The sequence below is a fragment of the Streptomyces sp. NPDC057654 genome (genome assembly GCF_042800135.1).
Lineage (GTDB): Bacteria > Actinomycetota > Actinomycetes > Streptomycetales > Streptomycetaceae > Streptomyces.
Window position 1 is genome coordinate 1 of record NZ_JBHVHQ010000001.1, and the last position, 57671, is coordinate 57671.

A 57671-nucleotide genomic window follows, 5' to 3' on the forward strand; every position below is an offset into this window, starting at 1 on the left:
GTGGCGTTCCTTGGCCGCCAGCGCGGCGATCGCCTCGGCGGTGTTGGACCGGGCGGTGATCCCCTGCGGGGGAATGGCGCCGCCCAGGGCCAGCTGCTCCCGCAGGTCGCGGGCCGCCAGGGTGATGGCCCAGGACCAGGAGCGGGTGCCCATCGAGCCGCCGGCGATCATCGCCGGCCCGAAGTCGCTGTCGCCGATCCTCATATGGATGCGTTCCGGCGCGACTTCCAGCGCGTCCGCGGCGATCAGGGTCAGCGCGGTCCGGGCCCCGGTCCCGATGTCGGCGGCGGTGATCCGTACGGTGAAGGTGCCGTCCGCCTCCGCCGTCACGGCGGCCGTGGACGGGGCGGCCCCGACGAAGAACGAGGCCGCTGCCGTGCCCGTTCCGATCAGCCAGCGTCCGTCGCGGCGCACGCCGGGGCGCGGGTCGCGGTCCGCCCAGCCGAACCTGCGGGCACCCTCGCGGAAGCACTCGGGCAGCCGGCGGGTGGCGAAGGGCAGTCCGGAGACGGGCCCCACGGCAGGCTCGTTGCGCACCCGCAACTCGATCGGGTCGATGCCGCACTTCTCGGCGAGCTCGTCGAAGGCCGACTCCAGCGCGAAGGAGCCCGGCGCCTCGCCCGGCGCGCGCATCCAGCTCGGCGTGGGCACGTCGAGCCGTACGAGGCGGTGTGCGGTGCGGTGCGCCTCGGCGTCGTACATCACACGCGACACGTCGGCGCTGCGCTCGACGAACTCGCGGAACGTCGAGGTGACGGAGAACGACTGGTGGTCGAGGGCGCGCAGCCGGCCGTCCGCGTCGGCGCCGAGCCGGACGCGCTGCTCGGTCGGGGTGCGGTAGCCGACGAGCGAGAACATCTGGCGGCGGGTCAGCACGACGCGGACCGGGCGGTGCAGCACGGTCGCCGCCATCGCGGCGACCACCTGGTGCGGGCGGACCGACTTGGACCCGAAGCCGCCGCCGACGTGCTCGGACCGTACGCGCACCGACTCCGCGTCGAGGGAGAAGAGGCTCGCGAGTTCCTGGGCCACGAACATGCTGCCCTGGTTGGAGTCGACGACTTCGAGCCGTCCGCTGTCCCAGCGCGCCGTCGCCGCGTGCGGCTCCATCGGGTTGTGGTGCTCCTCGGGCGTGGTGTACCGCTCGTCCACCACGGCCGCGGACGCCGCCAGTTGGGCTTCGAAGTCCCCCTTCTCCGTGTCCGACGGCGGGCCCTGGGAGGAGTCCGGCGTGTACAGGCCGGGGTGCTCCGCCGAGAAGACGACGTCGTGCGGCTCCTCCTCGTACCGGACGGTCAGCGTCTCCGCGGCCTCCCGCGCCTGCTCGGAGGTCTCGGCGACGACGAGCGCCACCGGCCAGCCGAGGTGCGGCACCCGGTCGTGCTGGAAGACCTGGAGGATCGGGTCGGCCGGCCCCAGGACCGTCATGTACTCCGATTCGACGCGGGGGGCGTTGCCGTGGTGCAGCACGGCGAGGACGCCGGGCATCGCGAGTACGGGCTCCGCTTCCACGGCGCTGACGCGTCCGCGGGCGACGGTGGACAGCACCAGCCAGCCGTGGGCGAGTTCGGCGAACGGGATCTCCCCGGCGTAACGGGCCGCTCCGGTGACCTTCTCCCGGCCCTCCACCCGGGTGCGCGCGGTGCCGACGGCCCCGGTGACCGCCGCGGTTCCGGTCGTCACCGTCATCGGGCGGCCTCCTGGGTGAGTTCGGTCAGTACGGCGACGACGAGGTTGCGCATCAGCGTCACCTTGTATCCGTTGTGGGGCAGCGGTTCGGCCGCGGCCAGTTCGGCGTCCGCGGCGGCGGCGAACGCGGCGGCCGTCGCCGGTCCCCCGGTCAGCGCCTGTTCGGCCGTACGGGCGCGCCACGGCCGGGAGGCGACCGCCCCGAAGGCGAGGCGGATTTCGCGTACGGTCCCGTCCTCGACGTCGAGGGCGGCGGCGATCGAGCCGATGGCGAAGGCGTACGACGCGCGCTCGCGGACCTTGCGGTAGCGGGAGCGGGCGGCGACGGGGGCCGGCGGCAGGGTGACGCCGGTGATCAGCGCGCCGGGCGGCAGCGCGGTCTCCAGGTGCGGGGTGTCGCCCACGGGCAGGTAGAACTCCGAGAGCGGCAGCTCCCCCGGCCCGTCGGCCGTTTCGTACGAGACGGAGGCGTCGAAGGCGGCGAGCGCCACGCCCATGTCCGAGGGATGGGTGGCCACGCAGTGCGCGGAGGCCCCGAGGATGGCGTGGTTGTGGTGCTCGCCCTCGATGGCGGGGCAGCCGCTGCCGGGCTCACGCTTGTTGCACGGCTGGGCCGTGTCGGCGAAGTAGGCGCAGCGGGTGCGCTGGAGCAGATTCCCGCCGACGGTGGCCATGTTGCGCAGCTGGCCGGAGGCGCCCGCGAGGACGGCCTGCGCCAGCGCGGGGTACCTGCGGCGCACTTCGGGGTCGGCGGCGAGTTCGCTGTTGGTGACGGTCGCGCCGATGCGCAGCCCGCCGTCCGGGGTGGACTCGATGCGGCCGAGGGGGAGTTCGCGTACGTCGATGAGGCGCGCGGGCCGCTCGACGCCGGTCTTCATGAGGTCGACGAGGTTGGTGCCGCCGCCGAGGAAGCGCGCCTCGGGGTCGGCGTCGAGCAGCGCGACCGCGCCGGAGACGTCGAACACCCGCTGATAGCCGAATTCCCTCATGCCGCCGCTCCCGATTCCGCTGTGTCGCCTTGCTGTCGAGGCGCGTCGAGTGCGCCCTCCGCCGCGATTCCGGCCGCTCGTGCGACCGCCTGCACGATCGACACGTAGGCGCCGCAGCGGCACAGGTTGCCGCTCATCCGCTCGCTGATCTCCTCGGCGGTGAGCGGCGGCGTCCCGGCCTCGGGCCGTACGTCGGCGGTGACGGCGCTCGGCCAGCCCGCGGCGTGCTCCTCGATGACGCCGAGGGCCGAGCAGATCTGGCCGGGCGTGCAGTAGCCGCACTGGTAGCCGTCGAGGTCGATGAACGCCTGCTGCACCGGGTGCAGCGTGTCGCCGTCCGCGACGCCCTCGATGGTGGTGATCTCCCGCCCCTCGGCGGCGACCGCGAGCTGGAGGCAGGACACGGCCCGTCGCCCGTCGATCAGCACCGTGCAGGCGCCGCACTGGCCTTGGTCGCAGCCCTTCTTCGTACCGGTCAGATCGAGGCGCTCGCGCAGCGCGTCGAGCAGGGTCGTGCGGTGGTCGACGGGCAGGCTGTGCTTCTCGCCGTTGATGTTCAAAGTGATGGCACTGGACGTCGGTAGGGCCATGATCAGCCTTCTTTCGCGTATGCGGTACGCGGCGGGGTATCGGGGTGCGGCCCCTTGCCCCGGCGTGGTCGAGCGGGCGGCCGAGCGGCGTTCGCCGCCCCGGCCACCTGCGGCGCGACCGGTGACGGTAGGACCGGAGTACGACCGGTCACGATCGCCGTCGATCGCGGATAGCGCTAAGGTGGACCTAAGTGGACACTTGTCCGTTGGGCTCCAAACCTAACGGACAGTTGTCCGCTTAACAAGGCGGTTCCAGCCGCGATTCCGGGAACCCGTAATTCCGGTAAGCGGCGGGGACGACGACGGCGAACAGCCGGGCGAGCGGGCAGCCGTGCGACAGGGAAGCCGTGAGACAGGAAAGCCGTGGCTCCGGGAGGAGGACGAGTGCAGGAGAAGAGAGACATGCCGCTGCGCTCGGACGCGCAACACAATCGCGAGCGCATCCTGACGGTGGCGCTGGCCGAGCTGACGCGGTCGGGCGACGTCCCGCTGAGCGCGATCGCGAAGAAGGCGGGCGTCGGGCAGGGCACGTTCTACCGCAACTTCCCCAACCGCCAGTCACTCGTGCTGGAGGTCTACCAGTACGGGGTCCAGCAGCTCTCCGACTCCGCCGCGCACCTGCTGGCGGCCCACGCCCCGGACCGCGCGCTGCGCGAGTGGATGGACCGGCTCGCCGAGTACGCGATGGTCAAGGCCGGTCTGGCCGACGCACTGCGCAAGGCCACCAGCGGGTCCGGCTCCCTGGCCGGGCTGGGCTACGGCCCGCTGACCTCGGCCGTGACGCTCCTGCTGCGGGCGAACCACGAGGCGGGCACCATCCGCCCGGGAGTCACCCCCGAGGACTTCATGCTCGCCATCGCCGGCCTGTGGCACATCGACCCGCAGGGGGACTGGCAGACGCGCGCGACCCGGCTCCTGGACCTGGTCATGGACGGACTGCGGGCCGGGGCGCCCGGATGACGGTGCGGCGGAGGACGCGACCGTAGCGGCTACGACCGCCGACGGGGCTTGCCGCCCTTGATCCCCTTGTTTCCCTTGCTCCCCTTGCTTCCCTTCGCGGGCCTTCCGCCGCTGCCGCCCTTCGGCTTGCCCGCCCCCGACCTGGCCGAGGCCGCCGGCTTGCCGCCCGCGGGCTTCCGGCGCGCGCCGTCGCCCTCGGGCCGCTTGGCCTTCTTCGCCTGCTGGGCCTCGGCCTGGGCCCGCCCCCGGGTGCTGTTCACCGTCCGGCCGCGGACGATCCCGATGAAGTCCTCCACCAGGTCCGTGGTCTTCTCCTGCGGCCACGACAGCGCGACCCGCGACTCCGGCGCGTCCGTGAGCGGCCGGTAGGTCAGGTCCTTGCGGTGGTGCAGCCGGGCGAGCGACTGCGGCACGACGAGCACCCCCACCCCGGCCGCCACCAGCTCGACGGCGTCCGCCGTCGTGGCGGGGCGGTCCTTGGCGGGCTGCCCCGGCCGCCGCTCCCAGCCGAGGGTCTCGTCGAGCGGGTGCAGCACGATCTCGTCGGCCAGCTCCGCGGCGGACACCTCGTCGACCGTCGCGATCACGTGGTCCTTCGGGACCACGACCACGGTCGTCTCGGTGTAGAGGGGGATGGCGCTGAGGTCCGCGCCGTCGACCGGCAGCCGCAGGAACCCCGCGTCCGCGCCGCCGTCCCGCAGCACCCCGCACGCCTCGGCGGCGGTCACCTGGACCAGGGTCAGCGGAACGTCCGGCAGCCGCTCGCGCCAGATCCGCACCCACTTCGCGGGCGTCACCCCCGGTACGTACGCGAGCTGGAAGGAAGGAGGTGTCTGGGAGCCGGTCACCGGGTCAGGCTACCGGCTCCTGGTCGGCGGTAGCGCACACGATCGATACCCTTGACACCATGACGTCGCACCAGACCACCCAGACCATGAAGCCCGCGACCGCGGCGAAGAAACTGGGTGTGTACCTTGAGGCCACCCCCGCCGAGTTCCAGGAGGGTGTCGTCTCGCGCACCGAGCTGAACGCCCTCCAGGCCGACCCGCCCCAGTGGCTGCTGGACCTGCGGCGCGACGGCCCGCACCCCCGGCCGGTGGTCGCGGCGAAGCTGGGCGTGTCCATCTCGGGTCTCGCCCGCGGCGGGGTCACGGAGGCGCTCACCACGGAGCAGATCGACGCGCTCAAGGCGGAGCTGCCCCTGTGGCTCCAGCACGAGCGCGCCACCCAGGCCGAGGTCCGCAAGGAGAACGTCCGCATCAAGGCCAAGCGGGCGGAGCGCGAGGAGCCCCAGAGCTGACCACCCGCCCGGCCGTACGGTGATGTCGATACGGCCGTCCGCACCACCAGCACCAGCACCACCAGCACGCCCGGCCACCGGCCGGGCGTGTTCGCGTAGGGGCGGCGCGTCCGGGCGGGAGGAAAGATCGATGGGTGGTTAAGTATTGAAGGCTTCTGTTTGGTGTGCCTAAACTCTCGGTACCCGAGGGAAGGGACGGAAACGTGGTCGAAGCCGACGGTCCGGCCCGGCTGGTGGGGGCGGAGATCAAGCGCATCCGCACCGAGCGCGGCCTGACCCTGCGGGACCTGGCGGAACACTGCGGGCTGTCGGCGGGCTTCCTCTCGCTGGCCGAACGCGGCATCAACTCCATCTCCCTGACCTCGCTGTTCGCGCTGGCGAGCGCGCTGGACGTGGACGCGGTCGAACTGCTGGGCACGGCCGGCCGCCGAGGCCGACAGGCGTACGCGATCACCCGGCGCGACGCGCCGGACGCCCTGCGCGTGGTGATGGGCGAGCGCGAGCACCGCGTGCTGACCGCGGACCTGCCGGACCAGCGCCTCGAAGTGCTGGCCACCAAGGTCCACCCGACCGCCGAGCCGTCGCCGGTCACCCAGCACGACGGCGAGGAATTCTGTTACGTGCTCCGCGGCGAGCTGACGTTCTCGCTGGCGGACGAGACCGCGGTGCTGGCCGCCGGCGACTCGATCCACTTCACATCCCGCGTCCCGCACGCCGTCCACAACCGCGGCCCCGGTATCGCCGAGGTCATCTGGGCGGTCGACCGCCCGCTGCTGCGACGCCCCGACGGCACGATCCACTGACCGCGCTTCCCCGACACCCCCTTCACCTCACTGCTGCCGGTACACGCCACTCACCGAGAGGCGGCCATGAGCGAGTCGACGACGGTTCCCCCGAGCCGAGACCGAGACCGGAAACGGAAACGGGACCGAGACCGAGACCGAGACCGAGGTTTCTTCGGCCACCCCCGCGGCCTGGCCACACTGTTCTTCGTCGAGATGTGGGAACGGTTCTCCTACTACGGGATGTCCGCGATCCTGCTCTACTACCTGTACGACCGGACCGCCGACGGCGGCCTCGGGCTGGACGAGCCGACGTCGTCGGCGCTGGTGTCGATCTACGGCGCCCTGGCGTTCATGTCCGGCGTCCTCGGCGGCTGGGTGGCCGACCGGCTGCTGGGCATGCGCCGCGCGGTCCTGCTGGGCGGCCTGCTGATCATGTGCGGGCATCTGGTCCTGGCGCTGCCCGGCGGCGTGTTCGCGCTGCTGGTGTCGATGGTGCTGATCGTCCTCGGCACCGGGCTCCTGAAGCCGAACGTGTCGAGCCTGGTGGGAGAGGTGTACGCACCGGACGACGCCCGCCGCGACGCCGGGTTCTCCCTCTACTACATGGGCATCAACCTGGGCGCCTTCATCGCTCCGTATCTGGTGGGCACCCTCGGCCAGCGGGTGGACTACCACCTCGGCTTCGGGCTCGCGGCCGTCGGCATGGCGGCGGGGCTGCTCGCGTACGTTCGGGGGCGGGCGCGCCTGGGCGATGCCGGTGACGTACCGACGAATCCGCTGCGCGCCGGTGAGCGGCGCCGGGCGGCGGTACGGGCGGCCATGGGCGCGGGAGCGGCGGCGGCAGCGATCGTGGCGCTCGGGTGCACCGGGAACCTGACCGTCCGGGCCCTGATCACCGCCGTGACCGTGCTCACGGTGGCGCTGCCGGTCCCGTACGTGATCATGATGTTGCGCAGCCCGCACACCGACGCCGTGGAGCGGTCCCGGCTGATCGCCTACATCCCGCTGTTCGCCGGCGCGGTGTGCTACTCGGTGGTCAATGAACAGACGGGTTCGGTGCTCGCGCGGTTCGCCGACAAGCGCACGGACTTGGAGATCTTCGGGCACGCGGTGCCGTCCTCGTGGTTCCAGTCTCTGAACCCGGTCGCCACGCTCGTCCTGGCCCCGGCCTTCGCCTGGCTGTGGCTCGCTCTCGGGAACCGCCAGCCCGCCACACCGCGCAAGTTCGCCACCGGACTGCTGCTCGGCGGCGCCTCGTTCGTGCTGATGGCCGGGCCCGGCCTGCTGCACGGCGTGGACGCGCTCGCCAGTCCGTGGTGGCTGGTGGCGAGCTACGCCGTGGTGATCTGCGGGTCGATGTGCTTGTCGCCGGTCGGCCTCTCGGCCACCACCAGACTCGCGCCGCGGGCCTTCCTGGCCCAGATGATGAGCCTGTGGTTCCTGGCCCCCGCCGCGGCGGGCGGCATCAACGCGCAGCTGGTCCAGCTCTACCGCCCGACGACCGAGGTCGCCTACTTCGCCGGGGTGGGGGCGGCGGTGATGGCGACCGGTGTTGTCATGCACCTGATATCTCCGTGGATACGGCGACGCATGGACGGCGTGCGGTGAGAGACACCGCCGCACGGTGAAGAGAACAGTCGAATCAGACCCGGTCAGAACCGAATCAGACCCGGTCAGACCCAGATCAGACCCGGATCAGGAGGAGCGAGACATGCGAGTGGTGATCGTCGGCAGCGGGATCGTCGGTGCGTCGGCCGGCTACGAGCTGGCCCGGACCGGAGCGGACGTGGTGCTGGTGGACTCGCTGGCCCCGGGCCGCGCGACATCGGCCGGGGCGGGCATCGTCTGCCCGTGGTCCTCGCGGGTGGAGGACCCGGACTGGCACCGGATAGCGGTCGCCGGGGCGGAACACTACCAGGAACTGCTGGCGTCGCTGTCCGCCGACGGGGAGACCGAACTCGGCTACCGGCGGGTCGGCTCGCTGCGGCTGGTCTCCGAGGACGAGTCCGAGGAGACGCTGCGGCGCGTGGCCGAGCGCGCCGCCAAGTCCCCGACGGCCGGGGAGCCGGAGCTCATCGACGCCCGCCGGGCCCGCGAGCTCTTCCCGCCCCTCGCGCACGAGGGCCCGGCCGTCCATCTGCCGGGGGCGGCGCGCCTGGACGGCCGCGCGGTCCGTGATGCGCTGCGCCGCGCGGCGGTCCGGCGGGGCGCCCGGATCGTCGACGGCACGGCCGCGATCGTCGCCGACGGCACGGTCCGCGGGGTGCGGGTCGACGGCGAGTTCCTCGGCGCGGACGCCGTGATCGCGGCGGCGGGCGCCTGGTCGCCGCGGCTGCTCGAACCGATCGGCGTCCGGGTGCGCGTCGCGCCGCAGCGCGGCCAGATCATGCACCTGCGGCTGCCCGGCGTGGACACCGCGGACTGGCCGGTCGTGCTGCCGCGTACGCCGCACTACCTCCTGGCCTTCGACGACTCGCGGATCGTGGTCGGCGCGACCCGCGAGGACGACGCCGGTTTCGACCACCGGGTGACCGCGGCGGGCATGGCGGAGGTGCTCAGCGAGGCGCTGGCGGTGGCCCCGGGGCTGGCGGGCGCCACACACGTGGAGACCCGCATCGGGTTCCGCCCGATGGGCCCCGACATCCTGCCGCTGCTCGGCGCCGTGCCGCAGGTCCCCGGGCTGGTCGTGGCCAACGGCCTGGGGGCGTCGGGTCTGACGATCGGGCCCTACGCGGGTTCGGTCGCGGCGCGGCTGGCGCGCCAGGCCGATCCGGGGATCGACTTGGCGGCGTACGACCCGCTGCGCTGAGCATGGCCGTGCGCCGAGCCACAGCGGATGATGGTTGATGGTAGAACCATCATGGGTGGTCATGGATGGTGGCAGCCGCCCCACGGCAGAGAGCGAATGGACAGCAGATGAGCAACGCCGAGACCCACCCCGTCGAGATCCGGTGCGCCCAGGAGACGGCGGCCGGGTCGCGGCCCGCCGGAGTGGAGATCCTCACTCCCCGGGCCGTTCCGCTCGGCGGCCCGCGCGCCATGACCGTACGCCGCACCCTCCCCCAGCGCGCCCGCTCGCTGATCGGCGCCTGGTGCTTCGCGGACCATTACGGCCCCGACGACGTCACCGTCACCGGAGGCATGGACGTCGCACCCCATCCACACACCGGCCTCCAGACCGTGAGCTGGCTGTTCACCGGCGAGATCGAGCACCGGGACAGCCTGGGCACGCACGCGACGGTACGTCCCGGCGAACTGAATCTGATGACGGGCGGCCGGGGCATCTGCCATTCGGAGGTGTCGACTCCGCAGACCACCGTCCTCCACGGGGTACAGCTGTGGCTCGCCCTGCCCGACGCCCACCGCGACGCGCCCCGCGACTTCCAGCACCACGTCCCGGACCCCGTGGAGCACGGGGAGGCGACCGTGCGGGTCTTCCTCGGCGAGCTGTGCGGCCAGTCCTCTCCGGTACGGGTCTTCACGCCCCTGCTGGGAGCCGAGATCACCCTGCCGGCCGGGGCCGCCGTGTCCCTGGACACGTACCGCTCCTTCGAACACGGCGTCCTCGTCGACAGCGGTACGGTCACGGCCGAGGGCACACCCCTGCGCCAGGCCGAACTCGGCTACCTCTCCCCCGGCCGCCCGCACCTCACCCTGACCAACGACGGCGCCTGCCCGGCCCGCCTCATCCTGCTCGGCGGCGAACCGTTCGGCGAGGAGATCGTCATGTGGTGGAACTTCGTCGGCCGCTCTCACCAGGATATTGCACAGGCCCGCGCGGACTGGGTAACTACCTCTCGCTTCGGCAAGGTCGCGGGCTACGGCGGACCTGCACTACGCGCCCCGCAACTTCCCATCACAACCCTCAAATCGCGTGGGCGAACCCGTTGACCTGGCCAGATGTCACCGAGCGACTGCGGCAGGGAAGCCCCGTCCTCATCACCTGAGAGCGTCAGATCGAGACGGGACACCGCGCCGGTTGAACACACTGTCGGAGAGCGATCGGATTCCAGATTCGAGCGCCCGTAGCCGTCTCCAGCGATCTTTAATGGCGGGGGTTACTCGGGGAAAGCTGAAGTCCGGTAGCCGTGCAGGAGGTCGGGGCGGTACTGCATGCGGGTGAGCCGGGTCTTGGCCAGGGCGGTCAGCTGGTCGATGTCGTGCTTGGCGAGGTTGGCCAGGGGGCGTTTCAGGTGTGCCCAGACCGCTTCTACCGGGTTGAACTCCGGTGCGCAGGGCGGCACAGGGCAGACGGTCAGCCACTCCCATGCCGCGATCAGCTGCTGCATTCTGGTGCTGCGGTGGGTGTTGAGATTGTCCCAGACCACCGCGATCGGGCCGCCGAGCTGCTGGTGGGCACCGTCGAGCAGGCCGGCGTAGTCGGTCTCGGCGAAGCCCTTTCGGCGGCCCTTGGGCGGGCCGTGGTCGGTGAGGGTGCGGTAGATCAGCCGGGGCGGGTGCACAGCAGCGCGGCGAGCGAGACACGTTCGGTGCCCGCCGCGGTCACGTGCACCACGGGCGTCCCGCGACGTCCCCAGGTGCGGCCGCGCCCGGTGACAATGCCCGGCGGTGGTCGAAGAACTCTCCCTCGGTCCGAAATTCCCCTGCGATACGTTTCAGATGCGGGCAGCGGGAGAGGCGGTCCTGAGGGTGGGTCAGGTTGACGTAATCGCCGGCTTCCTCGCTCAGCCGCCTAATGCGCGCGCGGGCAGCTCCCATGACGATCTCGACCCGAACATTCGCATGGTCGAGATGCACCCCCGAGACCTCTCTCATGACATGCGCGAGGACGACCAACCGCTGGAAGCCCTTGATGCACTCGACACCGGACATTTCGATGCCACCGTCGGCACGTGACAGCACCGCATCCGCACCGGGAACGAGCGGATCGCCGACCGCTCCGAAGTCCCAAGGACGACGCCGCAGCATGTCGGCCATGCGCTGATTCTCGTCACTGTCCGCGAGATAGCCACGGGTGCTGTTGAGGCGGATCGCGGCGTCCGTCCCGGCAGCCAGGCCCGAGAGCTCTCGCCCGGACACCACGGCTGCCAGGCGGTCCGAGAACCGTGTCCAGGCGCGAGGGTGCACTACCAGGCTGGGCCGTTCTGACGGAGCCGTCGGCACACCGCCTGATCCCGGATACCAGGCATCGCGCGCATGACCGTGTGCGTTTATACCGGGCCAACGCTAGAGAGATCTTGTAGTGATCGGTCAGCGCGTCGTCTCCCTCCTGTGGGGCATCTTCAGGGCGTCAGGTTGCCACGGAACCCTGCGGCGTCTCGCAATGGAATCCGTCGATGTACTCGAAGACCGCGGGACTGGCCTCGGCCCTGGCGGCGAAAGCGCGGCTGCGGGTGTACTCGCTCTTGAAGGCTGCGCGCGGAGGCGACGCCCACGTCGGCTCCTCAGTTTGCGGACGGTACGGGTCAGTCGGCGTCCAGGTCACCGGCCAGCCCGGCCAGCAGAGCCACGCGCATCGCAGCAGTCGCGACGGCGAGGGTCGCCCGGTGGGGGAGGTACGCGTCGGTGTGGCACGCCGGCCTCACCGGGCCGAGCCGGCCACCGGGTTCGCCGGACCCGACGAACCAGTACACGGACGGACTCCCGAAGGCCTGGACGAGAACACTGACGTCGTCCGATGCGAGGGCGGGCGGGACCGTGAGATGACGCACCGGCAGCCGGCTCTCGTGCACCTTGGCGAGGCGGTCACGGACCCGCGGCGTGTTCTCCACCCGAGGAACCCGGCTGTCGTGGGTCAGCCGGACGTCCTCGCCGAAGACGAGTCCGGCTGCGGCGGCCTCTGCACGTACGACCGACTCGATGCGGTCGAGAATCGGCTCCAGCACGCGTTCCGCGAAGGTACGAATGTTCACCCTGGCGGAGACACCGGGGGCGCGCAGGCCCGGTGCGGACGGCGCCTCCAGCGCGGGCACGGACACCACCGCCTGCTCGAACGGTGGCACGTCACGGCCCACCACGGTGTGCAGGCGCTGAGTGAGATTCGCGGCGAACAGCACGAGGTCGGGGCCGGAATCCGGGGAGCTGGTGTGTCCGCCCGGAGCATGTGCCGTGACGGTGAGGGTGTCCGCTGCGGCGAGCGCCGTTCCAGGAGTGGAGGCGAGCACTCCGACCGGTGCCATGGCCGAGACGTGTTGGCTGAGCAGGACGTCAGGACGCGGGATGGCTTCGACCAGGCCGTCCTCGACCATCCTGGCGGCACCGCTTCCCGTTTCCTCCGCGGGTTGCAGGACGAGGGCGATCCGTCCGCCCGGCAGTTCCGGGCAGGCCGCCAGCTGTGCGGCCGCCCCGGCCAGCGCCGCCAGATGCAGGTCGTGCCCGCACGCGTGCATCACCCCCTCCACCTCGCTGGCGAAAGCGGCTTCGGTGTGCTCCTGGACCGGCAGGGCGTCCAGCTCCGCGCGCGCCGCGACGACGGGTCCGGGACCGCGGTCGAGCACCGCCACCAGGCCGGTTCCTCCGATCCCCCGGGTCACCGCGAAGCCCTCCCGGCTGAGCGCATCGGCGAGGATCCCGGCCGTGCGATGCTCCTGGAACCCGAGTTCGGGGGTGCGGTGCAGGGATTCGTAGAGGGCCGGGGCCCAGTGGGGCAGCCGCAGGTCCGTCATCGCTCGCCCGCCATACGCGCCTCGGCAAGCCGCATCTGGGTCCCGGACCGCAACGGGCGGAGCGCCAGCAGTTCCGCGGCCATCCGGTCCTGGTTCTCCGGCGCCGGCGGCTCGACGGGCTCGAACGCCCGGCGCAGCACCGTCGCCAGCAGACGAGAGGTCGCCTTGCACTCCTTCGGATCCTCTGCGGCGCCCGGTCGCGCGACGAAGCCGTTGACGACGGCTTCGATGGACAGCTGGCCTTCCTCGGAGCAGACGGCCTCCCGGATCAGACCGTTCCTGCGCAGCAGCTCCAGGTACTCCTGTCGTACCAGGACGGACGCGAGTGATATCCCGAGGACATCCGGATTCACCAGTGGGGCCACGTGGGCGCCCAGGGCGCGAATGTCGCGGGTGTTGTAGGCCCGCAGCACCGGATTGGCCATGACACGCTGGTAGAGCACGCAGCCGGCCGCGTGCAGGCTGGCGAGCCTGCGGTCATGTGACAGGTGGGCGATGAACTGGTCGTGGACCTGGTCGAATTCCCGGACCAGCACGTCGTCGATGATGTCTTCCTTGCTGTTCCAGTGCGTGTACACCGTCCCTTTGCCGATCCCCGCATTCGCGGCGACGTCCTGGACGCTGACCTTCGGGTACCCGATCTTCAGTACGAGATCGACCATGGCGTCGAGAACCCGGGCTGAGCGACGTTGAGGGGCGCCGCCCCCCTGCCCGGGACATAACGGACCAGGCATCGTGTTGCCGAGCGGCCGGACCGGGCTCTGGCGGATGGTCATCGACATCGTCTGTTCCCCCAACATCGTGTACTCCCCGTGAATGTGGTGCGTGTGGTGTCGGCGAATGCGCCCTGTCCCCGTCTATCCGAGATCGACGCTGATCGTGCCGTCGGGACCCGGACACCCGACGATCAGTTGGAACAGCGGGGCGAGCTGCGCGTCCTCGGTCACTGCCGCGACCACATCGCCGCGCAGACCGTTGTGGATGCGCCCTGCGGCCCCCGCCGCCGCGGCTCTGAGCAGCACCCGGTGCGCGACCCGCGCGGCGGCGGCGGTGGCCGTGTGCAGCCGCTGCAGGTCGGCGGTGACCTCGCCGACCGGAGCCGCGATGATCGCGGTCGCCGAGGCGGCGGCGTAGTCCGGCGCGAGCCAGCCCATCGCGTCCTGGCCACGCTGGAGCTGCCTGGTGGGCGCCGAGCCCGCGCGGACCGTCGCAAGCCCCTGCCCGGTGACCCGATAGCACCCCGGTTCCCACCGGTCGCCCGTGTCGTCGAGGCATGGCCGGTGGACGACCAGGTATGACCTGAGAGTGTCGTCCGCGGCCGCTGCCAGCTCGGCCGGCACCGAGCCGAGGCGGCCGACCCGGTCCGCGCCCAGGGCGTTGAACACCCGGTGTCCGGAGTGTCGGCGCCGAACCAACTCCAGGTGCCGGTCGAGCGCTGACAGATCGTCGGCATGCTGCGGTGGATCGAGCATGACCCGGCCGACCGGCCGCTCGTCCGCTCCCAGGTCGAGCAGTTCTCCCCACGGCCCGCCGCGGCCCCGTGCGCCCATCTCGACCACTTCGCCGACGCCGATGCCCCCTGCCCGGGCCGCGTCACCGATCGCCGCCAGGGCCAGCCCCGCCTCCTGGAGGCACAGCCGGGTCGCGTACCGGTGATAGCGATAGGAGACCTTGGTCTCACGTGCCGTCAGTACCAGGGTGGCCCCCGAGCCCGGCCCCGCCGGGCCTGCCCCTTCGGATCCGGTACGGGACACCGGGAGCAACCGCAGCTCCCCCGGCTCGACGTACCAGGCTCCGATATCCGTCACGAGGTAGAGCTCGATCGGGTAGAACCCCCGCGCAGAGGCGATCCCCCGGTGCGCCCAGCCACCGGAGTGCGCAAGAGACCCCGACTCCCAGCGCAGCGGGACGTGCACGCACCGCAGCACGGCGCGCAACCATCCGGGCAAGCGCGGCCCCGTACCGGCTTCGAGCGGACGAATCGCCGCAGGCCGTTCACAGACAAGTTCGCCGGTCGGCAGCAGCGCGGACGGGTCGAGCAGAAGTGCCCGCAGGTCTTGCGACGTCGGCCATTGATCCAGCAGCGGTGCGTCGGGGCTCGTCCGGGGGCCGCTGCGGGCAAGGCCGGGCAGATTCCGAACGCCCGGTAGCGGCTGGGCGGGGCGGCCGAGAAAACGGCCCACGGCCTCCGCGGCGGCCGCCGCGGCGACGACGGCCCGCTCGACCGTACCCACCGGCTCCGTCAACCATCCGTCGTCGGGTGGTATAGCCACCGCGGTCTCACCGATCCGGACCAAAATGCCCGGGGCTGTGGACAGCTCGGCCTGCACCGACAGCCGACGAAGGAGCGTATCCAGCACCGGCAGCCAGTCCGCCGGTGCGCGGACCGAGGCCTCGGCGACGAGCAGTGCCGAGCAACGTGCATAGGGCGCGTCGTCGGCGAGGTCGGCGACGGCGAGCAACTGGTCGGGAAGACCCTCCGGCCGAGGCTGGTCCTCACGTCGCAGCGCACCACGGTGTGCCAGGTAGTCCAGACATCGGCCGACTGCGCGGCGTCGAGGCTCCGGCACCCTGGCCAACAGGGTGGACTCCGCGGTCCTGCCGTCCAGCAGTGGAGCGAGGCGGTGTATCAGCGGATACAGTTCGGCCGGGCTCCGGTAGTAGCCCGTACGGGTGGTCAGCAGCGTGCTTTCCCGGGCCGCGATCGCGTGCACGCCTGCGAGCATTCTCGGGTAGGGATCAGGTGGCACAGGTCCGTCCTTGGAGCTCAAGCCGCCGGATGGCGAGGGTGGGCAGCGGGTGGAACTCCACCGGAGCGAGGATGGTCAGCTGGGCGAATCGGCGTATGACCGCGCGAACAGCGGCGGTCGCCTCAAGCTGGGCCAGCGGACCGCCGAGGCAGTAGTGCACGCCGTGGCCGAAGGACAAGTGGCGGCGGGCTGACCGGTCGAGAAGGAACGGCTCCGGGTCCGGGTTCAGCTCCGGGTCGTGGTTCGCGGACAGGATCCATGCGGAGACCAGAGCGCCGGCCGGCACGGTGGTACCGGACAGCATGACGTCCTCGGTGGCGCTCCGGGTCACCTGGGCGAAGGCGGGCCTGACCCGTAATGCCTCCAGCACCAGGTCGTCGACCTGGTCGTGTTCACGGACCCGGGCGTCCGACACCGGTTGGACACACAGATGGTGGACCGCCGCCGCGATCAGCGAGGTGGTGGTGACGTGCCCGGCCAGGAGGATCAGGCCGGTGAGCGAGGCGATCTCGTCGATTGTCGCCGGCGCGCCGTCCACCTCTGCGGTCGCCAGGCGTGACATCAGGTCTCGCCCTGGCCGCGCTCGCTTCAGCCGCGCTACCTCGGCCAGGTAACGGTGCATCGCGTCCATCTGCCCGGCGTCGCCGCGGCTGAATCCGATGGACCAGGTACGGAAGCGGTCGATCTGGCCTTCGGGCAGCCCCAAGTACCTGGAGATGACCCGGATCGGCAGCGGGTAGGCCAGGTCGTGGACGAGGTCGAACCGGTCCGGCACCAGGCTGCCGACGAGCTCGTCGGCGATCTCGTCGATCGCCGTGATGAGGCCGCTGACCGAGGCGGGTGTGAAGGCTTGGTTGACGAACCGTCGCATCCGGGTGTGGTCCGGCGGGTCCATCATGGTCAGGTTGCCGCGCCCGAGCTGTGCCGTGGGCGGCATCATCCGGGTCCGGTCCGAGGAGAAGAGCGCGCTGTCCGCCAGTACGGTGCGCACGTCCTCGGCCCGGAACACATGGTGCATTCCGTCGAGTTCGAGGACCGGCGTGTGGCGTCGCGCGTCGGCGAGCCAGCGCACCAGCCTGGTCCACCCCGCGCCATCGAGTTCGGTGAAGGCCGGGAATCCGGCCGCGGTCCCGGACCTCACGGGAACGGGTGGGGGTCGGGGTTCAGCTGGTCCAGGGTCAGGTCCGCACCGAGTCGGCCGAGTCGCCGCGGCAGGCTCAGCAGCCGGGGCAGCCCGTCGACCCGCCGGTTGCGGTAGCCGAAGGTCATCGGCACCGCGCCGGGGACCAGGACCTTGACGCAGCTGAATCCGCCGGCCCTGTGTTCAGGGGTGGTCTGGTCGACCACCAGCACCTCGCCGACCCGCTCGACCGCGGCCCGCAGGTCCACCGTGAGGTCGTCGCGGTCCGGCCGCAGCCGGTTCGGCCCGCCGACCTCGTCGATGCCGATGGTGGGCCCACCGAACAAGAAATCGAGCCGGTGCGCGGCGTCGGGGTGCGCGTAGAGCGCCGAATGGTCCGGCATGGTGACGACCTGGTAGGGGTCACGCACCATCTTTGCGGCCCGGTCCTCCTCGTTCGGGTAGCGTCTGATCACGTCGCTGAGTATCGGACCCAGCTCGTTCAGCGCGTTCAGCAGTGCCCGCTCCGGGTTCAGACCAGCTCCCGCGGTGCACAGCAGGGCGGGACCCTTCCGGTCCGGGTGAGCCGCCATCACCCAGACGGCCGGGATCCCGTAGTCCGTGGTGATGTCGAAGGCATGGATGCGGTACCCGGTGCTCGACCTGATCGCGCCCGCCTGGAGCGGAACGGCCGGGTCGTGGCACGAATCCAGGTCGATGGTCGGCGAGGTGGTCCGGGTGTACCAGGTGCACAGGAAGGCGTCGCGCTCGACCGTCTCCATGAGTCCGTGCAGCGTGGCCTCTTCCCAGGAGGAGCCGAGGGCACAGCCGTTGGACACCTCATAGTAGGATACCGGATCGTCGCCGCGCAGTCGGTGGCAGTAATAGTACGCCAGGGCCTCCGGCACCAGGTGTGCGCTCCCGGAGGCGAACGAGTGCGCCCACACCCACCACACCGGCCGGTCTGGATCGAACCTGCGATAGCGGAAGGTCGGGTCGTCGTAGCTCTCGTCCGGGTGGTGTCCGAACACGTCAGGGTGCACCGCGTACGGTGCGTGTTCGTGCCACGTGCCACGCACGGAGCTCCGCAGCCCCCCCGGGGCCACACCGCCGTAGCGCTCCAGCGCCTCAAGGATCGCGGTCAGCTCGCTGGTCCGGTAGTCGCGGCTGCGGCCGTACCCGGGCTCGGCCAGATTGTCGAACCGCAGCGGCATCGACGCGCCGGCCATCACGAGCCCGCCCTCCGCACCGCGGTTGGTGTGCCGGATCAGGCCGCTGAACGGGTCCACGTAAAGATCGTGGACGGTCTCGAACTCGGCCATCACGTCCCGGGTCCGCGACCCGAACGGCGTGATCTTGGGAGCGGGCCGCAGGACGCGCTGTGCCAGCTCCGCCGTGTCCTCCGGCAGCACTCCGCAGTGCGGGCAGAAGGGGTCGGGGAGGAAGCGGTGGCGGATGGTGGTCAAGGTGGCCAGATCGACCACCGTCACCAGGCGCCGGTCGTCCGGGGCGGCCAGCTCGTCCTCCACCAGCGCGGCAGCCGCTTCGGCCACCACCTGAGCGGCGAGTTCGTCGAGCAGCCTCGGCACATCCTGTGCGAGCCGGGCGGCGTGCTGCTCGCGCAGCGGGGCGAGCCACGCCTTGCCCGCGTCGACGCGTTGCCGCCGCAGGTCGAGGCAGTGCGGGCAGCCCGGCAGACCCGGGCGAGTGAATGGCCCCACGACCACCTGATCGACCTCGGAGTGCACGCTCAGCCACGCGCGGTCGTCCGGCCCGTCCGCCGGGAGCTGCCAACTGTCGCTTGCCAGTACCTCGACATCGAGGTCCGCGAGTGCGTCGGAGAGGCTGCGGGACAGGAATACGGGCTGTACCGCCGCGTCGTCGGCGGTGTTCGTCAGTATCTCCGTCATCAGTCCACTACCACCTTCACTGCCGAGATTCCGAGCTGGGCGATGCCGGGGTCGTGGTCGAGATCGACCACGACCGCGTCGGGGGCGCGCAGCGCCACCGCGTGACGAAGGGCCATGAGAGTGAGCGGCGGCGCGCCGGGCAGGGCGACTGCCCGGCTGGGCAGTGGCAGTGCCTGGCCCATGGCTCGCGGCGCGAGGTCCGCACGGCCGTGCATCAGCACTTGGTCGGTGAGCACGGCCTGCTCCATCGCGCGGACCGCTGCGGCGGCGTGGCTGGCGCCTCGGCCGTACACGGTTCCGTGGCGGGTGGTTGCCACCGCGGTCGGGACCGTCTCCTCCGGCAGTAGGCCGAGCCAGGCCATACGGTCGCTCACCAGCAGTTGGTCCAGCGCTTCGCGCACCTCGACCGGCAGTCCCTCGCCGTCCTCCACGCGTACGACCGGGCCGGGTGCGTCCACCGCCCATGTCTCGACGAGGTCGAGCAGTGCTGCGGTGAGTGCCTCCTCCCGTCCCTCGGCCGCAGCGGTGCCGAGCGACGGCCCGGTAGCGGCGCCGCAGCGCCATGCCCGGTCGACCGGCACCAGCACCGGGCCGTCGTCCGCGAGGCGGCGGGCGGGCAGGAAACGGCCCGCCGGGTTGTCGGCGATCTGGTCCGTCGCAGCGCGCAGCGCGGACAGGTCATCGGTAGTGGGGGTGAGGACGGGCCGCCCGGCCGCGTCGACCACGGCGCGCGGATCGAGCGTCGATTCGAGGTGCAACGCAAGGGCTGCGAGCACGGCCCGTCGCCGGGCCTGCTCGTAGTCGGATCCGTCCGCGACGATCTCCACGTCCAGTGGGCGTATCGAGGCCCGGCCTACGACCCGGACCCGGGCGAGGTGCCGGGGCACCTGGGGCAGGTCGTCCTCACCGATCTCGCGCACGACGCCGTGAACCGGGTCGACCGCCGCCATCACCCGCTCGTCGAACAGCTCGGCCACCGGCCCCGCCGACGCGGGCCGCCACGGGTGCGGCAGCGCCCGCCAGTGCGTCGTCTCCTCCCGAGTGACCGCCAGGCCGCTCCATACCTCTGCGGACCCGAGTGCCACCCGCCGGACCAGCTGGGCCGCGGCGGTCCGCACCGCTGCGGCGTGGGGCCGTCCGTCGGCCAGGTCACCGCAGCGCAGGGCGGCCACGACCCCATCGAGCTGCTCGGCGTCCATCGGCCCGACGACCACCGCGACTTCCTCGGCTAAGAGGACGACGCCCGCACGGCCCGTCCCTGCCACGGCACGGACGTCTTCGAACCAGTCGCCGCGCAGGGGCCCGGCTCCCAGAACCACGGCGGGCAGCGACAATCCGCTGCGCTCCACCGCGCGCTCCAGTTCGGCACTCTCGCCCGCGAACCCCACCTCGCCGGACACGCCCGGCTGCCGCAGGATTCCGACAGACACCATCGCATCCCGCACCCGGCGCGCCTGCGCCGCACGCGCGCCACTGAGTTCGTCGGCCGCCTGCTCCACGTCCCGGCCCTGGTCGACCCACGAGGACACCAGGCGGATCCAGCCGGACACGCCGGTCGACAGTTCCAGCGGACCGGACTCGGACAGCCCGTGGGTCTTGCCCTCGAAGTCGATCGTGTAGGCGTTCAGCCGCAGGAGAGCACTCATCGGCCCTGCTCCCCATGCCGGCGGAGGCTGGATCCCACGATGAACTGGCCGACGCTGACCTCGACGAGCGGGTCACGGCCCGTCGCCTCGGTGAAGGCCACCGCATCGTCCGTGCCCAGGGGACAACCGGCCAGTCCCATGGCGCTGCACGTCCCGGCGAGCGCGTGGTAGAGCACCCCTGTGTTCTTCAACACCACTGCGTATCCCATCCCCTCGTACTTCCACATCACCCGGCCGACCCGGGCTGCCACGACCAACAGCACCTGTGGGAAGTCACCGGTCGTCGATCCCTGTGAGGCGACGCGCAGCATCCGGCGCACCGCGGGGTGGGCCAAGGGCTGCACGAGTTCCAACTCGTGCCGGTGCGCGTCGTAGTGATAGAAGCCGCTGTCCAGCCCCGCGCACTGGTTGACCACCGGATACAGTTCGAGCTCGTACACCGCACCGCCCGAAGGCCGCGGGGAGCTGGCGAACTCCACCCCGTCCTCTTCGCGCACCCGCCGCACCCGCGCCGTGCGGTACAGCAGCTCACCGAGCTGATCGACTGCGATCGGGGACTCCTCATCGTGCTCCCGCTCCGACCGACGCCCCTCGGACACCTCGAAGTACGAGCCCTCACTCAGCCGGCGGTCCGTGAAGTTCGGCACAGCCAGTCCGGCACGGGCCCCCGAGTAGGGCGGCGGGGCGGCCGGCTCCGGCTCGAAGCCCGCCGCGCGGCCCCACCAGGTTCCGCCGAACCCGTCACCGACGTACCCGCGGTATCCGAGGCGGCTGCGGTCGTGGAAGAGCAGTTCGTGCGGCGACCACTGGCGGTAGCGCAACTCCTGGGCCTGCTCGCCCTCCGGGTCGGCCAGGAAGCCCGCGAGCGCGAGCTGCTCATGGAGGGCAGCGGCGAGCCCGCCGGGCGCCGATGCCGAGTCGGACCCCGGGTCGAGCGCGGCCGTCAGCAGCTCCCGCCGATGGAGCGTGATCTCAGCGCTGGCCAGGGGCGATTCCAAGATCAGAGCACCGTGCTCGGCCCGGATGACCGCGTACCGGGACAGGTCGAGCCGCCCCTCGGCGGCGGGCGCCGGCCCACGGGCCCTCAGCGGCCGCACCACGAACGCGACCCCACGGTCGTCGGCGAACTCCTCGTCGAGCCAGCCGCCTCGCCGCAGCAGTTCGGTGACCTGATCCTCCGCGTCGGCGGGCTGCCCCGTACCGGCAAGCCGCGCGACGACATCCGCCGTCGACGCGCCGGAGGGCAGGCTGACGTGGTGAGGCCAGGCCATGAGGTGGGTGCGCCCGCCGCGCTCGGCGCTGAATACGCCCCTCCTCAGTCGCTCGGTCCGCTGTGCGGCAATGTCCTGCGCCGGGGTCACCGGTCGCCTCCCTCTGTGGTCGTCGGGTCTTCGCTCTCCGCCAGGGCCGTGGCCAGCAGGTGGCACAGTCGGTACCGGCCGACCGGTCCCACGCCCATCCGAGAGAGCTGGAGATAGAGCAGGCTGATCGCGAAGCGGTAGGTCAGGAACCAGCCGGAGGAGCGCACCTCCTCCCACCGGGCCGACCCGGCCAGTTCACGGTGGAACGCGCTGCGCCCGGTCAGCTCGGCCGAGAAACCGTCGGCTACCGCGGGCAGCGCGAACTCGCCGCGGGACTGAGCCTGCCGGGCGGCCCGAACCACCGGAGTGATCGCCTCCAACCAGTCCCGGACGTAGCCGGGCCGGTCCGGGCCGGCTGCCACCGCTAGCAGCCTGCGGCGCAGCGACGACGCCGAACGGCGGGCGACCGCGTCCCAGGTCGCGCGCACGTCCGGCGCGGCCTCGAGGTTCAGATACGCCTCGGCGTGCGACCGGAAGGACAGCGCGGCGGACATGAGCCCGTCCCGGCCGAACTCCTGGGCCGTGACCGCCATCAGGTCGGCGAGGGCCGGTCCGAGCCGATCCGCGGGAGCGGCGCGCAGCAGCCGCAGCGCCGGCATGCTCGCCGCGTAGTGGAATTCCTCAAGCAACGCCCGCACCTCGGAATCCGCACCCCACATCCCTTCGGGGGGCCCGGCCACCCAGGTGAGGGAGTTGTCCACCAGCCAGTCCTCGCACAGCTCGACGCCGGCACGGTCGGCGGCCTGCTGCGCCCGGTCCCGGACATCCGCGAGCGTCACGGTCCGCGTCGACGGAGTGGAGCGCAGCAGCCCGTGCAGCCGCCGGTCGATCTGTTCCCGCACCGTGGCCGCGGCATCGACGGGCCCGCGCACCCCCAGGCGCAGATGCGGTCCACGCTGCCATTCCCGGGTCAGCCGGAACCGGCAGCCGGCCTGCTCCGCGGCCTCGGCGCACTCCCACAGCGGACCGAGCAGCAGAGGGTTCCACCTGCTCTCGTCGTGGTAGGCGAACATCCCCTGCCAGTCCGCGAGACGACTGTCGTCTCGGGTCGCGACCCGCTGCTGTGTGCCGGTCACGCGTCTGTTCCTGTCTCGACGAGAAGGGCCTGTGCGAGTGCTGCGCGCAGCATCAGTTCCGTGGGCAACGTCACTCCTATCCGGTTGACGAAGAGGTGGATGCAGATGTCCAGCGTCGCGATCGGGTCCCTGGCATCGGCGGTAGCGAACGTCACGCCGCCGAATCCGAGGGCGGGCGGGCGGTAGTCCTCCGCAGCGGCGCGCAGCTCGGCCTCAAGCCGTTCCAGCGATCGGGTGAGGCGCTGGGCCGCAGCGGGCGGCCGCTCCAGGAGCGGCGCGATCCGGCCCAGGTCCAGCCGGGTACCGGGCGGAAGGCCGGCATCCCGGACGCGCCGGGCCCAGTCGGCGCCGGTCGTAGGCCCACGCGCCGCGAAGAAGCCGGCCAGGACCAGGACGACCAGGGAGTCCCGGGCCGCCGCCGACGGGGTCGCCGCGAGCACGTCCAGGGCGATCCGGGTGCTCTCGTCGAAGTGCCCCTCGCATGCCGCCAACGCGGCGCCGTGGCCGTACCGTTCGTGCTCCGGAGAGTAGGCGGCCGGTACGACCGTGCCGTCCGGGACCAGCTCGGCCGCCGCATCCGATCCGCCGATCCGGCCGCGCAGCAGTGTGTATTCCTCGGCGCTCATGCTGCGCTCGGACGGATGCTCGTGGCACCAGCGCCCCAGCTCGGCCGGTACCCGACGCTCCAGTTCCGCCAGCGCGGTGTCCGACGGGGCGCTGAGTCTCAGCCGCACGTGCGGGCCACCGTCCCAGTACCGCAGAACGAACGCCAGGTCGACGAGTCCTTCGGCCCGCAAGGCTCCGATCAATGGTGTGACCGCCTCGGTCAACAGCCGGTCCTGACCCTGGTGCTGGTGCACATGCCAGGAAGTCCAGGTCGTCAACGTCGCACCCCCACCTGGACCGCGAACTCGGTCACGTGTCCCGATCCGGCCAGCGGGTCGGGCAGGCATTCCTCGACGATCGCGTACTCGGCCTGGCGGAGCATCTTCTCGGCGTCCGCGAACAGCAGCGGGCTGGTGACGTCGACGAACACCGGCTTGCGCGCCTTGCTCCGGCCCCCGCCGTGATCGGCGGAACTCCATGCCCGCAGGTAGAATCGGCTGCCCAGACCGTGTGCGGCGAGCCATCGGTGCCAGGCGCGCAGCGATTCACGCGGCCCCCGCCCGCTCGGGAACTCCTCCCGGCGCAGCAGCCGACGGGTCCGCTGCAGCGCGGTGGTCCCGAGCACCACTCGGGGAGTGGCGGTCGACCGCGCCGCACCGGCCCGACCGGGTGCCGCGGGGGTGAACACCGCGACGCTCGGGTGGATCAGGTAGGCGCTGCCGAAGACCTGCTCCAGCAGCCGGACGAACGGCGGCAGTGCGAGGTCGGCGGCCATGCCGAGGTGCACCAGACGCACGTCCCGACCGTCCATGTCCCGGAGTGCAGGCAGGCCGTCCGCCCCGGGCACGACGCGCACCGACGACATCGGCAGACGCTCGCCGTCCGGCCGGCCGGATGCGGTCCCGGGATACTGCAGTTCGCGCGGTGCCGTGGCCGTCCGCACGTTGAGTGCCGACCCCAGTAACCCGCCGATCTCGACGACGTCCTCGTCGACGGTGGGGACCAGGTCCGCGATCGCGAGGCCCGCCTGTGCGGCGAGCCGCCCCCGGCCGCGGCCGTGCCCGCCGTGCACCACGTTCACCACTCGGTGGATTCCGGTCTCCGTGGCCTGTTGCAGGTAGAAGGTGGCCGAGCGGTTCGGGTGCGCGAAGGGGAAGTCGTCGAGCAGTCGGTCCAGGTCCGCCACGGCGAGTGGGCCGTGCACCGCCCGGCCGAGCACCTCATCGGTGAGCCCGGACAGGGCACGACCGAGTTCCCTCACCATGCTGCCCGAGCACGTCGCCAAGTCGGCTCCCCACGGGGGCGCCGTCGGCCCGATGATGCGCCCGAGATCGTCCGCCGGGTCGAGACGCGCCCGGCCGAGACTGTCCAGGGCAACAGTCAGCGGCACGTCGTAGTCGGCGCCGAACCGCCCGGCCAGGTACTCGCCTGCCGCCGCCTTGGCCGGCAGCTTGTGGTCATACAGCGCCAGGAGCCTCCGGGCACAGTGGAGTTCGTCGAGCACCGCGCCGTCGGGACGGTCGGGGAGTTCGTAGGGCCAGTCGTCGGCGACGGACATCTCGTGCGCCTTGACGGCAGGAAGCTCGATGCCGAGCCGGCGCCCCACCCGCTCGGCGGCGGCCTCCGTGGTCGCGGCGGAGTCGTCCAGCGCGGTGTCCAGCGCGGCCAGTTCGGCGGACAGGTCCGCAGCGCCGCGCCGGTCGGCGAACGCGGACCAGGCGGCCCAGGGCTGGGGGTGATGGTCGGCGACGGGCAGCCGGTGTTCGATCAGCCCGGCGGCCAGGCACTTGCTCACCAGGGCCGCTCCGCCGGCCACCCGGGCGGCCAGATCCGCCTCGGTCTCCCCGGGGCTCAGGGTGCGCAGCACCGCGTCGATCGCCGGGTGATCCGTCACCCGGACCGTCTGCTCCCGTTGTCCGGACCGGAGGAACAGCCAGCCGCCGTCGACCCGCACCAGACTCGGGTTGACCCGGACCTCAAGCTCGGCGGGCACCGGCAGCTCCACGTGCAGGGCCTGGGTCAACGCGCCGATCACCGCGCCGTCCAACTCGATCAGCAGCCGCTCCAGGGCCGCCTCGCCGCCTGCCCGACCCCAGCGGGCCGGAATCGTCACCATCCAGGAGCTGAACGGGCTGGTCTTCGCAGCCGTGCGGGCCGCCATCCGGGCGAGCCGGAGGAGTCGCTTGCGCTGCGGCGCGCCCGTCGTCCCCACGGCCCATCGCTGCGCGATGTCGGCCAACTCCCGGCTGGTGGCCTCAAGACCGGTCCGGAACCGCCGGTCGAGGCAGAGGTCGCGCAGGTGCCGCAGGTCGTCCGCCTCAGCCGCCGCCCACCCGGCTTCCAGTTGCGCGCCCAGGGAGTGCAGCCGGTCCCGCGCGGTCGTCCAGGAGTCGAATGCGACGGCCGCTCGCTCGGACATCAGTGGCACAGCCTCCTGCGCGACCCGCTGCGCCAGGTCGCCATGGTGCACTCCTCTGCGTGCGGCGACCAGCACGGCCCGTTCGTGTCCGGTGTGCGCGCCGATGTCCTGGGACAGGGCCGCGCTGGCCTGTTCGGCGGACTCGTCCAATAGCCGGAGGACGTAGGTCTCCTCGGCCAGCACCTGGTCGATGCCGCTGTGGTAGAAGCCTCTGAGCGCATCTCGGCTCAGGCCGGCCACCCGGACGAGGAGCACCTCGTCCACGGCGGCCCGCCCGCAGAAGATCGACAGATTCCGGACAGGGTCCACCTGTGACAACCCCCACCGCCGTGGTTCGCCTGCTGATCAGGCATTTCGGAACATGTTTGACCGACTATCGCGAAGACGCAGCCGGATAAATTCGAGCGGCTTTCAGCACGCCACCGGAAGAATAAACATCCGTCGATTCAGGAGAACGGTGCCCACCGGACTCTCGACCCCAACGGCCGCGAGCTCAGACACTTCCCCCGACAGATCTCATGCGACAGCATTCGCACCCACCCCCGTGAGCGGCATATGATTGAACGTCAAATCCTCAATCCAGTGGCCGACTTCGACCTTAGTAGCCGCCCATCCACGGCGCAAGGTCGAACGCAATACAACAAGCTGGTGACTGAAACCAGGTGTGCGAGAGCACGCCACAGTCCCACGGCACACCCTGGGCGCCGCGGGACTGTGTTCATTCAGTTGTCGGGAGGATTTGCCGGAGCGCCTCCGCCCTGGAATCGACCTGAGGTCAGTTGGAGCTGCAGGAGCAGCAGATGTAGCAGAAGCAGTTGGTCGACGAACCAACCTCCGGCATGCCGTGGTCAGCGGTCAGCGCGGTCACCGCGCCACCCTGCTCGACGACGTCGAACACGTCGATGGAGAGGTCGTTGACGTCGACGAAGTAGTCCTCGTTGCTCATGGCGACTTCCTTTCGCTGCTGATGAATACGGTATCGCTCCGGATGAACCCAGAATTCTTACTCGGAATTCGTGGAGCGGTATTCATCATGGCTGGCCTCAGGGCCAAGGTCACGCTTTCAAGACCGATGACCAGAAACCACAGCGGGTCACGGGACCCAATACCAGGACGGCGTCGCAACTGTCGGGAGGCTCACTCTGAGCCGGCTGAACGGGCCCGGACGGAGACGCGCCGCGGCTTGCGGGCGGCCAACCGCTCAGCGGTTCCTCTGACCTGAGGATCCCCGGCCGCACGCGCGGCCTCGATCTGCTGCCGGGCGGCATCTCCGCGCAGCTCACCAAGGGCCATCAGCGCGGCCAAGGCCACCTGCGGCTCAGAGCCCGCGACCGCCGCCCCCAGGGCCTCTGCCGCGTCCTCCGCATCCGGATGCCCGATGTAGCACAGGACATCCGCCGCATGCCGCCGCACCGCATGGTCGTCCGCCCCGAGCGCCGCGACCAGGGCCGGCACCGCGGCGGATCCGAACGCGGCCACGTCGTCGGTCAGGGCGTTGCGCTCTTCGATGTCCTGCTCGCCCAGCAGGGCGATCAGATGCGGTACCGCCCGGGGCTCCTTGATGCGGCCCAGTGCCCATCGGGCCTTGCGGGCCACCGCTTCGTCCGGGTCCGCGACATGGGGCAGAACGACGTCCACCGTCTCCGGGTTGGCGAACTTGCTGACCACGTGCAGGGCCTGGACCCGTACTTCCGGTGGCTGGTCCGCCCCGACCGCGGAGAGCACCGCCGGCCGGGCGGCCTCCTCCAGCCGGGTGACCGCCCAGGTCATGGTCTCCCGAACGAAGAAGTCCTGTTCCGCCCACAGAGCGTCGACGAGCGCATCGGCACATCCCGTCTCGGCCTGCGACCCGATGTCGAGGGCCGCGGTGTTGCGGACGCTACGGTCCGGGTCCGACAGCTTCGCGAGCAGCTCGGCGGCAGACATCGGGCCGTTCCGAGGTGGTGAAGTCGACATACCAAGGATTCCTATTCTGGTGATCGCTGCGTTTCTGATGAGCTCGGCTGGCCGCCGCTAACCGGCGATCTTCCTCATGGACCGGACCGACCAATTCAGCGTCAGGACGGCCAGTACCGCGAGCAACGCGAAGGCCACCGGAATGGAAGGATCGGAGAAGTCCCCACTGAACAACGCGCGACCGGCCTGGACGGTGTAATAGAGCGGATTAACCTTCGCGACCACCTGCATCCAGTGCGGAGCGAGCGACATCGGAAGCAGGATTCCGGTCAGCAGGATCAGCGGAAGCGAGAAGAACTGGAGGATCTGCGACATGGAGGTCTCCTGACGGACCGCAAGGGCGAGTCCGTACGAGACACCGGAGGCGAACACTCCGGTGACCGCCATAAGAAACAGTATGAGTACCAGGCCACCTGGGTCGGGACGCATTCCCATGGCTACCGCGACCAGAACCACCAGGAGTGCCTGGACGACCAGGACGACCACATCCCGGAGAACCCGGCCGAGCACGATGGCCGACCGGTTCGCCGCACTGGCGGCGAGCCGCTCGAGAACCCCCGAGCGGATCTCGGCGATCATCCCGAATCCCACGAAGAGAGACCCGAACAGAGCGACCATGACCATCACACCGGGAGTGAACTGCAGGAGCGTGTGCGACTGAGAATCGCCGACCGTGGTGTTGGCCAGCAAGGGCTCGAAGAGCAGCAGGTAGAGGACGGGCTGCAGGATGCCGAAGAGTGGCCACACCGGATTGCGAGCCGACTTCCCCAGTTCATAGCCGAGGAACATCAGTGTGTGCTTTAACACGGGTACTTCCTGACTGTGAGGCTGTGGCGGGAGTTCCGCAGGGCCAGCTGTGCGGTCAGCCGGCGTCTCGGAGTGAACGGCCTGTCTTGCGGAGGAAGACATCGTCGAGGGTGGCCCGGTCCAGCGAGATCGCCCCGACGGCCATCTCCTGGTCGCTGAAGGCGCGCAGCAGGTGTGGCAGGGCCTGCTCGCCGTCATCGAGATAGATCCGCAGCAGCGAACCGTCGATCCGCGTCTCGCGTACATACGGCAACGCGTCGACGATCCTGCCAACCTTGTCGTCGGCGGTGAGCTCCTCCGCGAAGCGGAGGGTCACGACGTCGTCCGCCGTCTCGCGGGTCAACGCCGTGGGAGTGCCCTCGACGACGGCCTCGCCGTGATCGACGATCATGAGCCGGTCGCACAGGGCCTCGGCTTCGTCGAGGTAGTGCGTACTGAGCAGCACGCTCGTGCCCGCGTCCCGGAGCGTCCGGATCTGGTCCCACAGGTTGGCCCGGTTCTGCGGGTCGAGTCCGGTGGTGGGTTCATCGAGGAAGACCAGGGACGGCCGGTGGACCAGCCCGATCGCCAGAGTCACCCGTCGCTTCTGGCCGCCGGACAGAGTCCGCACCGGGCGGTCCGCCAGCGCGGTCAGGTCGAATGCCTCGATCATCTCCCCGGTGCGCGCCACCGCTTCGGTAGTGGCAAGCCCGTTGATCCGGGCTGCGAGCATGATGTTGGCCCTCGCCCCGTTGTTCTCGTCCACGCCGCCCGCCTGGCTGACGTAGCCGATGTGCGGCCGGACCTTCTCAGGGGCCGAGAAGAGGTCCTGACCGGCGATCTTGCCGGAACCGCCATCGGGCTGAACCAGCGTGGCCAGCATGCGAATCGTCGTGGTCTTCCCGGCACCGTTCGGTCCGAGGACTCCGAAGATCTCGCCCCGCGCAACCATGATGTCGAGACCTTTCACGGCTTCGACAACCATCGGCGGCTGCTGTGGACGCGCCCGCGTGCGGAACGTCTTCCTCAGGCCTTGCACCTCAATGATCAACGCTTCGCCTCTTCCTGAGTGAGGTCGGCCGGCATGCGAAGGCGAACCGGCTAGGGAATCTCGTCCCGCTCTACTCGGCCCGCCACGTCTTCCAGCCAATCGAACTGCGCACGGAACTGAGCCGAGGTGAGGCGCAGCGCCTCGTCGATATGGCGGGGGGCGCCCTTCTGGTGCTCGGTGGCCAGTGCCCGCTCGGCCATGACGAAGCCCGCCTGCAGGATCTCCCGGCGATCCCGGATCGCGGCTAGCAGCTCGGCCTTGGGAAGCTGTTCCATGAAGGTGATCGCGACCAGGAACGGGTCCACGATCGGCATGATCTTCCGCCAGTAGCCGTCGAGTTGCCGCCGGAACTCGGCCTGCCCCTCGTCCGTGATCGCGTAGACGGTCTTGCTGCCCTTGCCGCCTTCCACGACCTCGACCAGTCCCTCCTGGGACAGCTTCGTCAGGGCGTGATAGATCGAACCGAAGGCGACATTGGCCCAGTGCTCAACGCCCCAGAGCTGGAGCTTCTTGCGGACCTCATAGCCGTGGTGCGGCCCAGCGAGCAGTGCGCCGAGGATCAGCACTCTCGTCGATGACATGCTCTAATTTTTATACAAGTTTGAGTACTACCGTCAAGCGCGGGCGGCGGCGGGGAGCTCAACATGGCTCTGCTGGAGGTTCCGCCGGGCAGCCCCGCACCTTGTGGCCTGCGGAATCAATCGACGGCGCTGGAAGCCATCACGGTCCAAGCCTCCAGCGTGATCGAGCCGTCCGGGATCCAGCCTTCGACATAGCCGGTCATCAGGGTGCCGAGCTCCCGTGGGAACAGGTCTGCGGCGACGACGTCCGTGATGGGCCACCACCGCGCGGAAGGCGAGAAGACTTCCGCTGCCTCCGGACGGGCCGGCTTGATGATGATCAACCGGTATTCGAAACACCCTGCCGAGGTTCGGATGGTGCTCCTGACGGGCGACCCACGCAAGATTGCCCTCGCCCACTCCTCGGTGACCGTGGCGTCCGGCAACCACCGGGCACCGGGCCACAAGCCCGTCCCGGACACGCTTGCGTGCATCACTTCAAGTGGCGCTCGGGAGTCCTGGACGACCTGCGGCGGCGGGGTCGACCGATTCACCTCCGGCGGGTGGGCCGAGCGCACCCCGGCCGTCCGCAGCGAGGCGTCCCGCCTGTTGCAGCACATCGACCGTCACAACGGCGGCATCGATGTCGCCGATCCCCTCTGGCCTTCCGCCGCGTCACCCTCGATCCTCTGCCGGACGGCTGGGCCTCCGAAGCTGCCAAGATCGCCACCACCTGGCGCCCGCACACGGCTCAGAGCCAGTCTGGTTCCACGATCTCCTCGCCCTCGCCCTGAGGCACCTCGAAGCGGGCGATGAAGTCGTCCAGTGCCTCCGGTGTGACGACGAGCGCGTTCGCGTCCTTCCGCTCGTTGCGCTCCTACGGGAAGTACAGCAGCCGCCACCGCCCGCCAGCAGTGCCCCCGCGGTCGAAGGTGAAAACATCGGGCTTCGCGAAGATGGCGGTGCAGCTCCTCTCTCCCAGGCGCCAGTCCGATTCCAATCGGTCGCTGGCCTCCTTCATGTCGGCGAAGTCGTTGTCGCCAGCCCCCGGAAGCTCCTACTGGAAGACCACGTGCGCTCCGACTTTGAGCCATTGGGAATGCGCTGCTGCGCGTACGGCGGCAGCGCCATTCCCGTTGCGTTCGATGTTGCTCGTCACCACGTTGATGACATCACTGGTGGACATATGTTTCCCTTTCGTTCCCGTGCGGTGCCTGTGTTTGCTGGTTGTTGGTTGTTGGTTGTTGGTTGTTGGTGGCGACTTGATGGGGAGAATTCCGAACTGAAGTTTCCCCGTGATCGTGGACACAGCTGCGTTAGGCAGCGAGGCTCTGGTCCTGCTGATAGCGCAGGCGCGTTTCGTGAGGGGTAAGATATCCTCAGCGGATGTGTTTGCGGAGCCTGCGTCGGTTGTAGAAGGTCTCGATGAACGTGAAGATCTCGGCGCGGGCGGTGGCCCGGTCGGGCCAGAAGCGGATCCGGCGGCCCAGGCCTTCTTCACCCAGCCCCGCAGGGACTCCGGACTGATCCCGAGCTCCCGGGCGACATCCGTCACCGTCCGGCCCGACGACCGCACGAGGCCGATCGCGTCCCGCTTGTACTCATCCGAGTACCGCTTCGTGTACTTGCTTCCCACCTGGCACTACTTCCTCTGGAACCTCTCAGATCCCAGTCTCCAGGTGTCCTGGATCAAGGGGAAGCTTCAGCTGCTGCGTTGTCGTCGAGTACCTGGATCTCCTGGTTCGCTGCCATCGCATTGCCGGCCAGCTGAGAGACGAGACCACCGGGATCGCGTTCGGCGGCGACCTCCCCTGCGGACTGTGCGGTCACGATCTGCGCGCGTAGGAAGGTCCACCATCGACGCACCGTATCTTCGAGGAAGGCGCACAGGTCGCCGGCCTGTTCGTCCAGCTCACGTGATGCACCGGTAACGAAACAGCCGTTGGGGAACGGGCCGTTGGCCCGGTAGTTGCACCACCTGTCGATGGCTACGTGCAGACGCGCCGGACCGGTTTCGGTTGCGCGGCTGCTGGCGTGAGGTGGGCGGCGATCTGGTCTGGTGGCTACGATGTCGTGCCCGCTTCAGCTCACCGCAGCCAAAGGCTGATTGAGGAGAATCCGCAGTGCGTAGGTCATCGCGCGCGTGGCCCCTGGTGCCACTCGCTGCTCTGCTGGTGGCGGGATGCTCCTCCTCGGAATCTCCGGTGACAACGTCCGCCAAGCCCGCCGCGGAAGGCACGGCGGCCGTACCGATCAAGGCAGATGGAGTCGACAAGAGCTCCATCTGCCAAGCCGCGCTCACGGATGCCCAGCAGCAGGCCGCCGGTATCGAGGACACCGAGCCCGACTCGGACAAGGGCGAGGTCAGTTGCTACTTCTTGATGACGTCCGACGAGGACAATCCGGCAGGCTACGTCGTCAGCCTGCTCAAGGACGAAGCCGCACTGCTCCAAGTCGCCGACGCGACGGACCCGAGCCCGACAAAGGCCGTCCCTGTGATCCTCAAGGGGCGTAACGCTGCGCGGCAGGTCATGTACGGCGACACCTGGCGGGCGTCGCTCACGGTGGACATCGGAGCGGGGCAGTTCCTGTACGTCGAGAGGTATTCGCCCGCCCACCTGATAGCCGAGAAGGACCTCAACAGCCAGGTGCGCAAGGTGGCTGGACAGGTGCTGGAGAATCTGGGGAGGAGGCGTGCGTAGCGGAATCGCCGTGGTCTCCATTTGCACCGGGGCGGTCCACAGCGGCTGGTCCGGTCGGCGACCCACCGGCAGGGCCACTATGGGTTTGGGAGGAATCCGTCGGCCGGCAGTGTGAGAGCGGCGAGGCCAGCGGGGCCGCGAGGTGGAGTAGCCCGGCGCCCGTCACCACGTTGGTCACGGGCACGCCGTGATCAGAGAGTGGACCGCCTTGCCCGATGGAAGATCCCATAGGCGCACCCCCGTCCCGCCCGCGGAGGCAAGCATGCCTCGCGGGACTTGAGGTACAGGGCAGCAAGTTCCGTCACGGAATCACCTGAAATCGTGATCCTCTGTGGCAGCCCGAACCAGCGGCTCTGCTTGTTGCCCGCCGAGCGGGTGCACCTGGTGTCGTACGGCATCGACACCACCGCCTTCTACGCCGGACGCATCATGCACCTACCCCGCCGCTTGGATGCGCCAACGCCTCCCACCTCCTCCCAGTCCTTGCCCCCTCACCAAGCACCACCGTGGCTGCTGAGGCATACGCCGCGACCCGGCCACGACCGACGCCCCCTCACAGACCAACGGCTCCGTCTACATCGGCAGGAACGGGCTCGGCGCTCCGTGCCAAGAGATGCGCAGAACGTCGCGGGCACGGGTGGTGGCGACGAAGAGCTGGTTGCGGCTCTTCTTCAGTTCGCGTTCGTAGCGCTTGGGATCCCTCTTCTCATACTTCTCGACGATCGTGCTGCGCGGCAGGACACCGTCGCTCGCGCCGACCACGGCGAGTTTCTGGTACTCAAGCCCCTTGAAGCGATGCATGGTTCCGATGTGGACCTCGCCGCCGCCCTGCGGACCGTCCTTGGTGAGGGTGGCAGTGGTGATGCCGTGCTTCATCTCCAGATCGGCGGCGACCCTTCCGGCCATGTCGCCGTCGGCGACGCAGACGGCCATGGCGCCGCTGGGGTCGCGCACGGTGCCGTCCTCGGTCGGCTGGACAATCTCCTCGCGCCAGCGCTTCAGCGCCACGGCGAGCCGGGTGATCTCGTCGTCCCAGTCGGTGCAGGAGACCAGTTCGGGGTCGGGGCCGCGCAACAGGGAGTGGTAGCCGTCCAGGTTGTCGGTGCTGTCGTCGAGATCGTCGTACGTGCCGTCGCCGACGACTCTGGCAGCCTTGTCGAGGATCTCCTGGGTAGTGCGGTAGCTGAGGGTCAGCTTCGAGGCACGGCCTCGGATGTGGATGCCGACGGTGGACAGGGTGACTTGGCGGTCGTAGATGCGCTGGTGGGTGTCGCCCGCGATGAACAGGTCGTCGGCCCCCTGGGCCACCATCGCGCGCAGCATCTTCCAGTGGGCCGGGCTGAGGTCCTGAGCCTCGTCGACGACGACGTGCCGGTAGCGGTGGCGCAGGTATCGCATGCCCGAACTCTTGGCGTCGAGGTGGATCAGATCGCCGCCGCCGACCTCTTCCTTGCGGTCAGCACGGATCTGGATCTTGCGGGCGCGTTCCATTTCATAGCGTGCCGCGCGCTCGGCGGCCTGGGCCCAGGTCTCGCGGTTGATGCCGTTCAGGCGCAGGGTGAGCTGGTCGAGGATCTTCCAGATGGCGGCACGTTCGGGACGGGTCAGCGCCTTTCCCATGCCGGCCCGGCGGGCCTTGAAGTAGTCCTGGCGGGTGGCGAGGGACTGGCCAAGGACGATCTGTTCCCACTCGTCGAGGAGGAATTCGGCCTCCCAGCGCTTCTCGTCGTACTCGAAGAGGATCTCCCGCAGGACTTCCAAGGCCTTGTCGTCGGTAGTAAGGGAGCGCTGGGAGCCGGGGGCGGTGTTCTCGTTGAGGACGCCCTGAGCGAGCTGGTCGATGTGCTTGATGTCGACGCGTTCCAGCAACTCGGGTCCCACCAGGGAAGTGAGGCGTGAGCGCAGGTCAGCGGTGAGGTTCTTGGTGTAGGTGGTGAGCAGGATCGGCTTGCCGTGGCCGGGAGGCAGTTGGGATGCGAGGCGTGCTACGCGGTGCAGCGCGACGATGGTCTTGCCGGTGCCCGGTCCGCCGCTGACACGCGCGGGACCGTTGTAGTGTCTCTCGACGGCCTTGCGCTGAGTGGGGTGGAGGTAGACCTTCCAGGCGCGGAAGTCGCCTTCGGCCAGTACGTTGCGAATATCGTCGTCGACGGTGGTGACCGCGGTGCGGGACAGGGCCGCGACCATGTCGTTCTCGAAGCCGGGCTCAAGTTCGGCGGCGGCGGGCCGGGTAATCTCGTCCTCGACCTCTTGGATGTCCATGCCGGAGCCGAGTCCGGTGAGAACCTCGGCGGTCAGCCGCGGAGCACCGGCGATGAGCTGATCGAGCTCTTCCTCAGTAGTGACCGTGAGCGCGAGGTCGACGAGGGCTTCGGCCACGCCGAGGCGGCGCAGATCTTCGGCGGTGCAGTCGCCGATCACCGGTCGTACGGCCGCGGCGGAAGCGGGTGCGGGGACGGCCGCCTCCTCGTCCGGGACCGCGGCACGCGGCTGCGCCGCCGAGTCCGAAGCCGAGGGCTCCATGACCGGTGCGACAGGCAGTGGAGCCTCAGGCTCGATCCCGGCCTCCGCCTCGTCCGCGGCCGGCGTCAGCTGAAGTCCCGCGCGCCGCAGCACGCTCTGGCCGACCACACCGAGATCGACGAACTCGATCTCACCGGTGACCCGGTTGATCGCGACGGACAGCTCTTCGTAGACGTCCTTACGGTGCCGGACGGCCACGACCAGCCACTGCCGGACACCGTCGGCGCCGACCCCGGCACGGGCCAACAGCGCCCGGTACTTGGGGTTGATCCTGGCCCGGTAGATGCAGCCGTCCCCCTTGAGCGGCTTGAGGTCGAGACTCGGGTGATCGGGGTTCTGCCGGAAGAGGTGGCAGAAATCGTAGAACTTCGTCTTGACCGACGAGTCCATCTTGTAGAGCTCGTTCTCGGCCTTCTGGTACAGGCTCAGGCGGGCTGTCATCGTGCGGCACTCTGTTCGTCGGCATCGGGCAGTGCGGCGAGAAGCGCGTCGACGTCGGCGAGCCACTCCTCGGCGGTTCGGACGGTGTATCCCGCGTCGCGGTAGGCGGTCCAGGTCTTGACGCTCTCCTCGTCCTCTTCGTCGTACAGGTCGACCATGACGGCGAGTTTGTGCTCGGCGTCGGGCCAGGCGAAGTCGGCGAGCCAGCCTCGTTCGCCGAGCTCGTAGCCGTACGCGGGGGCTTTCTTCCCTCGGTCGGCGAGGAGGTGCGCGAGGCGGGTGAGCGGGTCGTCTGGTCCTTCCTCGTCGAGGAGTTCGAGGATTTCCCGATCCCAGAGCAGGTCGCGCAGGGCCGCCTCGACGCGAGAATCACCCGCGGGCTCGCGCGCGATCAGGCCGGCTCCCGCCGCCGCGCTGCCGTGGCGCATGACGAGGGATTCGAGTTCGCCGACGCCGCCGAGCGCCTTGAGTACGGACGGGGCGAAATCGCCGGCTACGGAGGTGGTCAGCTGGGCGCCGTCGCCGCCGTCGTACGCGAGGAACTGCAGGATGTTGGACCACTGGAGCCAGGCGCGCCAGCGCGTCTTGTGCTCCGGCGTGCCGAGCTGGGCCGGGTCGGTGTCGTTGAGACAGGCCAGCGCGGTGAAACGCTGTGTGGCCCCGTCGACGAGGAGTGCGACGGGCAGGCTGGAGGCGTCGCACGCCTGGAAGAGGTTGAGGGTGCCGGATCCCGTGACGGGTGACGGGTCGATGTCATCGGTGTCGCCCCAGGCCTGGAGCACCAGGCCGAGCCGCTCACGCGCCTGCGCGGGGGTGCCGTTGCCGACGAGCAGTTTCTTGTCGCCTCCCAGGAGACCTCCCACCACGGCGGTCGCCCGCTTGCCCCAGACCGCGTTGTCCGGTCCGCGCAGGTAGGAGAGCAGCATGCCCATCGGGTCGGCGAAGGCGGTATCGGCGAGGTCGTCCCCGCCGCCGTACAGCTGCCTGGCGACATCACGCGCGCTGTGCGGGTACGGCGGCCACACAGCCTCAACGGTCTCCCGCACGGCCGCACCCGTACCAGAAGCCGTGGCCTTCTGCTCGAAGGCATCGAGGTCGTCCCACGTCAGCTGGAACACGATCCGGCCATCTGCGCGCAGCCGGTTGCGCTTGTCGGCGTCGCCCGCGAGCCGGTTGTGCTTGCGCGTGGCGTGGTAGCGGTGCCCGTCCAGATAGACAGTGACCTTCTGCTTAGGTCCATCGGTGCGTTCGAAGGTGAAGTCGGTACGCGTGAAGCCCTCGTTGCGCTGAGCGGTGAGCCGCCAGCCGTGCACCGTGCCTGCCTCATCCAGGCGCAGGTATCCGCTGTTGTCGCCGCTCTCGTCGAGAACGGTGTCATCTCGCTTGGCGGCCCAGCCGCGCAGGGCCTTGAGGAACCGGGCCTCAAGGTCGGACTCGACCTGTCCGTCCAGGCCGATCTGGTCGGTGTTGCCGACCTGTTCGGTGTCCCAGGCGTCGGTGTCGGCGCCCAGAAGCTCGTCGAGGATCTCCAGAGCGGCCTGGCGCGACACGTACTCGGCGTGCCGGTCCTCGGCGTAACGCAGCATGCAACGGTGACATGCTGCCCTGCTCTCGTCGTTGCAGGGGCAGTCGACCAGGATGCTGCGGGCGTCCTCCAGGACCTGCCGGAAGTCGGCCGGGGCGGTGAGCCGGTCGAGGTAGCCGGTGCCGTGCGGCAGCTTGTCGTACAGGACCAGGAAGTTGCGCTTCTCTCCGGTGGCCTGGTCGGGCATGGAGGCGAGCGTGGTGTCCAGGTGCTGCGGGTCGCCGCCGAAGGCGTGGTCCACGCCGAGGCGAAGGGCCGCCTGGAAGGAGTGGATCTTCTCCTCGACCAGGACGGTTGCGGCAGGCAGCAGGATGCGCAGAGCCTCCGTCTCCAGCTCGTGCGCGAGCAGGACCTGTTCCTGTGGGACGCCCTTCGTTCCGCGTCGTACCGGGCACCACGGGGTGTGATGCTTGACGTCGCTCTGGCGGTTGGCGGAGTTGTCGACGGCGTCACGGTCGTCGTCGAAGACCGGCCGCCCGTCAGCGCTGGCGGCCCCGCAGGAGGTACACACCTGGAATGGCGCGATGCGTACGCTCTTGCCGGCGAGCTGGTCGTTCTCCTGCGCGCCGATGCGTAGCGGCCCGGTGTTGATCTTGCGGATCACGGCCCTGCGGGTGTAGTCGACGCCGAAGATCTCACGCTTGTGCCGCCAGGACTTTCCGGCCACGAAGTGCTCAGGTGCGATGTCCACCATGTCGATCACGGTGTAGAAGCGCCGGTCACGGTCGTCGCTCTCGTCGCCGATCCGCGCGTCGTCGCGCTTGGCGCGCGCGGTGACGACGGTGGGCTGCACGATCTGCCACAGGCTGCCGGAGTCGGCGATGGCGTCGTCACCGCAGCGCGGGCAGGGTGCTATGTCGTTCTCGGCGCGCTCAGTGCGCACGTACCCGCAGGAGGGACAGAACCGCCAGGTGCGCCAGTCCTGTTCCTTGCCGGTGACGATGTCGATGCCGGTGATGCGGTGTTTGTAGCCCTCAGCGTAGAAGGTGTTCCCGGGGGCGAGTTCGGACAGCGCATAGGCGCGCGGCCGCTCGTAGGGGTACGTCTTCGACTTGTAGCGCGGCTTCTGGTCGGCCGGTGCGGGTTCAGGCCAGTAGACGGTGGCGTCCAAGGTCGTCGTGGCGTCGGCCAGCGCGTAGTTCGGCAGCAGCCCCAGGTCGCACAGCACGGTCTGGGACGGCTGCCGCTGCCGAGCTCCGCCCGCCTTGGACAGGGCGTGCCACTCGGCCGCCAACTCGGCCTTCGTCCGCTCCTGCTCCTCGTCGCCGTCCTTCAGTTCGTCGATCGCCGCCCGGATGGTGCGGATGCGGTTGCGCAGCTTGTTGTTCTCGCGCTCCCACTCCCGCTCGGCTTTCTCCACGGCGCTGCGGATGCCGCGCGTCGCAAACTGCTTGAGCTCCCCGGCGGCGATCTCGCTCACACCGGTCGGGAAGAGTGCCAGGAAACCCGCGACGAGTTCCTCTCCCTGTGCAAGGGCGGCATCGACAAGGTCGGCGAGGTAACCGGAGGGCCCGAACAGCTCATCCACCCTGTGAGACAGTGCGGCCAGCGGCTTCCCGTCCTCTCGCAACAGCCGCCCGCGCGCCGCCAGGTCGAGCAGATGAGCGGTGTACTGGCGGCGCAGGATCTCGATCGCCGAAAGGTATGAGCCGGGCGGCACGATCAGCCCGTCGATCATCTCGCGCGGCTGCTCCAGAAAGTACTGGTCACGCCGCGAACGGTCCGGGATCGTCAGAAGGAACGCATTCCCCGTACGCCGGCCCGCGCGCCCCGCCTGCTGCGCGTAGTTCGCCGGCCGGCGGGGCAGCGCGCCGAGCACCACGGCGGACAGGTCGCCGATGTCGATGCCCATCTCCAGCGTGGGCGTGCAGGACAGCACGTTCGGGTCGTTGAACCCCTCTCCCTTGCGGAATGCCTCTTCGACGCGCTCGCGCCGGGCCCGGGAGAGCAGGCCGGTGTGCTCGGCGGTGATGACCTGGTACGTGCCGGCCCGCCGGTACAGGCTGCGGTAGTAGTCCTCGCGGTAGTCGCGGTCCCGGTCGTGCCGGTCCACGGTTTCCCGCCACCGGTCTCCGGCGATGAGCCGTCCGGTCGAGCAGCGGTACGCGGGGCAGGGCTGCCGGTGGTACTGGTCGAGCAGTGTGGGATGCACGGTCTGCTCCCAGAAGCACTTGGGGCAGCGCACGTAGGCCTCGTTGACCTCCTTGTCGGCGAGCAGTTGCAGCCGCAGTGCACCGGGCTGGAGCCCGTACAGACGGGCCGTCGTGTCGCGCGGAGTGCGCGCCGAGAGAAGCCCTGCGTCGGCGAGGCGGGGCAGGAGACGCACCCAGAAGTCGTCGGCCTGCTCGCGGGTCATGTCCAGGCAGCGCTGCGCCCATGTCTGGAACCAGGACAGGCGTCCGGCCGCGAAGTCGAACTCGCTCTTCTCCTTGGGCCGGGCAAGGAGGAACGTCGGCGCGGCGACTCCGCTCGGGAAGGCCTTCATGCCGCGCGGCCGGCCGCCCCAGATGTAGAAGCGGCTGGTCCCCGCTTCGTCCAGGAACTTGGCGAGCCATCGGTGCCCGACCGCGCCACGCGTGCGAAGCCGCTCCAACGTCCCGCGAAGGAAGGCGAAATAGCGCGCGTCGTCGTGCTCGGTGATCTGAAGTCCGCGCTGCGCGGCCTCTTCGTGCGCGGCGCGCGCGAGGGCGATGGCCGCCTGCGCGTCGGGGATGTCCACCCAGGAGGCGGCGGTACGGGTCAGCTCCAGCGTGCGCCCGTTGCGGGAACGGTGGCCGAACTCCATCGCCGCCTCGAACGCGAAACGCTCCCCTATGAGGTCCCACGTCCGCTTGTCCCCGCCGCGCCCCTTGCCCGAGAGCAGCCGGTCCACGCCCGCGTCGTCGTGCAGGTCCGGCGGTACGACGGCGGCGAGCGTCTCACGGTCGGTGGTGGCTTCGACGACGTCGGCGATCAGGTCGTTGAGGGCACTGGGCCGCTGCTCGCCGAGGTGCTTGGCGAACAGGGCCCGCAGCGAGAAGGTGTACGAGCGCGACGCGACGAACCCGGCCCGGTGCGCGGCGTCCTGCACCGAGTCGTTGAACATCAGCGTCTTCGTCTCACGCTGTGCCTTGTCCATCTCCCCGCCGGTGAACAGCTGGGTGACGGATGCGGCCGCAAGGGCTGCCGAGCCGGTACCGAGGAAGCGGATCGCGTTGTGGGTGCCGCAGGCCGGACACCAGTCGTCCTTGGCGGCCCGCTCGGCAGTGTCGCCTAGAAGGACGAGCACGAAGGCCGAATCGGCGGTCACGGGACGCGGGCTGCCGTCGCCGTCGTAGTCCTCGATCGGGTCGGGCAGGCGAAGACGGCCCGCCGCACCGTCGAGGACCATGAGAACCCCGGCACCACCAGTGGTCAGCGCCTTCTGCGCCGCGCGGTCGATCTTCGTCCGGCCGTTGCCCTCGCGGGCCTCGTTGTCGGTGGCCGCGACCAGCATGCGCACCTTGGCCTTGTCGGCCGTCACGGAGGCCCGGCGGATCTTGTGGGGCTTGAAAGTCAGCTCCTCCATGTCCGACTCGGGCGCGAGGACGGACCACCCGGAACGCCCGCACTCCCGGCAGTACACGGCAGGCAGGAACAGGTCGGTGTCACGGGAGGTCGTGGTGTCCGGCGTGGCCCGTGACGGCGTCGTCGCCCCGTCGCCGTCCCATGCGAACTCGGCCCGCGGCCACGGCAGTACACCCCTGAGCATGCGCGTCACGGACCGCGCCCATTGATGCAGCTCCACCTGTACGAGGGGGCGGGAGAGGCCCTCAGGCGCGTCCGGATCGCGCGCTACGGAGAGCAGGGCGATGAACCGGGCGAGAGCGAGCGCGGCGAGGTGCGGGCGAGTGGTGATCGCCTCTTCCCAGCGCTTCGCTCCGCTGCGGCGCATCACATCGAGGATCTCGTCGTACGTACGGACGTTGCCGTCGAAAGCCTTGAGGACGGCGTATGTGAGCCGGTTGCGCTTGAGGGCTCGTCCGAGTTCGACCGGGTCGGTGATGCGGACGCCGGTGACGACCTCGGCGAGTGCGGCCGGCGCGTCGGGGCCGGACGCCGGATCGGGCAGGGTCGTGATCGCCTCGGGGAACGGGACCTCGCCGGGCAGGAACTTCGCCTCGGGGATGAACGCGTCCACGGTCTGCCGGTCCTCGCCGACGATCGCGTCCTCGGTGAAGGCGGTGCCGAAGACGTTCGTGGCGACCGACAGCAGGTCGCGTACGCCATCGGCGTCCGTGCCGGAGGCGAGGGTCGCGGAAGTGGCCACGGGCGTGATCGTGCCCAGCGGCCGGTCGGGGTGGGCGGCCCCGACGGCGGAGGCGAGACGGCGCAGGAGCATGGCGACGTCGGTGCCCTGGGCACCGTCGTAGGTATGGAACTCGTCCACGACGACGTACCGGATGTCGCAGTCCTGCCAGAGCGGCGCATCGGCGGCGCGCTGGAGGAGCAGGTCGAGCATCTTGTAGTTGGTGATCAGGATGTCCGGCGGGGACAGCTGCATGTCCTGGCGGCGGGTGTAGACCCGGTCGTACTCGGTCGCGGCCTTGTCCCCGATGTACAGGCCGGCACGGACGCGGTTCAGCGCGTCGTGCTCGGTGAGCAGTTCGTTGATACGGCCGGCCTGGTCGGTGGCCAGGGCGTTCATGGGATAGAGGAAAACGGCCTTGACGCCGTTGCGGCCTGCGGCCCGCTCACGGGCGCAGTGGTCGAGGACGGGGTAGAGGAAGGACTCCGTCTTGCCGGAGCCGGTGCCGGTGGTGACGAGGGTGGGTTCGGGGGTGTGCCCGTTGCGTGTGGTCAGGCGCGCGAAGGCGCGGGCCTGGTGCGCGTACGGCGCCCAGCCGTCCGTACGGCGCCAGTCCAGGTGCTCCTGCCACCCGTCGTCGGCGCGGGTGAAGGGGGTCCGCAGGCGGAGGTACGGGCCCCGGAACATCCCGTCCGTCTCGTCCCCGAGAAACGCGTGCAACGCCTTCCGCACACCCTCGTCGGCGAGCCCGTACGTGGTGGACAGGTACTGGAGCAGACTCTCCTTCAGCCCCTGCGCTTCGAGCGTCGGCCTCACGGCTTCGGAACCTCCATCTTGACGGGGTCCCACAGCCCCTGGGCGATGGCCTCGTTAAGGCGCCGGGTGAAGTAGGCGTGAGCCGCCCGCATTTCGCGCTCGCGGTCGGCCTTGTAGAAGGGGGCGGTGTAGCCGTCGGGGACGGGGGGTGCGGTGTCGGGCAGCGGGGTGGCGGGGTCGGCGGGGAGTACGCCTTCGGGGCTGGGGTCGCCCGCGGCCTCGCGGAAGGCTTCGAACTGGGTCCAGTGGTCCTTGGTCTGGTCGAAGCCGTACGTGTTCCGGGCCCCGGCAATCTTCCGCTCGGTGGCGTCGAACCACGTCACCTGGTCGTAGCCCTGCAACACCGGGAACCGGGCTCGGTACATGGCGATCAGCGTGTCCGCGTCGATGCCGAGCCAGACAGCGACCAGCGCGTCGATCTCCACGAGTGCGGCACGACGGGCGTACTCGGTACGGAGCGCGGTGTCGCGCTGCCAGAAAGGAGTGACGGCGTGCAGTCGCGTCCGCATGCCCGGCCAGGTGATTGCCCAGGGTTCGTATGCCTGCCACCTGGGGTCGTAGAGGTTGGACCAGAGGTCGGCGTAGGCGGTGGTCAGGCAGTTGAGACGGAGGGTACGGAGGAGGAGGGCGGGGGTTAGGGGGTGATCTGACTGCGGTGCCGGCAGGCGCTTGGCCTGAGCAACGTCAAGATGCCCGACGCCGGCGGTCCGCAACAGGTAGTCCAACGGCAACGAAGCCAGGAAACCCGCTGCAAGAGACGTTCCCCGAGAGCTCGTTACTCGGGTGGAACGGACTGCGTGAATGTGCGTCGTGCCAGGCGGCACGATCGCACCGTACAGCGCTCGCTCAGTATCGGGCGCGACCATCTCACGCCACGCCACCCTGTATCGCTCGCTGTACGACATACCGGCCTTCTCCCACAGAGCCGTCTCGATCTCGACGTCCTCAACTTCCCCCAGCTTGACCTTTCGTTTCTCGGCAATCTTCCGCCGCGCCAGCTCCCGCTCCTCGTCCGACGCGAGCAGCGCCTCGTACGCATCCCAGTCAGTCCACCGGTCTTGCGCCCCCAGGAACACCTCCTCAGAGGCCACCCGCCGGTACTCCGACTCCGGTACCGCGTCGTCCGCGAGCGCCTGTGGGTCGAGACCGCGCGCCTCGCCAGCGCCCTGGCTGGGCTGTTTGAACAGCGGGTTGGCCACGCCGATCTGCGGCCCCTTCAAGATCACGTCGTTCCACGACGTGGCGTAGTAGTCGTCCTGGCCGTCAATGCCAGTGTTGTAGTCGATGAGCCGCTGGTCCTTGTCGGGGCCGAACTGGGCCTTCTTGGAACCACTTTCGTGGTAGCCAGCGGAAATGTCCGGTTCCAGAGCGCCGAGCCGCAGCGGGTAGAGGCCCAGCGCATCGATCGCCGGGTCCTCTGCTGTACTCACCGGCGTGAGCAGCCGGGTGTGCTCTACCGGACCTTGGTCACCAGCGAGCCGCTGCCAGCGCTTCAGGGTGTCCGTCGTCACGCGGACCACGCGCTTCGGGTGCGGGCGCTCGTCCCAGTCTCCGTCGAACTTGAGCCCAGGATCAGCGCCTGTGTTGTCCGCACTCGCCGAGTACCGCAGCGCATCAACGGCGTACAACCACGAGAGCGAGTCGAAACGGATCGGTCCCGCATTGCCGTAAATGTGCATTCCGAAATGGGTGGCATCACTGACGGGCCTTGGGAAGAAACGCTGACCGGCATTGACGAAGTCACCGTGAACCCGCAGGCGCCTGTATGCCGCCGCCCGCAGCTCAGTTTCCTTGTCACCGAACAGATGAGAGTCAGGATGCAGCATGCCGACAGTTCCATATAGGCTGGAGTGATCCCACACCTCACACATGAACCCCCGATAGAGGTCCGGCTGGCTCCCCGCGATCAGCGGATACACCGGCACGGATGACAGATAACCGGCCGTCGTCACCGTGTTGGTCACCTCGCCGAGCAAGTACCTCTGCACTTCCCCACGCGCAAGCTCCGTCTCCCGCCGCCGGTTCTTCTCCTCCGCCTTCGGCTTCTCCGTGAGCATGAACCAGGGTTCGTACTCCGCAAGGACAGGGTCTTCCTTCCACGTGGGCCGCACCCAAGGCGGATTCCCCACCTGTAGGTCAAACCCTCCACCCTCCCCCGCGAACACCCCCGCAAAGTCCAACTCCCAGTGCAGGAATCCTTGTTCATCGGCGATGTCCCGCACCACCCGCATCCACGGATACCGCTGCTCGACCGCCTTCCGGGCCTCATCCATATCCATCTCAGGCTGGGTCTGGATGACCTCTTCGAGGTGCTTCAGCTCCTCCAGGGAGTCGACAGAGGACACAATCGTGCCCTCCTTCACGTCCCTCCTGCCGACCATGGACTCCAGGAAGTCGAGCCAGTCCGCCAGATTCGTCAGCGGGACGATCGCACGACGAGGGGCCAGGCCGTTCCTCTGCTTCTTCGTCCCCGAAGCCGTCCGCCTCTCCTTGATCTCCTGCTGATCGACGACCTCGCCCTCGGCTTCGACGCCGAAGGCCATCTGCTCGACATACCGGGGCGCCGGCGCCCCGGTCGCCGAAGCCAACAACCCGTCCAGGTCGACGCCCTCCCTCACCGCAACGACCGGCGTCGTCGCGTACTCCGGGTCCGTCCCGTCCAGCAGCCCCACCTGCTCCAGCGGCCAGAACCACAGCGCGCACCAAGCATCCATGACCTGCTTGAGCCGCCAGTACGGAGAGCCCTCGGCCTCGAAGAGGTCCGCGAAGACCTGCTCCTTGGTCAGGGGCAACACACCGTCATCCGCGTTCCCCTTGTCGCGCCTCAGGAAGCCGTACTCCTCCCCCGTGGCGCCCCACACGTCGACCGTGCGCGCGATCTCCCGCTCGCTGAGCTCCATCCGCTTGGCGACGAGCTGCCACAGGAACTCGACGCGTCGCGCCACCGCCTGCAGACGGGCGAGTTCACTCCTCTTTCCGCCCGTCGCCTTCGGCTTCTTGCCGATAGCCGACTTCCACGCCTTCAGCTGCCGCACCCGCTCCCCGGCCAGCTGCTCGACGAGCTTCTTCGCATCGCCGCTCGCGCCCGCGACCGCGCCCCACCCGGGGGTCGGCAGCAGGAATTGATGCACTGCTCCCTCGGGCAGCGCCTGCTCGCTGCTGTCCTCCCGAGACCGGAACGGCAGCTTCGTCGGCGTAACCGCCCCGATCGTCCGCTCCTTCTTCACCCGGTCCAGCTCATAGACCCAACGCCGCGCCCCGATCAGCGAGTTGCCGCGCCGCAGGTGCAGTCCGAACCACGGCGCACGCATGCCGGGGTGCATGGTGTTCAGCCACAGGGACACCTCGGCCAGTTCGACGCCGGTCGAGTTCAGGTCGATCCCGTACGCGTTGTGCAGTGCGATATACGCCTTGACCTTTTGCTTCGCGTCCAGCGCCTTCGACGTGTCCAGGCTGACGCCCAGCTCCTCCTGCCGCCGCTTCAAGTACTCCTCGGCGACCTGGTTGATCGCCTCGTTCAAGAACGCGCCAGACCCCAGCGCCGGCTCGCAGATCGTGAACTTCAGCAGGTCGCTCGCCCGTGTCTCGGCCGTGACGCGGTGCTTGAGCGCCAGCTCGACCGTGACCTTGGTCAGTGATTCGGGCGTGTAGTACGAGGCGGACGTCTCGCGGTCGCGTCCCGCGAGCCGGTAAACGAACGTCCCCTTGCCGTACTTCTTCGGACCGCGCAGGCCGTACTGCTCGGCGTCCTGCACCGAATACACGACGTGCGTGTTCTCCGGATAGTCGCTCAGCCGGTGTGCGGGGATGAGCCACGAGCCCTTCTCGGGGTCGCCGTACTGCTTGCCGCCGCTCTTGTTACCCGGCTTGGCGACCTCGGCGAGTTCCTCCTCCGCGATCCTGCCGGTGTAGGACATCAACCCCTCGTAGACCGCGCCGAGTTGGTTGATCCCCAGATTCCGGTACGAGATGAAGCCGCCCTGCCGGCCCTTCGCTCCCGCCTCCTTCATGGTGAGCAGGCGCAGTACCTGGTGCAGGGCCTCGTTGCGCAGCCGCAGGTCGAGCCACTGCGGCTGCGTTTCCTCGTCGCACTCGGGGTGGAGGACATTCCGGCCGATGAGCGTGATGGCCTTCGGGTCGAAGAGTTCGCTGCGCAGCGCCTCGAAGCGCAGCCCGCGAAGCTCACTGCGCTCACCGGCGTCCAAGTGATCATCACGCTCGGTACCGTGCGAACGGTGCCCGAAGTTGACCTTGTTGAAGAGGACGTCGAGCGACGCGTACAGATGGAAGCCGCCCCGGCTCTCCTCATCGATCAGCTTGCGCTCGCGCGCCACCAGCTCCCGCAGCCGGGCGACCGAGTAGCCCGCCTCGTAAGTGGAGTCGTCGGCGGGCAGGATGCCGAGTTCGGGGCGGGCCTCCGCGTACAGCAGGAACAGGATGCGGTAGAGGTACCGCAGCGACTCGCGGGTGAGCTGCTTGGCGAAGGGGCCCTGCCGCGGGTCCTCGATTTCGATGGGCTCTACGCCTGCCTCGCGAAGACGCTCCAGTACCTCGTTGGCGATGATCTCCACGGAGCGCTGAAGCCCCTTGCGCAGTTCGGAGTTGACGCCGACGGCGTTGTCACGCGATGCCTTGAGCAGGTCGTCGATGCGGCGGCCCTTGCCGTCCGCGCGCGGGGCGAGCATGTCGTGGGAGAAGAGCGAGGCGAGCAGTGCGAGCTCGCCGGACTTCGAGGTGTCGTTACGGCCCAGAGCCGCGTCCAGGCTCGCGGCGAGGTAGCGGCCTTCGGCCCAGGCCGTGCGATCGGCGAGCACAAGGACTCCGCCGCACAGCAGGATCACGATGCGCGGCGGCTCGCCGCCCGCCTCGGGCAGTTCGCTCTGGAACAGCCAGCCGGCCAGCTTCTCCCCGGCCGTGAGCGTGCCCTCGGCGGTCTTGAGCGGGTGCAGGACCGCCCCCGGCCCGTCGGCGTCGAGGGCGTCGTCCAGACTGTCGGTCCAACCGCAGTCGAGCGCGACGATGCCGTCACCGTGCCAGGCGACATGGAGCTCATACTCCCTGCCGGCGTTGTGCACGGTGAGCGTCCGGCCGGTCGGCTCCTCGTACCCCAGGGCCGCGAGGACGTCCGCGTGCCAGGCGGCGACCCGCTCGGCCCACTCACCGCCCAGGTACTCACCCGCGCCCGCGAGCCGCGGCCGTACGGTGGCGGTGTACTCGCCACGCAGCTTCGGCAGCAGCTCGCGCGGGGTGAGCCGGGAGTCGTGCGGGTCGGTCTCGCGGTGTGTCCAGAGACTGAACAGGCCCTCCTCGCCCGCCTTGCTGCGCTTGAGGGTGTTCTCCAACTCCTCGCTGAAGTAGTGGGCTGCCAGGTATTCACCGCGGTTGGCGAAGGAGTCATAGGTGTAGCTCATCGGGCGGACTCCTCGCGGTGCGCGGCGGGGTGAAGGGGTTCGAGTACGCCGAGGACCCGCAGCATCGGGTCCCCCGCGGTACGCAGGCGTCGTACGAGATCACGGCGCCGCTCAGCGGTCTCGGACACCTCCTGCTTACGCTTGCTGGTGCCGACTGCGAAGAGGGCGTCCTGTTCCCAGTCGCGCACCTTGTCCTCGTACGGGGCGAGGTAGGCGTCGACCTGCCGGTCGTAGTCGGCGCGGCGCTCGCGCAGATGTGCCTCGGCCGCGTCGACGGCCGGGGACACCAGCGACTGCAGGAGTTCAGGAGCGAAGGGCTTGTCTCGGCCGGGCATCTCGGGGCCGACACCGCAGGCGGCCAAGAACGCGGAGTCCATGCGCCACACGCGGGGGTCGTCCTCGGCGAGTCCGGTGACGGCCATCCATTCGACCACCGTCGGGCGGCCCGCCGCGTTGGAGTAGACGCCTTGGAGGAGGAAGACCGGCCCGGTCAGCGCGGCCGGAAGGCCGGGGTCGACGGCCGCGGCCTTGGCCGCGTCGGCCCGGTAGGCGAGGACGAACGTCTCGTCGTACTTGAGCTTGGCGAGGACCTTGTCCGTCACCCAGTCCAGGACCGGGTGGATGTCGCCGACGTAGCTGACGTTGGGCCACTGCGAGGTGGGCTCGTCGCCCTTGCCCTGCTTGGCGTTGCGGGCCGCCTCCAGGCGCTGGGCGGCGTACGCCTTGTCGAAGGTGATCTTCAGGGCGCCGTCGTAGCGGGGGGTGGTGAGGATCCGCTCCTGTACGAGGTACGACTTGGGCAGCTCGCGGAATCGGTACTGCAGGTCGTCGGGCGGCGTGAATTCGATGCGGCCGCCCGCCGTCTCCGGCCGCCAGTCCAGAGCATCTCGCTCGGCTTCCGGATAGATCAGGTCCATCGCGGCATGGAAATAGGCCCGGCTGTCGGCGAAGACGTGCGGTACGTCGGCCTCGCGCACCGAGGCCTTGACGCTGACCGCCTGCATTGCCGTGGGATCGCTGAGACGGGCGTTGGCGTTGGCCAGGAGATCGGCGAGCACTCCGCCGGCGCTCTCCTGGGACTGCTTGATGGACCGGTCGACCGTGCTGCCTTTGATGAGATCGCGGGTGAGGCGGTCCTCTTCCTTCTTGTCGTCGTACAGGCCCGTGACCGCCTCCGCGCTTCCCTCGCCGCTCTCGATCTCGTGCGCCTGGGCCTCACGGCGCAACAGGCGGGTGCCGACGAGCCGGTCGTCGAGGGTGAGTTGCTCGCCGGTCTCCTCGTCGCGCCGCCAGGGCACGTCGGCGGTGAGGGTGAGGGCGCGGAACTCGGGGCTGATCGCCTGCCCGTAGCGGTCGACGCGGCCGTTGCGCTGCTCGATACGGATCAAGGACCAGGGCAGGTCGTAGTGGACCAGGTCATGGCACTGGTGGTGCAGGTTGACGCCCTCGGAGGCGATGTCACCGGTGAAGAGCAGGCGTACGGGTTCGTCGGCACGGCCGAAGCGGTCGATGATCTCGCGCTGCTGCTGGTCGTTGGTCGTATCGCCGTGCATGACCTCGACACTGCCGCCGTACGCCTTCCAGGGACGGGACTCATCGACATCGGCCGCCTTCCGCTGGAAGCCGAGTCGGGCGGGTACCTCCTGGGCGAGCCAGGTCAGGGTGGCGATCCGCTCCGAGAAGACGACGACGCGTCGCTCGGAGCGCGGGCCGACGCCAAGATCCTTCAGGGTGCGTACGAGGGCGTCGAGTTTGGCGGAGTCGGCGTCGGTGAAGTCGGCGAGCAACGCCTCGAGTTTCGTGAGTGCGGCGCCCTCGGCCGCGAGGTTGGCGCAGCGTTCGTCGGAGTCGGCCTTGCGCTTGGGGTCGTCCAGGTAGGCGCGGCGGTTGATGACGGACTGCCGCAGGGCCTTGTGCGAGGAGAGGAACGCCTTGAGGAAGTTGTAGGCGACGAGCGGGTCGGCGCACACCGAGGACCGGTCCGTCTCGCCCGGGGTCCATTCGGCGGCGAGCTTCTCCAGGACGGCGACCTCCTTGGGGGTCGCCGGCGCCGGGACCGGAAGCGAGGGCCCGCGCTCGGCCCAGGGCTTGTCCTTGAGCCCGTCGCGCACCTCGCGGTCGGTCTTCGTGCGCCGGATGTAGAGGTGGTCGAGGTCGGCGACCTTGTAGTTCTTCGGGTCGGCGATCGCTGCCGGATCGAGCATGCCGATCAACTCGGCGAACGACTCCGCGTCGCCGTTGTGCGGGGTTGCGGAGGCCAGGATCAGCGCGTCGGTGCGCTCGGCCAGGCGGCGGGCGAGGCGGTTGTTGCGAGTGCCCTTGTTGACGAGGTTGTGCGACTCGTCGATGACCACCGCGTCCCAGGAGATGTTCTCCAAGTGGTGCGCGTACGTGGCCGACTTGAGCGTGTCGACCGAGACAATGACCCGCTTGAAGTGCGCGAAGGGATTCCGCCCGGCCGGGATCTCCTGCTGGATGCGCTGGATGCCGGTGGAGTCGAGCCGTACGAGGGGCAGCGAGAAGCGGGTCCACAGCTCGCGCTGGAACTGCTCCAGCACGTGAGCGGGGGTGATGACGAGGATGCGCTCGCCACGGCCTCGCCGGATCAACTCGGCCAGGACGATGCCGATCTCAAGGGTCTTGCCGAGGCCCACCACGTCGGCGATCAGGAGGCGGGGCTGCGGGTTGCGCATGGAGAGTGCCAGCTCGGCGGGGCGCAGCTGGTGCTCCTGCCGGTCCATGAGGTGCGAGCCGGATAATGCAAGACCATGTTCGGTCTGCGGGAGGGCGGTCTTGCGGATGACCGCCTCCAGATAGAGGCGCGCCTTGGCGTGCTTGGAGGTGTCATCGGGCACCAGCCGGGTGCGCCGCGGATCGAGGACGTCGATTTGGTCGAGGCCCTCGTAGAACACCGCGTCGGTGCCTCGTACGAACGGGGAGACGCCGCTGACCTCAAGCATCAACCCGTCACGGGACTCACCGACGGATTTGACCAACCACTGCTCGTCACGCACGCGCACCTGGGCGCCGGGCGCGAACGCCGCCTTCGTGCCCGGCGAGGCCGCCGGGGCGCCGTCGCGCGCCTCGGGTATCTCGGGCTGCTTCGCCGTGGTCACGTGCTGCTCCTCTGAGGCTGTTGATACGCGTCGAATATGACGCTGGTGGTGCCGGACTCATGTGTACCGCCGGGCTGCGCCGGTCGGCAGCCGCCGTGACATCACGGCCGTGTCAGCGGCTCGACCAGGCCAGCTCTCGGCGCGCCGCATAGCGCTCGCGAAGCTCACCGGCGACCCGGCGTGAGGCTGGAGGTCGCCCTCTGCTCGGAGACTCCGGGACTGACACAGCCGGTTTCTCCACCACGGGCGGCTCCGGCTCCGACTCCTCGCGCAGTTGCCGGTCCAGTTCGTCGAGGCGATCGAGCATGTGCGCGTCGGGCTGCGGCAGCACCATCGTGGGATGGTCCTTGAGCGTCGTCTGCTCGATCAAGGAGCGGCGGGCACGGGCCGGGCTCGTCCCCATGCAGCGCAGGAGGTCGGCGCACTGGCGCGTCACGTGTGCAAGGGACGGGCGGCTGTCCGGCTGGTGGGCCAGCATGGAAGTGACGACGGCAGCCAACTCCTCGGGGAGTCCTGACAGGTCGGGCGTGACCTCAGGGTTGGCCACCTGGGCGGCGACGGCGGGCCACGTTGCTCCGCTGTACGGGGCGTGGCCGGTGGCCGCGTAGAGCAGCACCGTGCCCAGGCCGTAGACGTCGGCCGCCGACGTCACATCGGTCACGCCGAGTGCCTGCTCGGGCGGCATGTAGGCCACCGTGCCCAGGATGGTGCCGTCCTGGGACATCGAGCCCTTCTCCGCCCCGACGAACGCGCCGAGCCCGAAGTCGATGATCACCGGGCCGAAGTCGCCCATCATGACGTTCCTGGCCGTGAGGTCGCGATGTACCAGGCCCACGGCGTGCACCGCCGCCAGCCCTTCGGCCAGGAGTGCTCCCAGGCTGGCCGCATGCGGTACGGACAGCGGACCGCGGAGGTCCACGGTGTCGTACACGGAGCGGCCAGGGATGTAGTCCGTGGCCAGCCAGGGCAGGTCGGCGGTCGGATCGGCGTCGATGAAGCGAGCGACCCGCCCCGTGCCGGTCAGGGTGCGCGCGATAGCGGCTTCTCGTTCGAAGCGTGCCCGGCTGTGTGCGTTCGTGCGCTCAGGTCTGATCACCTTCACCGCGACCGGGTCACCCGCCACCGAATACGCGAGGTAGACCTCGCCCATCCCGCCGGCGCCGAGACTGCGCTCGACGGCGTACGGCCCGATCCGCTCCGGATGACTCAAACCGCTCATCTGACTCCCCCCGCCGGCCGCTCGGATGATGCGGCCTCCCCTGGTGCATACGTGCTCACCTTGGCGCAAGCAATGGACGGAGAGAGCCAGCACGGACACATCACAGGATTAGCATACTGATCACAGCTCGGCGGCCCGGAGCAGTCTCGCGGACTGGGGACGAACGACCGGGGCCTTCGGCCCGCGCGGGTTCGTGGTGCCCACGGCAGTACCACGGTGAGAAGCGTCATCCTGATACATCCAGCTTCCGCAGCAGACCGAGCAGACCGTTGAGGGAGTCGATCTGCGCCTGACCGATCGGGTCCGGACTGAAGTGCATCAGGTCATTGCGCAGCTCGGCACAGTGTTCGAGAGCACCGGTGAAGTGCTTCTGGTCGAGGGGGATCCCGGCGTACTCCCAGGCGACCGGGTCCCTGAAGAGGTGAGGGTAGTTGCCCAGGGTGAGTGCCGTAGCGTCTTCGGCCAGGGATGCCTTCTTCTTGTTCTTCTTCGCAATACACGCACGGATGTGCTCGATGTCGAGACGCCGGTCGACGATCCGCCGGAGTCGCTGCTCGACCTCTTCGATCAGTACGAACGGGCTGACGCGACTGCGGAACTCGCCCGCGATGTCGGACGGAGTGACGATCCCGCACACCCGGTGCGCGTCGTTCCTGACCAGTACGAAGCCGTGCTTCTCGATCAGACTGATGCAGTCGAGGAAATGTTCGGTTGCGGGGACTTGCGGAGCGGTGACGGTGGCGTCGGCGAGAGTTGCGTCAGGGCTGAACATCAGCGCGCCGCCGATGGATGTCCAGCTGACAGCGCCGAGCAGCCGACCGCTGTCGTCGAGGACGGGCAGTTGGCTGTACTCCTTCAGCATCATCCGCGTCTGCGCGTTCGCCAGTGTGTCCGCGGGCGTGACGAAGTCGACGGGGGCGTTCGCCGAGGGGAGGTTGCCGACGAGATAGGCGACCGATGGATGCCCCATGCCCCCGTCCGCGTCCGCCTCGCCGATCTCGTCCGCCTCGACGGTCGGCGCTCCTGCCGGAATCGCCCCCACAACCAGGTCGGCGTCGCCCGCTCGCTGCCGTGGAAGGTCCGTGCGCGTCGCTCCGACGACCCGCTGGACCACTCCGGACATGTCACGAGCCCCCTGCGTGCTCTCCCCGTGGGACGGCCCACCGGCAGGCTCGCCCACCGCCTCGGCGCGAGCAAGCCGCGTGAGCAGGGTGGCCCCGTCCGCGGCCGGCTCTTCGCCCGCCGCCACCACTGCGATGACGCTGTCGAGCGTGCCCTCCGTGAAGGGAGGAATCGACAGCAGGCCCGCGTCGTCGAGGTCGCGCTGGATCCGTGCCACGGCAGTCGGGGAGCGCCGCTCCGCATCCCACAGTTCCAGGAGCTTGCGAACGGTGAGCCGGGTGGGTTCCGCCGCTTGACGGTCCTCGTCCCGTACCCTCTCGATCAGCTGGCGTCGGGCGACCAGGTTCGCGCCAGGCTCTCCGTCGTCCGGCCTGCCGGGGTCGGCATTCCCCTGAACCACCTCCGCGAGACGCCTCGCCGCGTCGTAACGGCGCAGCTCGAAGACGGTCTGCAACGATCCCAGCGACTGCAACAGATCCGGTCGGAAGGTGTCACGCGTCAGTTCCCCGATCTTCCAGTCGACGCGACGCACATGACGCATTCCGTCCGGCTCGCCCGGCCAGAACGCGTATTCACCGGTCACGAACCCGATCGCGTACGCGCCGTCGACTCGGGGCAGCACGACGAGGTCGCCCACGGCCATCTCATGCCGGAAGCGGAAGAGTTGGCCCGTCCAATTGCCGCGTGTGTACGCGTTCTCATCCGGATAGGCAGCATCAACGACATGACGTATCGCGTTGCGACCGGCGCTGCTGGAAAGATCCTCGGTGCCGGGCCAGCCGGCGATCACCAACCCGCGCTCCAGCGCCTCCGCCTCACGCTCACCCCTCCGCCCCGCCCTGACCACCCACGCCCGCATGCCGCCACCCCGAATCGATCTCGACTACGCGTCAGATCTTCGCGACATCCGACACACGTTCGCAAGGCAAATCCGCACTGGCGACCCCGACACCCCCCTATTGCCCCATATACCAGAAATGGCATATGGGGTGTCCAAGGCGCTGTGTACTGTCTCCCTCCGCAGCATGGCCGTGCGGCCTCCGCATGCGGATTCTTCCCTTCCCGTGGCCACGGAGGTGGGTCTTTCCTCTGGGCAGATCCTTGAAAACTCATCCGCGGGGGCAGACTGCCGACGGCGGCCCGCTGTCTCTGGCCCCGCAGCTCGTGATGCCACCATCTGCGGTCAGGCCATATCGCCAGAGCCACAATCACAGACTGCCGGCCCCCTCCCCCGAGGTACGGAGCACGGCCAGCCGGATCAGGACGGGCGCGTACCCAGCGTCAGCCGCACAGTGAGCCAGCCGTCGAGTTGCCGGGAGGTGATCTCGTTCCCTCGGCTCCACCGAGACGCCGAGGAAACCGGAGTAACCCTGATCGGTAGCTTCGAGGGCGTACCGAGCGGCTGCCTCACGGTCTCCCGCCAGTGTTCGCAGTCGAACCAGATCGCTTGACGCACGAGTGTGACCGCAATGCGAAGCCCGACGCGGATGTGCCTCATCGCCGTCGGAGATCGCCACCCAGCCCTCTGATCAAGGCCAGGCTGAACACCAGTTGCGTGTTCCCTTCCTCGACCGCATCGGCGGCTGTTGCGGCAGGTCAGTGCGTGATGGTAATTCCGCAGGCCGTGTCCCGCGTAGTAGACGGCGAGGATGCCGTTCTCCGACCGGCGGGGCCGCGGAGCCGTTTCTCAAGCTCGGCGATGGTCCTGTGCGCGTCGAGCGCGCCCGCGAGGTGCGGCAGGATCTGCGTGTAGCCGAGCAAGCCGAAGAACTCGATCACGCGGCTCACGTCCGCCCGCACCTCCGGCAAGGGGAGGAGTGCGGGCCCCGGGATATGCCTCAGGGGCACCACCTGGCCCCGTGCGTACAGCGCCTCGACGCGCAAGAACCAGCGTTCGACGGTTTCGTCGAGCTGGTGAGCATGTACGAGAGGAACCGACCGGCACCCCATCGCACTGGGCCAGCCCTCGTTGCGAGCTGTGCATACATACCTCCGCGGCACGTCCGCTGAAGTTTGTCTGTACAGCCTTCTCGTCCCGCGGCCATGGCCCCAATTGCGGCCCGGTCACCGGATCGGTGGCACCGGAGACCTCCCAGCCGCCGGCTCAGCAGATGATGTGTCCGCCGATCGCCACAGCGGCTGTCAGCACGTCTTGCCACTGCCGTTCCAGCGACATGGTGGCCGCCTTTATACGGGACAACTGCCGTAGGCCGACCAGGCTCTTCCCGCAACCGTCCCAGGGCGGTTCCACCACATCCATGTTCACACCACACACCGCTTCTCCGTTTCGGCCGGCCAGTACGGAGAGTGGGTGGCCGCAGGACGAACTCGGGCCAGCCCAGGAAGCTCAGCCGGACCTGGCGCCGCGGATTATCGACGTTGTTGTCAACGAAACACCGTAAAGGCAACCGTCAGCGTAGGCATCAGGGGCTCACCGCTCCCCCGCGCTCTGGACCGCTTCACAGCTACTGAATCGAATCCGGCGGTTACCCGATGCAGCGATCGCACTGGCTTGTTCCTCGCTGTCGCCGGAGCAAGCCTCGTCAGGAGATTCCTACCGGCGAGCGCCCTCCAAGGAGCCCGGGCTAAACTGAGCCTTCCTGCCACTTCATGTGCCCGGCTGGACGATCGCCGGGACTCGTGAGATTCGGTCTGAGATCCTGTGAAGGCGAGGGTTTTCGTTGGGGGGAGCGACGGGGCAGCGGCCCACCGTAGTCGTGCTCACTGCCTTGCAAGTGGAATACGAAGCGGTGCGCCAGCACATGGAGGACGTCCACGAGGTCAAGCTGCCACAGGGCACCCTCCTCGACGTCGGCCGGATACCTGGCCTCAACTGGGATGTGGCGCTGGCGGAGACAGGCCCCACCAACACCCGTGCAGCCCTCGTCACGCAGCCCACGATCGAGTACTTCGACGCCGAGGCGGTACTCTTCGTCGGCGTCGCCGGTGCCCTCAAGGACAACGTCCTCCTCGGTGACGTTGTCGTCGCCAGAAAGGTCTACGGCTACCACGGCGGACGCGAGAGCGCGGACGGGTTCGCCGCCCGGCCCGACGCCTGGGAGCCGGCGTACGACATGGACCAATTGGTGCGCTCCGCCCGGCGCAACGCCCCTTGGGCTTTCCTCTCCCCAGACACCCGTCCCGCCACACCGCCTCAGGTTCATTTCGAACCGATCGCCTCGGGTGACGTACTGCTCGGCTCCCGCGACTCCGAGACGGCCCTCCGGATCCGTCGACACTACAACGACGCCGTGGCCATCGATATGGAGAGCCACGGCGTCACCCACGCGACCAGGATGAACCGTGCGGTGCACACCCTCTCCATCCGCGGCATCAGTGACTTCGCCGACCCGGACAAGGCCGTGTGCGATGCCACTGGCTCCCAGGAAACTGCGGCGCGGCATGCCGCCGCCTTCGCCCTGCGGGTGCTGCGCGACCTGCGCCCCGCCGGGCGAACGGTCCAGAAACGACCTCTGGAGCCCACCGTCGTCGTGGTGTCAGGCCCTGACAGCTCCCCCGGACCAACGACCTGGAGCAGCCGGCCCCTCGTCAAAGCCGGAGGACAGGAATACCTGCTGTACGAAGGTCCCGGGGACCTCCTTCACGAGTCGCGGGACGGCGACATGCTACGGCGTCAGGCCGTGGCACGTCTGGTGTCTGACGAAGAGACCTGTAGTGCCTACGTCTGGCTGCGTCAAGTCGAGTGCACACGACCGCTGCCCCGTCCGAGCTATTTCACCATGCTCGAACAGGAGGCCGGACTGTGTCGACGCCTCCGCGGCCCCGACGTCGTGCAGCTGGCCCACAGCGGGAACACTGCCACTCTCGCCTTGGCCTGGCCTGGTGATCCACAGCTCGGCCGTCCCCTGGAGACCCTCCACGAACTGCTGCCCGAACTCCCGACGCCGACGGATCCCCTACGCCTGTGGTCCATCGTGAAAGGGCTCGCTGAAGTAACCCAAGTCCTGGAGCGATTGAGCGGCGAGGGGTTCTCGCACCGGGCACTCCGGCCGACCGCGGTCATCATGCATCGGCCACACATGGTGCTGCGCGACTTCGGTCTCGCCACCGTGCCACCCCGCCGAGGTGAGAATCCCGGGCCCTATCAAGCACCCGAGCAACGGTACGGCTCCGGCGTACGCCCAGGACCCGCCACCGATGTCTACCAGTTGGGCGCGCTGCTGCACCAAGCGCTGACCGGCCGGCTCCCCGGGCCCGGACTACCTCCCTACCGTGGCTCGGCCTCCGTACCGGACAGTCTCGTCCACGCGGTCGCCGGTGCCCTGCGC

40 protein-coding genes and 1 pseudogene (1 of these 41 running past the window's edge) are annotated in these 57671 nt (G+C 69.4%); 8 read left to right on the forward strand and 33 right to left on the reverse strand.

Going from position 1 to position 57671, the window contains the following annotated elements:
* The 3 genes from ACFU99_RS00005 to ACFU99_RS00015 all read right to left on the reverse strand — a co-directional run.
* Positions 1-1689 (reverse strand): xanthine dehydrogenase family protein molybdopterin-binding subunit (locus tag ACFU99_RS00005; protein ID WP_384383366.1); only part of this gene is annotated, 1689 nt, incomplete at its 3' end.
* Positions 1686-2678, reverse strand: a complete 993-nt coding sequence (locus tag ACFU99_RS00010; protein ID WP_384383369.1) for an FAD binding domain-containing protein — start codon at positions 2676-2678, stop codon at positions 1686-1688. The genes ACFU99_RS00010 and ACFU99_RS00005, both read right to left, overlap by 4 nt.
* On the reverse strand, positions 2675-3268 hold the full coding sequence (locus ACFU99_RS00015) for a (2Fe-2S)-binding protein (protein WP_384383372.1): 594 nt from the start codon (positions 3266-3268) through the stop codon (positions 2675-2677). The genes ACFU99_RS00010 and ACFU99_RS00015 overlap by 4 nt, the downstream gene beginning before the upstream one ends.
* A gap of 402 nt (positions 3269-3670) precedes the next feature.
* Here ACFU99_RS00015 and ACFU99_RS00020 point away from each other — a divergent pair, with 402 nt between their 5' ends.
* Complete coding sequence (locus tag ACFU99_RS00020) at positions 3671-4228, forward strand: TetR/AcrR family transcriptional regulator (RefSeq protein WP_384383539.1); 558 nt, start codon at positions 3671-3673, stop codon at positions 4226-4228.
* 29 nt (positions 4229-4257) lie between these two features.
* Here ACFU99_RS00020 and ACFU99_RS00025 read toward each other — a convergent pair whose 3' ends face one another.
* Positions 4258-5076 carry a LysR substrate-binding domain-containing protein gene (locus ACFU99_RS00025; RefSeq protein WP_384383375.1) on the reverse strand — a complete coding sequence of 273 codons (819 nt, stop codon included), beginning with the start codon at positions 5074-5076 and terminating at the stop codon, positions 4258-4260.
* 59 nt (positions 5077-5135) lie between these two features.
* Between ACFU99_RS00025 and ACFU99_RS00030 the strand changes: the two genes are divergently transcribed.
* From ACFU99_RS00030 to ACFU99_RS00050, 5 genes are all read left to right on the forward strand, one after another.
* Entirely contained in the window at positions 5136-5528 is a 393-nt protein-coding gene (locus ACFU99_RS00030) for a DUF5997 family protein (protein WP_384383378.1), read from the forward strand.
* 203 nt (positions 5529-5731) lie between these two features.
* Entirely contained in the window at positions 5732-6331 is a 600-nt protein-coding gene (locus ACFU99_RS00035; RefSeq protein ID WP_384383380.1) for a helix-turn-helix domain-containing protein, read from the forward strand.
* A gap of 66 nt (positions 6332-6397) precedes the next feature.
* A complete protein-coding gene (locus ACFU99_RS00040) occupies positions 6398-7921 on the forward strand; it encodes a peptide MFS transporter (RefSeq protein ID WP_384383383.1) in 1524 nt (507 codons plus the stop codon).
* A gap of 103 nt (positions 7922-8024) precedes the next feature.
* On the forward strand, positions 8025-9122 hold the full coding sequence (locus tag ACFU99_RS00045; RefSeq protein WP_384383385.1) for an NAD(P)/FAD-dependent oxidoreductase: 1098 nt from the start codon (positions 8025-8027) through the stop codon (positions 9120-9122).
* Between the two features lie 107 nt (positions 9123-9229).
* The gene (locus tag ACFU99_RS00050; RefSeq protein WP_384383388.1) at positions 9230-10204 is read left to right on the forward strand and encodes a pirin family protein; all 975 of its coding nucleotides are present in this window, start codon (positions 9230-9232) and stop codon (positions 10202-10204) included.
* Between the two features lie 167 nt (positions 10205-10371).
* On the opposite strand, the gene ACFU99_RS00055 is transcribed toward ACFU99_RS00050, so the two are convergent.
* From ACFU99_RS00055 to ACFU99_RS00155, 21 genes and pseudogenes are all read right to left on the reverse strand, one after another.
* Positions 10372-10776, reverse strand: coding sequence for a transposase (locus ACFU99_RS00055; RefSeq protein WP_384383391.1), 405 nt, complete (start codon positions 10774-10776; stop codon positions 10372-10374).
* A 40-nt stretch (positions 10777-10816) separates the two neighbouring features.
* A complete protein-coding gene (locus ACFU99_RS00060; protein ID WP_384383394.1) occupies positions 10817-11251 on the reverse strand; it encodes a hypothetical protein in 435 nt (144 codons plus the stop codon).
* Between the two features lie 488 nt (positions 11252-11739).
* A complete protein-coding gene (locus tag ACFU99_RS00065; protein ID WP_384383396.1) occupies positions 11740-12939 on the reverse strand; it encodes an amidohydrolase in 1200 nt (399 codons plus the stop codon).
* Complete coding sequence (locus ACFU99_RS00070) at positions 12936-13721, reverse strand: TetR/AcrR family transcriptional regulator (protein ID WP_384383399.1); 786 nt, start codon at positions 13719-13721, stop codon at positions 12936-12938. Before ACFU99_RS00070 ends, ACFU99_RS00065 begins: the two co-directional genes overlap by 4 nt.
* A gap of 75 nt (positions 13722-13796) precedes the next feature.
* Entirely contained in the window at positions 13797-15653 is a 1857-nt protein-coding gene (locus ACFU99_RS00075; RefSeq protein ID WP_384383402.1) for a hypothetical protein, read from the reverse strand.
* 25 nt (positions 15654-15678) lie between these two features.
* Complete coding sequence (locus ACFU99_RS00080; protein ID WP_384383404.1) at positions 15679-16830, reverse strand: cytochrome P450; 1152 nt, start codon at positions 16828-16830, stop codon at positions 15679-15681.
* Positions 16827-18719, reverse strand: a complete 1893-nt coding sequence (locus tag ACFU99_RS00085; protein WP_384383407.1) for a TOMM precursor leader peptide-binding protein — start codon at positions 18717-18719, stop codon at positions 16827-16829. Before ACFU99_RS00085 ends, ACFU99_RS00080 begins: the two co-directional genes overlap by 4 nt.
* A complete protein-coding gene (locus ACFU99_RS00090; protein WP_384383410.1) occupies positions 18719-20365 on the reverse strand; it encodes a hypothetical protein in 1647 nt (548 codons plus the stop codon). The genes ACFU99_RS00085 and ACFU99_RS00090 overlap by 1 nt, the downstream gene beginning before the upstream one ends.
* Positions 20362-21726: a SagB family peptide dehydrogenase gene (locus ACFU99_RS00095; protein ID WP_384383413.1), complete on the reverse strand. Its 1365-nt coding sequence runs from the start codon at positions 21724-21726 to the stop codon at positions 20362-20364. Before ACFU99_RS00095 ends, ACFU99_RS00090 begins: the two co-directional genes overlap by 4 nt.
* Positions 21723-22802: a lantibiotic dehydratase C-terminal domain-containing protein gene (locus tag ACFU99_RS00100; protein WP_384383416.1), complete on the reverse strand. Its 1080-nt coding sequence runs from the start codon at positions 22800-22802 to the stop codon at positions 21723-21725. The genes ACFU99_RS00095 and ACFU99_RS00100 overlap by 4 nt, the downstream gene beginning before the upstream one ends.
* The gene (locus ACFU99_RS00105; RefSeq protein ID WP_384383419.1) at positions 22799-23686 is read right to left on the reverse strand and encodes a lantibiotic dehydratase C-terminal domain-containing protein; all 888 of its coding nucleotides are present in this window, start codon (positions 23684-23686) and stop codon (positions 22799-22801) included. Before ACFU99_RS00105 ends, ACFU99_RS00100 begins: the two co-directional genes overlap by 4 nt.
* On the reverse strand, positions 23683-26136 hold the full coding sequence (locus tag ACFU99_RS00110; RefSeq protein ID WP_384383422.1) for a hypothetical protein: 2454 nt from the start codon (positions 26134-26136) through the stop codon (positions 23683-23685). The genes ACFU99_RS00105 and ACFU99_RS00110 overlap by 4 nt, the downstream gene beginning before the upstream one ends.
* A 466-nt stretch (positions 26137-26602) precedes the next feature.
* Positions 26603-26773 (reverse strand): thiomuracin/GE37468 family thiazolyl RiPP peptide, encoded by a 171-nt coding sequence (locus ACFU99_RS00115; protein ID WP_384383425.1) that lies wholly within the window; start codon positions 26771-26773, stop codon positions 26603-26605.
* 191 nt (positions 26774-26964) lie between these two features.
* Complete coding sequence (locus tag ACFU99_RS00120; RefSeq protein WP_384383428.1) at positions 26965-27753, reverse strand: HEAT repeat domain-containing protein; 789 nt, start codon at positions 27751-27753, stop codon at positions 26965-26967.
* Between the two features lie 87 nt (positions 27754-27840).
* Positions 27841-28590 (reverse strand): ABC transporter permease, encoded by a 750-nt coding sequence (locus ACFU99_RS00125; RefSeq protein ID WP_384383431.1) that lies wholly within the window; start codon positions 28588-28590, stop codon positions 27841-27843.
* A 55-nt stretch (positions 28591-28645) separates the two neighbouring features.
* The gene (locus ACFU99_RS00130; protein ID WP_384383435.1) at positions 28646-29554 is read right to left on the reverse strand and encodes an ATP-binding cassette domain-containing protein; all 909 of its coding nucleotides are present in this window, start codon (positions 29552-29554) and stop codon (positions 28646-28648) included.
* Between the two features lie 116 nt (positions 29555-29670).
* Positions 29671-30201: a PadR family transcriptional regulator gene (locus ACFU99_RS00135; protein ID WP_384383437.1), complete on the reverse strand. Its 531-nt coding sequence runs from the start codon at positions 30199-30201 to the stop codon at positions 29671-29673.
* Positions 30202-30317: 116 nt separating this feature from the next.
* A complete protein-coding gene (locus tag ACFU99_RS00140; protein ID WP_384383440.1) occupies positions 30318-30524 on the reverse strand; it encodes a hypothetical protein in 207 nt (68 codons plus the stop codon).
* Between the two features lie 713 nt (positions 30525-31237).
* Positions 31238-31489, reverse strand: coding sequence for a hypothetical protein (locus ACFU99_RS00145; protein ID WP_384383550.1), 252 nt, complete (start codon positions 31487-31489; stop codon positions 31238-31240).
* Positions 31490-31654: 165 nt separating this feature from the next.
* Positions 31655-31816 (reverse strand): annotated as a pseudogene (locus tag ACFU99_RS00150) (transposase); the annotation flags it as partial.
* Between the two features lie 53 nt (positions 31817-31869).
* Positions 31870-32250, reverse strand: a complete 381-nt coding sequence (locus ACFU99_RS00155) for a TetR family transcriptional regulator C-terminal domain-containing protein (protein WP_384383542.1) — start codon at positions 32248-32250, stop codon at positions 31870-31872.
* Positions 32251-32384: 134 nt separating this feature from the next.
* Between ACFU99_RS00155 and ACFU99_RS00160 the strand changes: the two genes are divergently transcribed.
* Positions 32385-32882, forward strand: coding sequence for a hypothetical protein (locus ACFU99_RS00160; protein ID WP_384383443.1), 498 nt, complete (start codon positions 32385-32387; stop codon positions 32880-32882).
* A gap of 573 nt (positions 32883-33455) precedes the next feature.
* On the opposite strand, the gene ACFU99_RS00165 is transcribed toward ACFU99_RS00160, so the two are convergent.
* The 8 genes from ACFU99_RS00165 to ACFU99_RS00200 all read right to left on the reverse strand — a co-directional run bounded on the left by ACFU99_RS00165 (position 33456) and on the right by ACFU99_RS00200 (position 55642).
* The gene (locus ACFU99_RS00165) at positions 33456-35846 is read right to left on the reverse strand and encodes a UvrD-helicase domain-containing protein (RefSeq protein WP_384383446.1); all 2391 of its coding nucleotides are present in this window, start codon (positions 35844-35846) and stop codon (positions 33456-33458) included.
* Positions 35843-42514 (reverse strand): DEAD/DEAH box helicase, encoded by a 6672-nt coding sequence (locus ACFU99_RS00170; RefSeq protein ID WP_384383448.1) that lies wholly within the window; start codon positions 42512-42514, stop codon positions 35843-35845. Before ACFU99_RS00170 ends, ACFU99_RS00165 begins: the two co-directional genes overlap by 4 nt.
* A complete protein-coding gene (locus ACFU99_RS00175) occupies positions 42511-47925 on the reverse strand; it encodes a hypothetical protein (protein ID WP_384383451.1) in 5415 nt (1804 codons plus the stop codon). The genes ACFU99_RS00170 and ACFU99_RS00175 overlap by 4 nt, the downstream gene beginning before the upstream one ends.
* Complete coding sequence (locus ACFU99_RS00180; protein ID WP_384383454.1) at positions 47922-51041, reverse strand: DEAD/DEAH box helicase; 3120 nt, start codon at positions 51039-51041, stop codon at positions 47922-47924. The genes ACFU99_RS00175 and ACFU99_RS00180 overlap by 4 nt, the downstream gene beginning before the upstream one ends.
* 112 nt (positions 51042-51153) lie before the next feature.
* The gene (locus tag ACFU99_RS00185; protein ID WP_384383456.1) at positions 51154-52260 is read right to left on the reverse strand and encodes a serine/threonine-protein kinase; all 1107 of its coding nucleotides are present in this window, start codon (positions 52258-52260) and stop codon (positions 51154-51156) included.
* Positions 52261-52486: 226 nt separating this feature from the next.
* A complete protein-coding gene (locus tag ACFU99_RS00190) occupies positions 52487-54241 on the reverse strand; it encodes a CBS domain-containing protein (protein WP_384383459.1) in 1755 nt (584 codons plus the stop codon).
* Positions 54242-54978: 737 nt separating this feature from the next.
* A complete protein-coding gene (locus tag ACFU99_RS00195; protein WP_384383462.1) occupies positions 54979-55170 on the reverse strand; it encodes a hypothetical protein in 192 nt (63 codons plus the stop codon).
* 316 nt (positions 55171-55486) lie between these two features.
* Positions 55487-55642, reverse strand: coding sequence for a hypothetical protein (locus ACFU99_RS00200; protein WP_384383465.1), 156 nt, complete (start codon positions 55640-55642; stop codon positions 55487-55489).
* A 457-nt stretch (positions 55643-56099) separates the two neighbouring features.
* Here ACFU99_RS00200 and ACFU99_RS00205 point away from each other — a divergent pair, with 457 nt between their 5' ends.
* Positions 56100-57671, forward strand: the 5' portion of a protein-coding gene (locus ACFU99_RS00205) for a hypothetical protein (protein ID WP_384383468.1). The gene runs 96 nt beyond the window's last position; 1572 of the gene's 1668 nt are visible here — the first part of the coding sequence; the start codon lies at positions 56100-56102; the stop codon falls past the right edge of the window.

Bases quoted from the DNA above. Each gene is read 5' to 3' on its own strand.
- ACFU99_RS00085 (WP_384383407.1), bottom strand. From the start codon at position 18,719: ATGACGGAGATACTGACGAACACCGCCGACGACGCGGCGGTACAGCCC.
- ACFU99_RS00185 (WP_384383456.1), bottom strand. From the start codon at position 52,260: ATGAGCGGTTTGAGTCATCCGGAGCGGATCGGGCCGTACGCCGTCGAG.
- ACFU99_RS00060 (WP_384383394.1), bottom strand. From the start codon at position 11,251: ATGGCCGACATGCTGCGGCGTCGTCCTTGGGACTTCGGAGCGGTCGGC.
- ACFU99_RS00040 (WP_384383383.1), top strand. From the start codon at position 6,398: ATGAGCGAGTCGACGACGGTTCCCCCGAGCCGAGACCGAGACCGGAAA.
- ACFU99_RS00090 (WP_384383410.1), bottom strand. From the start codon at position 20,365: ATGAGTGCTCTCCTGCGGCTGAACGCCTACACGATCGACTTCGAGGGC.
- ACFU99_RS00050 (WP_384383388.1), top strand. From the start codon at position 9,230: ATGAGCAACGCCGAGACCCACCCCGTCGAGATCCGGTGCGCCCAGGAG.
- ACFU99_RS00070 (WP_384383399.1), bottom strand. From the start codon at position 13,721: ATGTCGATGACCATCCGCCAGAGCCCGGTCCGGCCGCTCGGCAACACG.
- ACFU99_RS00020 (WP_384383539.1), top strand. From the start codon at position 3,671: ATGCCGCTGCGCTCGGACGCGCAACACAATCGCGAGCGCATCCTGACG.
- ACFU99_RS00165 (WP_384383446.1), bottom strand. From the start codon at position 35,846: ATGACAGCCCGCCTGAGCCTGTACCAGAAGGCCGAGAACGAGCTCTAC.
- ACFU99_RS00030 (WP_384383378.1), top strand. From the start codon at position 5,136: ATGACGTCGCACCAGACCACCCAGACCATGAAGCCCGCGACCGCGGCG.
- ACFU99_RS00135 (WP_384383437.1), bottom strand. From the start codon at position 30,201: ATGTCATCGACGAGAGTGCTGATCCTCGGCGCACTGCTCGCTGGGCCG.
- ACFU99_RS00010 (WP_384383369.1), bottom strand. From the start codon at position 2,678: ATGAGGGAATTCGGCTATCAGCGGGTGTTCGACGTCTCCGGCGCGGTC.
- ACFU99_RS00065 (WP_384383396.1), bottom strand. From the start codon at position 12,939: ATGACGGACCTGCGGCTGCCCCACTGGGCCCCGGCCCTCTACGAATCC.
- ACFU99_RS00045 (WP_384383385.1), top strand. From the start codon at position 8,025: ATGCGAGTGGTGATCGTCGGCAGCGGGATCGTCGGTGCGTCGGCCGGC.
- ACFU99_RS00130 (WP_384383435.1), bottom strand. From the start codon at position 29,554: ATGGTTGTCGAAGCCGTGAAAGGTCTCGACATCATGGTTGCGCGGGGC.
- ACFU99_RS00015 (WP_384383372.1), bottom strand. From the start codon at position 3,268: ATGGCCCTACCGACGTCCAGTGCCATCACTTTGAACATCAACGGCGAG.
- ACFU99_RS00175 (WP_384383451.1), bottom strand. From the start codon at position 47,925: ATGAGCTACACCTATGACTCCTTCGCCAACCGCGGTGAATACCTGGCA.
- ACFU99_RS00200 (WP_384383465.1), bottom strand. From the start codon at position 55,642: ATGGATGTGGTGGAACCGCCCTGGGACGGTTGCGGGAAGAGCCTGGTC.
- ACFU99_RS00190 (WP_384383459.1), bottom strand. From the start codon at position 54,241: ATGCGGGCGTGGGTGGTCAGGGCGGGGCGGAGGGGTGAGCGTGAGGCG.
- ACFU99_RS00120 (WP_384383428.1), bottom strand. From the start codon at position 27,753: ATGTCTGCCGCCGAGCTGCTCGCGAAGCTGTCGGACCCGGACCGTAGC.
- ACFU99_RS00115 (WP_384383425.1), bottom strand. From the start codon at position 26,773: ATGAGCAACGAGGACTACTTCGTCGACGTCAACGACCTCTCCATCGAC.